Genomic DNA, 56,320 nt, shown 5'->3' with positions numbered 1-56,320 from the left:
GTTCGGCGAGCACTATGTGGGGCTGGCGGCGCAGCTCCACCAGCATGCCGTCGCGCCGTTCCGGCTCCGTTTCGACGATATAGGCCCCGGCCGCCGTCGGGCCATCGACGATCCTCGCGTCCGCGCGGGCAAGGATGGCGCGTAAAGTCCGTTCCGTCGTGTCCGGGCTGAACATGACCAGCATGTTGCCGCCGGTCCGCACGGAGGCCGCGCCAAGCATATGATAGTCCGGCTGAGGGGCCACGGGCCGAAACAGCAGGAGCGCGACAAGAAGCAGCATCGTCTGGGCGCCGGCAAAGGCCGCAAGCCCGACAGGCCAGGGCATTCCGCGCCAGCGCGGCCGGGATATCCTCCTGCGGGATGGGCTGGCCCTGCCTTTGGGCGCGATCCGCGCCTGAAGCTTCTGCCAGCCAAGGTCGGCGTCGACCGGCAATTTTCCGATCGCAGCCTTCAACCGTCTCTCGCGTTCGACCGTCGCCCTGCACTGGCCGCAGCGATCGAGATGCGCCTCGACCTTCGCGATATCGTCGCCATCCAGCTGTCCAGTTGCGTACCAGGGCAGCAGCATCTCCACATCCTGATGCGGATCGTCGCGAAAAGAGAGGATGTCGGCCATGGCTGCTCAGACCCAGTCCGCAAATTCGCCGGCCAGTTCCCGCCGCAAATGGCGTCGGGCATGGAACATCCGCGTTTTGACGGTATCAACCGGGCAGTCCATGATCTGCGCGATCTCCCGATAGCCCAACTCGTGGAAATAGGTGAGATCGACGACGGCGCGCTGCTCGGCGGAAAGCCGGGCGATCGCGTCGAACAGCGCAATCCTGGCCCTGCTGTCGCTCGCATCCTGCTCGGGCGACGCACGGGGGCTGATCCGCGCTGCCTGCATATGGTCCTCGACCGGGTCGTCCTGCTTGCGGATCGCCTTCATTCCCTTGCGATAGGCGATGGTGAAGAGCCAGGTGGACAGCTTGCTTCTTCCCGAAAAGCTGTCGGGATGATCCCAAAGCACCATCAGCGTGTCGTCGAACACTTCCTCGACCAGATGCGGCCGCCGCAGGATATTCATCAGAAACCGGGCGAGCCGCGGCTGATAGGCGCGATAGAGCGCCTCAAAGGCCTTGAGGTCGCGGTGCCGGATGCAGGCGACCAGGCGCAACTCCTCATCGTTGCGCGAATGCGCGCCGCCGACTGGCCCCATGATTGCGGATTCGAAGGTTTCCAAGAACGACTCCTTCGCATTATCCCCTGAGTGTGCGCCTGTCGGCAGAGGGTTCAAAACTTTTTTGACCGTTGCTGAACCGAAGGGGACCGGGGCGGCACTCATCCGTATGAACCATGAAGGAGGCAGCAATGTCTCGATGGAAAACGGTTGCGGCGTTGGCGGTACTCGCCCTTGGCTTGTCGGCAGAAGCGCAGGCGCCGATCGACTGGAACACCGCCCAGCCTTTGACGCTTCGTTTGTCGAGTTTCAAATTCGAACCGTCGGACGTCATCCTCCAGCACGGCGTGCCTTATGACCTGCATTTCGAAAATGCGTCTTCGGGCTCGCATGATTTTGCGGCGAAGGCGTTTTTTGGACAGGCGCGGATCAAGCCGGAGGATCAGGCGAAAATCAGGGACGATCGCATCGAACTGGGCGGCGGGGAGACTGTGCATGTGCATCTGGTCGCGCCGTCGCCGGGCAGCTTCAAGGTGCGGTGCACGCACTTCATGCATAGCGCCTTCGGCATGACCGGCCGGATCGTCGTCCAGTGAAACCGCTTCATGCCCAGCGCTGGATGTATCCGGTCCATTGGCTGGTGTGGATCGATCCGCATCGCCGTGCGCGCAAATTGCTGCAATTTGCGGAGGTGGAGGCGGATGGCGCGCGCGACCTGTTCCGCGCCGCCGAAGTGGTGCAAGACCCGATCCTCCGTCGCCGCTTTTTCGCCCATGCCAGGGACGAGGTGCGGCATGCCAGCCTGTTCCGGACGCGCGGGCTGGCGTTGCGCCGACGGCTCGATCGGCCGGGGCCGGACCATGTGCTGGGCGACGGCCTGCTGCCGGGCGAGCGAGGCTTCGACCGGCTGAATGTCGAGGCCGAGAGCATGAGCGCCTTGCTGGCCTTCATTCACCTGTCGGAGCGGGCGGCGTCGCACAGTTTCGCCGCCTATGGCGCGGTACTGGGCCATGATCCGGAAACGCGCGCCGTCATCCAGCAGATCGCCCGCGATGAGGAGGGACATATGCGCTATTCGCGGGTGGAGCTAAGCCGGGTCGCGCCAGGCCAGGCCAATCGGGCGCTATGGGCGTCGCGCCTGCGCCGGCTCTGGCGAGCCTATGTTCGGACCGCGCTCGTTATGGCCGACATGATAGCGCGTCTCATTCTGACATTGCTCTATTTTCTGCTGCTGCCCCCCTTCGCCCTGCTGGCCAGGCGAGCCGCCCGGAAGGAGCCCCCCGGCTGGCACATCTGCAACGCCTGCCGAAACGATCGGACGGGAGGGCAATATTAATGAAGATCCTTGGCATTTCCTCCTTCTATCATGATGCGGCGGCCGCGCTGCTGATCGATGGCCTGCCCGTCGCAGCCGTCCAGGAAGAGCGGCTGTCGCGGCGGAAGAATGACGCCGGATTTCCGGTGCGGGCGATCGAATGGTGCCTTGGTCAGGCGGCGCTGGAACCTCAGGAGCTGGACGCGGTGATATTCTATGAACGACCCGCGCTGAAATTCGATCGCGTGCTCATGACCCTGTTGCGTGGCTTCCCGCACAGCTGGCGCGCTTTCCCCAAGGCGATGAACAACATGCTGGGCGAGAAATTATGGGTGCGCGGCGTCATCGCCGCTCAGCTGGCGGTGTCGGCACGCCGCGTCCATTTCACCGACCATCATCTTTCGCATGCCGCGGCCGCCTTTCTGACCGCGCCGACAGAAAGCGCCGCGATCCTGACGGCCGATGGTGTCGGGGAATGGGCCACGCTGACGCTGGGTCGGGGCAGGAAGAAGGCAGGTGGAGCAACGACAATCGACCTGATGCGTGAGGTCCGCTTTCCCCATTCGCTGGGTCTCTTCTATTCCGCCTTTACCGCCTATCTCGGCTTCAAGGTCAACGAAGGCGAATATAAGGTCATGGGCCTGGCCGCCTATGGCAAGCCCCGCTGGGCGCGGGAAATGCGCCGCATATTGCAACGGACGGATGATGGCGCCTTCGCCCTGGACCTTGCCTATTTCGACTATCACCGGGCCGTCGATGCCGCCTATTCGAAAGCGTTCATCGATCTTTTCGGCCCACCGCGCGACCATTTCGAACCGATCGATCTTTCGACGGCTCTGGGCCAGCATTATGCCGACATTGCGGCAAGTGCGCAGTTGGTGCTGGAAGAGGTCATCGTCGACATCGCGACATCACTTCACCGCGAAACGGGACTTGCGGATCTTTGCTTCGGCGGCGGCGTCGCGCTGAACGGCGTCGCCAACGCCCGCATCCTTCGCGAAGCCGGGTTCGACCGGCTGTTCGTGCCCTCCGCGCCGGGTGACGCAGGATGCGCCCTTGGCGCAGCGCTTTGGGCTGATCGCATCCTTTTCGACCGGCCGCATCGCGACTGCCCGGATCATCCCTTCTGGGGTCCGGCAGTCGTTTCCGATGACCTTGCCCGTCTTGCCGCCGAAGATGGCTTTCCTTTCGCCCGCCTGAGCGCGGCAGAACGGATCGACCAGGTGGTCGAGGCGATCGCGTCAGGCGAAATCGTCGGGTGGATGGAGGGGGCAACGGAATTCGGGCCGCGCGCCCTTGGCCATCGCAGCATCCTTGCCGATCCGGGCAACGCCGCCATGCGCGCGTGGCTGAACCGGGACATCAAGTTCCGGGAATCCTTCCGCCCCTTCGCCCCGGTAGTGCCTGCCGATCAGGCCGAAACATATTTCGAACTGCCTCCGGGCGGCGCGCGGCTGGGTCGGTTCATGTCCGGCGTCTTCCCCGTTCGACCGCAATGGCGCGGCAAGCTGGCCGCCGTCACCCATGTGGACGGCACCGCGCGCGTGCAGGTTCTGGACCGCGGCATGGCGCCGGGCCTTCATGCCCTGCTCATCGCCTATGGCCAGCGGCGCGGCATGCCGATCCTGCTCAACACGTCATTCAATCTGGCAGGGGATCCGATCGTCACGAGCGTGGCCGAGGGCTATTCGACCTTCCGCCGGGCGGGCATGGACATGCTTGTCGCCGACGACGTCATGGTTCGGCGTCAACGCGCGCGACAGGAACATGTGCTGGAGGAAGTCGCATGATCGGGCGCAAGGGACGTCTGCGGCGTCAGCTCATCATCGTCGGTAGCGCGCCGGGCACGATCGTCGATCTGGTGCGCGGCATGTGGCGGTCGCCGGGAGGGCGGCGCTGGATGATCCCGCTGGTGATCTTCCTCTGCTCGGTGGGCGTCATCCTCACCCTAGCGGCCGGTGTCGAGGCGCTGGCGCCCTTCATCTACTCGATATTCTAGATGGACGGGCCTGCGCTGTCGCTGTTTGCCTGCCCACGCTGCGGTGGACGGCTCGACAGCGAGATGGCCTGCGTCGATTGCGCTGCAATCTATGAGGAGATGGATGGCATTGCCGGCCTGCGATTGCCCGGCGATGACCGGACGGAACGGGTGCGGGGCTTTTACATGGAAGCGCCCTTCCCCGGCTATCCGCCGCGCGATACGATCGACTGGCTGCGTGCCCGCGCCGAACGCAGCCATTTCGCCCGGCAGCTTGACGCAGCCATTCCAACCGACGCCCATATTGTCGAGGTGGGATGCGGCACGGGCCAGATGAGCCTCTATCTCGCCCGGAGCAAGCGGATCGTCATCGCGGCCGATCTCTGCCGGGCGTCGCTCGCATTGGGACGCGCTGCGGCGCAGCGATTGGGGATCGACCAGGTACGCTTCGTCGAAACCGACATATATTGTCCCGGTCTTCGCGCCGGGGCGTTCGACATCGTCTATTGCTCGGGCGTGCTGCATCATACCCCCGATCCCGGCAAGGCCTTTGGCGAGCTTGCCCGGCTCGCGCGGCCCGGCGGCCTGGTGATCGTCGGCCTGTATAATCGCTACGCCCGCCTGCCGCACCGGGCGCGACGTCTGGTCGCGCGGCTGAGCGGATGGCGCTGGTTTCCCCCGGATCGGGTGCTCGCCGATCGCAAGGGGCAAAGGGAACGTCATAGAGCCTGGTTACAGGACCAATATCGGCACCCGGAAGAACATCGGCATACATTGGCGGAGCTACGACGCTGGTTCGCGGCGAACGGCATCGACTATGTTCGCTCGGTGCCGTCCGCTCTGGTGGGGGGCGATGACCAGTATCGCGCGCTGATCGACCCCGAAGAAGGCGGCTGGTGGCTGGAAGACCTGCTCGCCCAATTCGGCTGGATGGCGAGCCTTGGGGGTGAGGGTGGACTATTCATTGCGGTCGGCCGGGCAAGAGAAAGAGCCGCTGACGATGACGAACGCCAGCTTCCATTCTTCACCGCGTTGCGCGCAGAGCCGGGATCGCTAACCGCTCATCCCGTAGCGGTGTCGAACGATTCCCTTCAGACCGGCAAAGTCACTCCCCCACCTCGCTGATCTGGCCGCCGATCCACGTCCGCCGCACGCGCCGTTGGACGTCCAGATGGACGAGATCCGCCCGCAGCCCCGGCACGATCGCGCCCGTTTCCGCCTCCAGCCGCAGGAAGCGCGCCGGATTGCCGCTCGCCATGCGGGACGCCTCGATGATGGAGCAGCCCATCATGTCCATGGCGTTGCGGAAGGCCTGCGCCATGCTGAGCGCCGATCCGGCCAGCGTTCCGTCCGGCCCGCGGCAAGTGCCGTCGACCACATGGATGTCCTGCCCCATCAGGCTGAAGCCCTGTCGCGCGCCGCCCACGGGCGGCATGGCGTCCGTCACCAGCATCGCCCCATCCAGTCCGCGCGCCGCCAGCGCCACGCGCAGCGCGGCGGGATGGACATGCAGCCCATCGACGATCAGCCCGAAATGGCTGTTGCGGTCGAGCAGCGCGGCGGCGACCATGCCCGGTTCCCTGCTCCCCAATTGCGTCATCGCGTTGAACAAATGGGTGAAACCGGCCAGCCCTTCGCCCAGCGCAGCGATGGTCTGCGCATAATCGGCGAGGCTATGTCCCGCCGCGACCAATATGCCCGCACCGGCCAGCGCCCCGATCGTGCCGGCCGGCGCCAGTTCGGGCGCCAGCGTGACGATCCGCCTCCCGGTCGTGGGGCGGGTCAGCCGCTCCAGCACCTGCTGGTCGATGGCGGTGAACTTGGCGGCGTCGTGAATGCCCTTCTTCACCGGGTTGAGGTGCGGCCCCTCGATATGGACACCGAGGACGCCCGGCACCCCCTGCGCCAGCGCCGCCTCGCCCGCCGCGATGGCCGCGTCGACAACATCGGCGTCATCGCTGATTAGCGTCGGCAGCAGCCCCGTCGTCCCGAACCGCCGGTGCGCCGCCGCAATCATGCGGATGCCTTCGACGTCCGGATGGTCGTTCAGCAGCACGTCGCCGCCGCCATTGACCTGCGTATCGACGAAGCCCGGCAGCAGCCAGCCACCGTCCAGATCGACCTCGACGCAGCCGCCCGGCACCGCATCGCGCGCCACGATCCCGCCGATGCGCCCGCCTTCGACCAGCAGCGCGCTATCGGTCACGATCCGATCCGGCAGTACGATGTCTGCCCCGACGAGTGCCTCGATGCTCATAATGTCCGCGTCACCTTGGCCAGATGGGGCGGCTTGTCGGGATTGCGCCCGCGCGCCAGCGACAGCGCGTTGGCCAAGCCATAGAAGCTCTGGATCTGCGCGATGGCACCGATAATCGGATGCACATCGATCTGCCCCGGCAGCGCCAGTGTCGCCGCAGCGACATCGTCGGGATGGCCGGTCGCGATCACCTGCGCGCCGCGTGCCCGGAAATCCTCCAGCCGCTCCCGCAGCCCCGCGCGCGCCTCATCCATCGGCCCCAGCGCCAGCACCGGGTCGCCCTCGCCGATCAGCGTCATCGGCCCATGGGCGACTTCCGCGATGCTGAACGCCTCGGCGTGGAGGTTCGACGTTTCCTTGAATTTCAGCGCCGCCTCTCCCGCGATCGGCAGCGTCAGCCCGCGCCCCAGCACGAGCATATTGCTCGCATCGCGAAGCAGCGGCACCGCATCGGACCAGTCTGCCGCCACCGCCCGGCGCAGCACATCCCCGACCGTCGGCAGCGCCGCCTTCAAGCCCTCGTCTCCGCTCCATTCGGCGATCAGGTGGGTGAGTGCCACCAGCGTGCCGATGAAGCTCTTGGTCGCCGCGACGCTCTTCTCCGGTCCGGCATGGATGGGAATGCAGATATCCGCCATCTCCGCCAGCGGCGACGCCGCGTCATTGACGATCGACACCAGCAGCGCGCCCTGCCGCTGCGCGTCCTCAGCCGCCGCGATCAGGTCCGGGCTGCGCCCCGATTGCGAGATGGCGATCAGCGGCACGCCCTTGAACAGCGGCGACGTCGCCCGGTAGAGCGATCCGATCGACGGCGCATGGCTCAGCGTCGGAATGGCCGCCCGCGTCTCCAGCAATATCTTGGCAAAGGCCGCCGCCTGGTCCGAACTGCCCCGCGCCAATGTCGCGGCAAAGGGCGGCGCCAGCGCCCGCAGCCGCTGCCCCGCTTCGCGCATCACATCGGCATTGCGCGCAATCTGCGTCTCGCACCGGTCCGGCGCTTCGGCCGTCTCGCGCGCCATAAGGGTGTCGACGGGTCCATCTGGATGATCGGTCATGCCGAAACAATACCAAAACACAGGATAAGGGCAATTGGAATTAATTTGGTTGCATCGAACCGTGCGAAGGATAATACCACATGAACGGATTGCAGAATGCGCGCAGCGCGTTCGCTATCCAGGAAGCTGAACCGATCAGGGCCGGGCGTCAACGGCCGATCACGGAGCATATATGAGCACCGAAGCCATCGATCCGCGTTATATCGACATCGACCAATGGCCCACCATCCGCGCGGTCGAGGCGATGCTGGAGGGGCAGATGGCCGCCATCGCCGCGATCGGATCGCAAACCGGCCGCATCGCTCAGGCGGCCGAGGCCGCAGCCGCTCGCCTCGGCACGAACGGGCGACTGGTCTATGTCGGCGCCGGCACCTCCGGGCGCATCGCGGTGCAGGATGGCGTGGAGCTTTACCCCACCTATAACTGGCCGCAGGAACGGCTGCTCTTCCTGATGGCCGGCGGCCTCGCCGCGCTCACCGAAGCGGCCGAAGGCGCGGAGGATGATGCCGATGCCGCCCGCGCCGAAATTACCGCCGCCCAAGTCGGCCCGCAGGATGTGGTGATCGGCGTCGCCGCCAGCGGCCGCACCCCCTATACCGTCGCCGCCATCGCCGCCGCGCGCGAAGCCGGCGCGCTTACCATCGGCATCGCCAATAATGACGGCACCGCCCTGCTCGCCGCCGCCGATCATGGGCTGGTCGCGGCGACCGGCACGGAAATCGTCGCCGGCTCCACCCGGATGAAGGCCGGCACCGCGCAAAAGGCGATGCTCAACATGCTGTCGACCGCGATCATGTTGCGCATGGGCCTCGTCTATCGCGGCCGCATGGTGAACATGCGCATCTCGAACGAAAAGCTGCGCTTGCGCGGACAGGCCATGGTACGCGACATTGCGGGCGTGGACATGGACGACGCCGCGCGCGCGCTGGATGCAGTCGGGCAGGACATCAAGCAGGCAGTGCTGGTCGCCATGGGGGTGCCGACCGACGAAGCGCACCGCCTTCTCGACATCCACGGCCAGAATCTGCCGGCCGCGATGCGCGCCGTGCAACAGGGGGAATAGGGATGATGCGGGACAAACTCACCGCGCGCAGCGAGGACGGCACCCCGCTTTATCTGCAACTGGCGCGCAACCTGCGCGACCATATCGAAAGCGGCGGCATCACGCCGGGCAACGCCCTTCCGTCGGAACGCGACCTCAGCGAAATGGCCGGCATTTCCCGCGTCACCGTGCGCAAGGCGATCGAGCAGTTGATCGAGGAAGGCGTGCTGTTCCGCAAGCAGGGATCGGGCACCTTCGTCGCCCGCCGGATCGAGGCGCCCGCCTCCGTCCTCTCCAGCTTCACCAGCGACGCCCTTTCGCGTGGCGAGGATCCCGGCGTTATCTGGATGATGAAGAATTACGCCCAGCCGACCGAGGAGGAAGCCGTCGCGCTGTCCATCTCCCCCTCCGCCCGCGTCGCGCGGCTTGGGCGGGTGCGCCTGTCGGGCGGGGAGCCGCTGGCGATCGAACATGCGGTGGTGCCGGCCGACTGCCTTCCCGACCTGTCGACCATCGGCGACTCCCTCTATGAGGCGATGGGCCGCAGCGGTTTTCGTCCCACCTCCGGCACGCAGCGAGTCCGCGCCTCTCTCGCGACGCCCACCGAAGCCGGCCTGCTCTGCGTTCGCCAGAATAGCGAAGTGCTGCGGATCGAGCGGCTGACCCGCATCCCCAGCGGCCGCGCGGTGGAATTCACGCGCTCCGTCTATCGCGGCGACCGCTATGACTTCGTGACCGAACTCAAGGAAATCGGCTGATGACCGCCACGATCGCCGCCGATGCTCCCGACCTGAACGAAGCGCCCGCGGCCAAGCGACCGCCGATGCGCACTTTAGGCCTCTATCTGCTGCTCGGCTTCTCCGCCGGCCTGCCCTTCTACATGTTCAATGCGGTGTTGACGCTGCGGCTCGCGCGCCATGGCATCGATATCGTCATCATCGGCTTCTTCGCCTGGATCGCGCTGCTGCCAACCTTCAAGTTCGTCTGGGCGCCGCTGCTGGACCGCTACAGCGTCCCCGGCTTCTCCCGCTTCTGGGGCAGGCGGCGCGGCTGGATCATGCTCTCGCAGCTCGGCATTTTTCTGTCGATGGTCGCCATGGCCTTCACATCCAGCGACCAGAGTCTGCCGCTCACCGCCCTGTTCGCGATCCTGCTCGCTTTCTGGACGACTACGCTGGAGGTCGCGGCCGATGGCTGGCGTATCGAACTGGCGCCCACACAGGCGGAACAGGGACCGATCGTCGCCGCCAACCTCTGGGGCTATCGCAGCGCCATGGTGGCGGCGGGCAGCGGCGCGGTGCTGGTCGCGGCCTGGGCCGACTGGACATGGGCCTATCTCGCCATCGCCATCGCCGCTTTCCTGCCCTTCCCGATCCTCGCCGCCATGCGCCCGGAACAGGACGGCGCGAAGGGCCGCACGAGCGCCCTGCTCAGCGGCACTCTCGTCAGCCTCGTCATCCTCCTCGTCACCGGCGCGGCCACCGCACTGATCGGCTGGGCGCTTCTTTCCGCCGTGCAGGGCGCGGGCTTCTCCGCCCAGACCAATGTAACGCCGATCGTGCTGGCCGTGGCGCTGCTGCCCTTCGTCGCGCTTGCCATCGCCCTGCCCCGCATCCGCCGCCTGCCCGCCGACGCGCCGTCGAAAATGCCGGGCTTCATCGCCCCCTATGTCGAGATTTTCTGGCGCTACGGCTATGCCGTGCTGCCGGTGCTGGCCTTCGTCTCCTTCTACCGCATGGGCGACGTGCTGACGCTGACCCTGTCGCATCCGCTCTGGAATGCGGCCGGCTATAGCCTCGAACAGATCAGCATGGCCGACGGCGTCGTCGCGCTTACCTGCTCCATGGCGGGCGTGGCGCTCGGGGGACTTTGCGCCGCGCGACTTCCGATGACGGTCGCGCTCATCATCGGCGCCTGCGCCTCGGCGATCGGCAACTGGGTGTTCGTCTGGCTCTGGTATGCCGAACCCTCCGCCTTCGTCCTCTATGTCGCCGCCGGTGTAGACCAGTTCGGTCACGGGCTGGAGGGCGCCGTGTTCGTCGTCTACCTCTCCATGCTGGTCAGCCCGCGCTATCCCGGCACCCAATATGCGTTCCTGTCGGGCTTCGCCTTCCTGCTGCCGCGCCTGATCGGCGGCGCGGCGGGCGCGATCCAGAAGCAGATCGGCTATGACGGCTTCTTCATCCTGTCGGGCGCATTGAGCTTCGCCGCCATCTTCTTCCTGCCGATCGTGATGCGCGTTCGGCCTAGAGCGATTTCGAAGCAGGTCGAATGACCTGCTGGCTCGAAAATCGGAAAACAAAGAACAGAACTGCATAGGAATGCGCATGATCGAGCACATCTGCGAAACCGCCTTCGCCCCGGCCGCCGCCGCGGTGGAGAGCGGCCGCATCCCCGGCGCGACCCTTGGCGTGGTGAGCGCCGATGGCCACAGCGCCGTCCGCCTCGCCGGATCGGCCGCGATCCTGCCGGAGCGCGAGGCGCTGACCCGCGACCACTGGTTCGACCTCGCCTCGGTGTCGAAGGTGGTCGCCACCACCACGATGATCCTGCAACTGGCGGAGCAGGGCCGGCTCGACCTCGACCGGCCGCTGACCGACGCCATTCCCGACCTGCGCCAATATGACGTCGCCAACGCGGCCGAACGCAAGCTGACCTTCCGCGATTGCCTCGCCCACCGCACCTTCTTCCCCGCGGTCGAGCCGATCTACACCTATGGCGATGATCCCGCGCGGCTGCGCGCCTTCGTCCTCCAGCGCGAATGGCGCCACGGCCCGCCGGTCTATTCCGACATCAATTTCATCCTGCTCGGCATAGCGATCGAACGGATCACCGGCGCGCCGCTCAGTGACTGGCCGCTGGGCGAGGGCCTGTCCTACGGCCCGCCCCCCGGCCCCGCCGTCGCGACCGAGGCCTGCAGCTGGCGCGGCCGGGTGTTAAAGGGCGAGGTGCACGACGAAAATGCCTTCGCGCTGGGCGGCGCGCCGGGCCATGCCGGGCTGTTCGGCACAGTCGATGGCGTGCTGGGCTTCGCCAAAGCGATGCTCGACGGCTCGACCCTCTCCCCGGCGATGCTGGCGGAAGCCCGGACGGCGCAGCTCGACCACCGCACCTGCGGCTGGGAGCGCGCCTTTGCCGGCTGGTCGGGGGGCGACGCCTGTTCGGCCGAAACGATCGGCCATACCGGCTTCACCGGCACGGGCCTCTGGATCGACTTCGACCGCGGCCTCGCCTGGACCCTCCTCACCAACCGCGTCCACCCCACGCGCCACGCCGACAGCGGAATATTCACGCTACGCCCGGCGGTGGGCGACGCGCTCGTGCAGGCGTGGGATAAGGGGTGAGGGAAGGGGCTGGCGGCTTTCTGAACAGAATTTCAATATTCTGTCGGCAAGCTGTTAACTTGACCATATCGGCGGAGCAGAGGAATTGGAGACGATGACACGACTTGAATTGGTCTCCAGCCAGGACTTCATCGACACGCTCATCCAGTTCAATCCACCGCGGGCCGAAGCTGGCTCGGTCTATACACACCCGATCGATGATGAGGCCTATTCGCCCCGGATATCGGCGTCCCGGCGAATGTCATTGCTGCCGATTGCGCCGGATTTGCCGGATCATCTCTATGCCATGCTGCGATACAGCAAGAAATATCCGCTCGAACCGGTCATAGAACAAGGAGGAAGCGGCTGTTTCCTGATCTCGGATACGATCAAAGGGGTATTGGACGAACTCCAATCTCCGCGGATCGAATATATTCCGGTGACTGCCTATCGCTGCAAACGGGTCGACAGGGATGGCTTTCCGCACGGTTTTGGTGAAGAGATCGACGAGCCCTATTGGTTGATGAACTGCATCAACAATTATGACGTCATCGACAGAGAGCGGACTGTAGGATCGTGGTTTTACCCTGATGAGAGGCAGCTTAGCAGGGACAAGGAAGGCTATTATTTTTCGCCCGATGATCCGCCTCGACTTGTTGGACCCAAGCGGCTGGTTTTGAAGGAGTATCCGCGGGATGCAATGTTTGGGCTAGTTGGGCTGCCCGATGTACGCTTCGTATCAGAGGAGTTCTTTGACCGATTGATGGCCAGCGGCCTCTTTACGCGCGGCACGGGACGCTTTGGCACTTGGGGGCCGTTCCGCCGCTTCTATATGAATGCCTCACAGCGCGGGCTTGGCGGATATGGTTATGGCGGTCGTCCTCTCGACGAAATTGTTCCGTTCCGTCTGAACGGACGAACCTTGTACTGGGGCGATTTTACTCATGATCCGCTGAGCTTTGGTCCGCCGCACGGCGAATAATGGGGGAAATGATGACTGAACACACGCCCCTCGCCCCTGCGTCATGCCGGGCCTGACCCGACATCCCGCTCTGCTTCTAGCCACGGCCCGCAAGACCCTTTCAATGTAGGATTTTCTCTGGTCTATCCTCCGGGATGGAAGACCTCACCGCACGCCCCTCGCTTCTTTCCTCGCCCGCTCCCGCTTGTCGCACCGAAGGCGCGTTGGTGTCACGTAGCAGTCACGCTCCTGTCGCTTCGCGGGCGCATTACTGGCGCAATTGGCCGAAAAGGGCCGACGACACTGTGAACTTCGGTGCAAGCGGATCGGCTCCGCAGTTTATCGTCTCCTCGATCGCACCAGCCTCATTGCCGCAAGTTATGGCTGGCCGCATTTCCACCTCTGGCCCACCGGTCTGCTTGCGGTCTATGCTCCGGTCCATGCGGCTCATCCTCCCCCTGTTCGCCCTCGTCCTGCCCCTGACCCATGTCACCGCCCAGAATGCCGAGCCACCGCTGCTCGCTTCGGTCGAGCATCAACTGGCGCAAGGCCCGGCGGGCACCCGCTACGGCCTGCTCCTCGCGACGCTGGAGGGCGACCCGATCATCGCCATCGCGCCCGACCAGCGCTTCATCCCGGCGTCCAATACCAAGATGTTCACCACCGCCACCGCCTATGCCGATCTGCCCGCGCTCGATCGCACGGCACAGGGTACCGGCGTGCGCCTCGATCAGGGCGATGTGATCCTTGAAGGACGCGACGACGCCCGGCTTTCCAGCGCGGACGATTGCGCGACCGACTGCCTTCAGACGCTCGCCGATGCGATCGCCGCCAGGACCCGCCATGTCCGCAACATCGTGGGCGATGACAGCTGGTTCCCCGACGAGCGCTGGGGACCAGGGATGAGCTGGAACAATATCCAGTCGCGCTACGGCACCGGCATTTCCGCGCTGACGCTGGACGATAATGAGATGAGTGCGACGGTCACGCCCGGCGCGATCGGCACGCGTCCAGCGATCAGGGCGTCGACCTATTATGCGATCGACAACCGCGTCACGACCGTCCCCGGCAAAAGCGAGGCGATCGTCGCCGACCGCGCGCCCTATGGCCGCGTCATCCGCCTGACCGGCACGATCGGGACGGAAGCGCAGCCCGCCACGCTCCATTTCAGCATCGACGACCCGGCCCATTATGCCGCCTGGCGGCTGCACGACCTGCTCGTCGCGCGGGATGTGAAAGTTACTGGCGCGGTCATGACCCGCCACCGCCCGCTTGCTCCCGCCGACGATCCGGCCATCCGCAAGGGCGCACCCGCCGCCCAGCCGCCTGCGTCCGACTTGCTGGCCCAACTCCCCGCCCTGCCGCTGGCCGACGACATGCGCATCATCAACAAGCAGAGCCAGAACCTCCACGCCGACCTGATGCTGCGCCGCGTGTCGCGCGCGTCGGGCAGCGGCTCGATCGCTGACGGACAGGCCGCCCTGCACCGGCTGATGGCGCAGGTGGGCCTGCCCGAAAGCAGCTACAGCTTCGCCGACGGATCGGGCATGTCCTCCTACAACCGCGTCACGCCGCGCGCCGCCGTCACCCTGCTCACATGGATCGCGCGCCAGCCCTGGGGCATGGCGTGGCGCGAAACGCTCCCGATCGCCGGACAGGATGGCACGCTGCGCAACCGGTTCAAGGGCACGCTGCTGGAGGGAAAGCTCTTCGCCAAGACCGGCTCGCTCAACGCCTCCCGCGCCTTGTCGGGCTATCTGGTGACGAAAAGCGGCCGGACCTTGGTCTTCTCCGCCCTCGCCAACGACATGCCTGACGGCACTGATGCGCAGGCCAGCGCCACGGTCGACCGCACGCTGGTCGCGATCGCCGAGGCGCTGTAACAACCTCCGTTCGTGTCGAGCGCAGTCGAGACACGGTGAGCGCGACCGCTTCTCGACTGCGCTCGAAGCGAACGGATATTTTTTAGCCCGGCACGATCTCCATCCGCCCGGCCGCATGCCGTTCCACCGCCTCACGGCTGAACCAGAGCGGTTGCATCTGCCCCGCCAGCCAGCGCGGATAGAAGTCGCGATAGGCCGGCGAGCGCGGGTCCGCCGACTGGCCGGGCAGCAGCAGGAAACGACTATTGTCCCACGCCCCCACATCCGCGACCAGCAGATAGCTCGCCCCATGCGACACCTGATAGCCCCGCTTCGCATTGAAGCCCCGCGCCATCGGCGTGAAACCATCGCCGCCGGATCGCCCGCCCTCGATCTTCGGGAACGCCGCCGCGATCCCCGGCAGCGAGGACAAAGGATGCGCGATCTCGACCCGGTGCAGGTCGCCCCAGCGCCATTGGGCCGGATCGGGACCACCCAGTTCCACCGCCTTCTTCCACCCCGCCACCAGCGACCGCTCGATCAGCGCATCGCGCGCCAGATCGGGCACCGGTCCCAGCCGCTTGTCGGGCGCGGCCAGGATGCGCAGCATTTCGAACAGGTTGACCGACGGAATGAACTCGCGCGCCGCGGCGGGCACGACCAGATCACGGAAGCCCTTCTGCAATTCCGGCATCACCATCTCGTAGAGCAATGCCGCGCCGCTATCCGCCTCCAGCCCACAATCCCAGCGTTTCAGCAGCGCGGCGGCCGGCGCCGCTTCGGGTAGCAGTTTCTCCGGGATCAGCTTCACCAGCCCCCGCGCCGGCAGCGACTGGACATCATGCTGAAGCGCGATGCTGTCCTCGATCCGATGCTTCGGCTGGCTGCGCAGCACTTCGGAAATGCGGTCATAGCGGAAGGGATCGCTCCAGTCGAAGCTGATGACTTTCTTTCCATGGGGATAATCGGCCGGGATATTCAATTGGTTGGCCGACGCGAACCAGCCTTCCTTCGGGTTATGGACGGACGGCATGTCCTCGACCGGCAGGATGCCCGTCCAGTCGAAATCGCCGTCGCCCGGCGCGGGGAACAAGCCGTCATGCCGGGGCCGCTTCGGCGTGAAGCCGATCGTCTGCCAGCCGGTATTCCCGTCCACATCGGCATAATGGAAATTGGTCGGCGACACATGGATTTTGAACGCCTGCCGCAGCGATACCCAGTCCTTGGCCAGATTGATCGCGATGATCGCAAAGCGCATGTTCGCGCCGGGCAACATGCTGACCGTGGCGAAGGCGCTGGCCCGCTGCTTCGCCGCATCCTGTGCAACGATCGGCCGCCCCTGCGCATAGCGCAAGGTCACGCGCTGCGCCGGGCCATCCTTGACCGCGATCTCGTCCTCGAACGTCTCGAACCGCTTCCACTGGCCCTTGTGCCAGTAACGTTCCGGATCATCCTTGTCGGTGCGCAGGATGAACAGGTCGGTCTGGTCGATATGGAAATTGGTCCGGCCGAAGGCAAAGCGGTCGGTATGCCCCTGCATGATCCCCGGCAGGCCAGGCGCTCCCGCGCCGATCACGTCCAGCCCCGGCGCAGTCAGGTGGATCATGTGGCGCGGACTATTGCCGCCGATCCCCAGATGCGGGTCGTTCGCCAGAATCGGCCGCCCGGTCGCGCTGCGCGAGGCCGCGATCGTCCAGGCATTGCTGCCCTGCGCGAAGCGATCGGCGCGGCGCTCCGCCCGATCCAGCGCCGCCTCCTGAATCGCGTCGAAGGGCACCGGCCGCGCCGACGGATCCAATATGCCAAGGTCGGCATCGCTCACCGCCGCGCAGTCCAGCCCCTCCGGCACCGTGAAGGACCAGGCCGGACGCAGCGGCGCCATCAGCTGGTCCACTTCCAGCAGCCCACGCGCCTGCATCTGCGCCCGGCGCACCTCGTCATCCGCATCACCCATGCCGATGCCCCGGTTGCGCACCAGATCGCGCACGTCCCAGCGCAGCGGCTTCAGGTTCAATATCCCATATTCCAGCGGCATCTGCCCCGGGTCGGCCTCCAGTTCGGCGATCCGCGCATTGACGCCAGCGACATAGCCCTTCGCGCACTCGAGCACGCCCGGCGGCAACGCCGCCAGCTCCGCCTCGATATTCCCGCGATAGAGGAACAGTCGCGCCGCCTTGTCCGCCGCAACGAAGCGCGGGCCGAAAGCTTCGGCCATGCGCCCCATGTCCCGGCGATACTCCATGTCGATCTGGAACAGCCGGTCGCGCGCCACCAGATATCCCTGCCCGAAATAGGCGTCGTGCAGCGACTTGGCCCGCACATGCGGCACGCCCAGTTCGTCCTCGACGATCTCGATCGACGCCTTCGCCCCCTTCGCGCGGATCCGCGACGTCCTGCCACCCTTTACCAGCGACTTAGCCAACAGATCGCCCGGCAGGGCCAGCGCGGCCACGGTGGCCAGAAGGAACGCACGACGCTGGATCAACACAGCCTCCTTGACTATAGAATTGAAATACGACGACTATCGCAGGATCATGGGCACGCCATATAGTAAGCCGATCGCAGCCCATAACTGCAAGCTATCTGTCACGGCCACGACCGGCGCATTTCGGCCCGCCATTCCTTAGGGCTATACCTTTATACGATCAAAGTAATACCAAATCTATTGACCAGCCGTGACCACCCTGTAACCTCCCCGTCATGGAACCGACTTTCCAGCCGGTCAGGTGGAAGGTCGGGATCGTTGTGACGGCGGGGAACGGGAAGGGCATCGTGCCTGCCCTGCGGTCATGTGGTGAAGGGAAGGGTCGGGCCAGATCGGCGCTCTAACGCCGCGCACGCGATAACGCGCGCAGCCCCATCCTCTGACAAAGGGGGTTTTGTATATGCGTGATTTCAGGCGAATTCGTCGGTCGTTCGGCCGCCAACACGGCCTTGGTCTGGCGATGACCGCTCTGGCTCTGGTCCATGGCGCTCCCGCCTTGGCGCAGGACGCAGTCGCGCCCCAGCAGAGCGCAGAAGCGGCCCCCGTCGACCAGATCGTCGTCACCGGCACCCGGATCGTGCGCAACGGCTTCCAGTCGCCCACCCCCCTCACTGTCATGACGCAGGAGGATATCCAGAACCAGTCGCCGACCAACAATATCGCCGACTTCGTCAATCAGATCCCGGCACTGGCGGGCAGCACTCGCCCCTCCAACTCGCGCCTCGCGATCAGTTCGGGTCTGGCGGGCATCAACACGATGAACCTGCGCAACCTGGGCGAAGTGCGTACGCTGGTGCTGCTCGACGGCCGCCGTTCGGTCGGATCGACCATCACCGGACTGGTCGACATCAACACCTTCCCCCAGTCGCTGGTGAAGAGCGTCGAGATCGTGACCGGCGGCGCATCGGCCGCCTATGGCTCGGACGCTGTCGCGGGCGTCGTCAACTATGTCCTCGACAAGAAGTTCGAAGGGTTCAAGATCGACGCCGACACCGGCATCACCGACAAGGGTGACGGCTTCAACTACAGCTTCTCGGGCGCGATCGGCAAAAGCTTCGCCGGCGGGCGCGGCCATATCCTGGTCGCAGGCGAATATGCCCATCGCGACGGCATTTTCCAGGTCGATCGCGACTGGAACCAGCTGGGCTATCGCACCCTCATCAACCCCAACTACACCGCCACCAACGGCCGTCCGCAAAATCTGGTCGTGCGCGGCGCGGGTACCTGGAACGCGACACCGGGCAGCATCATCCGTTCGCAGACAGGCGGCGCGACCACGCTGCGCGGCACCTATTTCGATCAGGGCGGCGTCGCCAGACAATATCAGTTCGGCTCGCTCACCGACTCGTCGCAGACCGTCGGCGGCGACTGGCAGATCAACGACACGTCGCGCCGCATCGGCCTCGACGCCACCGACGACCGTCGCGGCGTGTTCGGTCGCCTGAGCTATGAACTGGCGGACTGGCTCCAAGTCTATGGCGAGGCGTCCTACAACTGGAACAAGACCCTGTTCAACGCGGGGCCGCAGGCGGCAACCTTCACCCTCACCGGCGACAATGCCTATCTGCGGCAGGCGCTCGGCAATGCGGCGCTGGTCGGTGTGACCAACGTGACACTCGGCACCTCGGCGGCAGACCTGCCCTATCGCAAGAATAACAGCACCCGCGAAACCCAGCGCTACACGATCGGCGCGGGCGGCGAATTCCAAATGTTCGGCAACAAGGCAGTGTGGGACGCCTATGCCCAATATGGCCAGACCGACACGCACGAACTGCTGCGCGACATCATGAACACGTCGCGCATGGCGCTGGCCACCGATGCCGTGTTCGCGCCGGCGGGCAATGCGCTGGGCGTCGCGGCGGGCACGATCGTCTGCCGCTCGACCCTGACCAATCCGACCAACGGCTGTATACCGCTCAATCGCCTCGGTGTCGGCGTCGCCAATCCGGCAGCGGTCGACTGGGTCATGGGCGATCCCTATCGCGACCAGAAGTTCAAGCAGACGGTCGCCGGCGTCAACCTGTCCATGACCCCCTTCGCCACCTGGGCGGGCGATGTCAGCGTCGCGGTCGGCGGCGAATATCGCAAGGAAGAAGTATCGGGCTTCGTCCCCACCGAATTTCAGAGCGGCTGGTCGGTCGGCAATTTCCGTCCCACCTTCGGCAGCTACAATGTCAAGGAAGCCTATCTCGAAACCGTCATTCCGCTGGGTCTGGGCGCGGAATTCAACGGTGCGGCGCGCGTAACCGACTATTCTACGTCGGGCACCGTCGAAACCTGGAAGGCGGGCCTCACCTGGCAGCCGATCGAGGATATCCGACTGCGCGGCACCCGCTCGCGCGACATTCGCGCACCCAACCTCAACGAACTGTTCCAGTCGGGCACGTCGCGCACCAACACCTTCAGCACCGCATCGGCCTACGGCCAGTTTGCGGGCAGAACCTTCCGCGAACTCACCACCGGCAATCTGGCGCTGAAGCCTGAAAAGGCGGACACGCTGACGCTCGGCGCGGTACTCCAGCCGCGCTTCCTGCCGGGCTTTTCCTTCTCGGTCGACTGGTTCCGCACCAAGGTGAAGGATGCGATCGCGCAATTCTTCGCCGACGACATCGCCCAGCGCTGCACCGAAGGGCTGCAATCCTTCTGCGACGCAATCGTCGCCGACCCGCTCGGCGATCGCGACTATTTCGTTTCGGCCAGCCCCTTCAACTTCGCCAAGGTCAAGGTGCGGGGCATCGACTATGAAGCCAGCTATCGCGTGCCCCTCGACCGGATCTTCAACAGCAGTTCCAGCAGCCTGACGCTGCGCGGCACCGCGACCAACTATCTGGAAAATCTGGTCGACAATGGCGTTTCCGCGCCGATCGACTCGGTCGGCCAGAATAGCGGCCAGACAAGCGGCACGCCCGACTGGATCTTCCGTCTGTCGGCTACCTTCGACACGCCCAATTACTCGATTTCGGCGGTCGGTCGCGGCGTCAGCTCGGGCACCTACAACAACACCTACATCGTCTGCACGACGAACTGCCCGGCCAGCACGGCCGCCAATCCGACGATCGACAGCAACCATATCGACGGCGCCTTCTACACCGACCTCAACTTCACCGCGAAGATCAAGGTCGGCGGGTCCGACGGCCAGCTCTTCTTCAACATCACCAACCTGTTCGACAAGGATCCGATCCTGTTGCCCGAAACGGGCCTGTCGGCCAACTCGACCTTCAGCGACCTGCTCGGCCGCGCCTTCCGCGTCGGCGTGCGCTTCAAGACCAACTAGGGCATCGTGCGCAAAAGTGGGAACCGGTTTTGCGCTTGAAACGATGCGACAACAAAAACTTAGAGCGCGCGATCTGCGTCGGATTTAACGCAGCGCGCTCTAAGGTTCGCACAATACAGGAAAAGGGTGGAGAAGCGCGCTGCTTCTCCACCCTTTTCCTTTGCCGGACCGATGCGCCCTACTGGTTGGTCAGTTGCTGCACCATGGCATGGACCACCGACAGCTGAGGCCCGCCCTTGGTCTGGAAATTGAGGCCGCTATAGCCCCACCAGTCCCAGCACCCCTGCGGGTTATAGGGGATCATGCTCTTGTCGACCTGTGGATAGAGGATGATGATCCCGTTGCTGTCCGCCCATTCATTATAGCCCAGCCTGCCATAGACCGCGTCGCCCACCGTGTCGGCGCTTTGCAGGCAGCCATGGAAGACGACATGCAGCGCGCATTTGGCGCTCGCCTGCTGGCAACTCGCGGGTACATAGACATAGCCTTTCGACGCCATGCCGGTCAGTGCGCCGGCATATTGCGACTGGTCGAACGCCACCGGCGTGGACGACAGGCTGGTCGCCTTGGGTTTCAGCGGGCCATAGATCTGCGTCAGGATCGCCGCCGGCTGGTCATAGGGCGCCCCGTCGACCGCGCATTCATTGACGAACGGAGTCACCGTCACGTCACAGCCACTGCCGAAATCGTCGGAGATGAAGGCATGGCCCGCTGCCGTCGAATTAACATAGCGCAGGTTCGCCGCCGGCACCTGCGCCGCCTCGTAGAAGTCGCGCACTGCGTCCATCACCGATTGCTTGACGGTCTGGTCCTTGGTCCCGCTGAACAGATAGATTTTCTGCCCGGCGATATGGCTCACCGGATCGACCTGCCCCAGCGAAGCGAAGCCGACCGCGGCATTATAGGAGGCCTGCGCGCTCTGCATGCAGGTATAGATGCCACCGATCTATTCGCTCTCTACACAATCCCCTGAAATCGAATGACTTTTACTCTGACGCCCAAAAATCATTCAACAAACCGTCAACATTTGCGTCATGACGCATCTTGCATCCTGCGGAGACCGAAGTAAAATCCTCCCAAGGATCAAGGAAAAGCGCATGATCCGGAGACCATGCCCACCGCTGGCAAGCAAGCTGGCGACCGCCCGCAATTCGATCTTTGCCTCGGCTCCGAATTCTTCGGCGGCGGATGATGTCGCAACCAGGGTAATAAACATCTTCTCAGATCAATCTACTGACCTACCATAATCAATATTATTATTTGTACATATCTAATAATTTCGACATTATTAACAACAACATTCTGGAACGTCTTGGGACCACTTGAGGCATTATTACTCCAATGACAATTTTATCGTAAAAAAATGTTGATATTTATCTTGAAATTACGTCGCGTTTGGTGCTATCGCAACCAATGAAGATAACGCTTCTCCATGCGGTTTGGCTATGCCTTTCCTGCATTGGCATTCTCACGGCTGAAACACGGGTTCTATTCCCGTAGGGGTCACCAATAAAATCAATGGCTTAGCTTGCATTGACGAGCACTTAGAGCATCGAGCTTGAAATAGGAATCTGGGGATTCCCAAAGGTTGGGGAATGTGATTCACCGTTGTTGGAGGTGGATCATGGGGAAATCCTATTCGTCTGATCTTCGGGGTCGGATCGTCAATCACATTGCTTCTGGGCAATCACGTCGCTCTGCTTCTCGCCATTTTGGGGTGAGCGCGAGTTGCGCTGTGAAGCTGGCGCAGCGCGTAGCTGCGACGGGATCGGCGGAACCTGCGCGGCAAGGCCGCCCGCCTGGAGACGGCAAACTTGCGCCCCATATGGCGACACTGGCGAAATGGGTCGATGCCGAGCCGGACATCACCATGCCCGAACTATCGGCCCGGCTTGCGATGGCGACAGGCGTTCGGGCGCATCCCGCCTCGCTGTCGCGGGCACTGCTGAAAGCGGGCTACAGCTTTAAAAAAACGCTGCTGGCATCGGAATGCGGACGCGATGATATTGCCCAGGCGCGTCGGGCGTGGCGTGTTTATCGGCAATCCAGCCTTCGAAAACAGCCGCACCGCCTGGTCTTTATCGATGAGACGGCAACCACCACGAAGATGACGCGACTGCGCGGAAGGGTCCGACGCGATCAGCGCCTCAAGGCCCGCGCTCCCTTCGGCCATTGGAAAACCCAGACCTTCATCGCTGCCCTGCGTTGTGATGGCCTGACCGCACCATGGGGCATCGACTGCCCCATGAACCGCACGGCCTTCGAGACCTATGTCGAAACCCAGCTCGCCCCCACTCTCAATCCGGGCGACGTCGTGATCCTCGACAATCTCTCCAGCCACAAAAGCGAAAAAGCCAAGGCCATCCTCAAGGCGCGGGGCGCATGGTTCCTCTTTACCCCGCCCTACAGCCCCGATCTCAACCCGATCGAAATGGCCTTTTCCAAACTCAAGGCGCATCTCAGACGCACCGGCGCCAGAACCATCGATGCCCTCTGGCAGGCAATCGGCAACATCTGCGACATCTACACGCCAGACGAATGCTGGAACTTCCTCAAGGCAACCGGATATGCGTCCGATTAAAGGCTCGATGCTCTAGATTTCAATGCAAGATCAGGACTGATTATAAATTCTGCGCCTTCAGGCGGGCTCTCCGAGGACGACCATTTTTGTCGCTCATACACCGATACTCGATTCCTGGTAGCAAGCGGCATTACAAACATGTGCTGATCATTGTGCGCGCGATCAATCCTCCTTCTGCCAGTCCATCGCTTTGAACATCACATCGAACAGGCGGGTATTGGCAGAAAAACCATGAACCTGATCGGCGCCTGGCCCCGCAGCGGCAGCGATCACTTCCTCGCCGGTATGATTGTCCTCGACGCCAATGATCGGATTACTGGCGACCGTCGTGCCCGGCTTGGCGGCGGCAGCCGCATATTGCTGCGCCATCGGCGCATTGCGCTTGCCGCTGCTCATGCGCAGGCCGAAACTATGGTCAGCGGTGAACAGGATCAGCGTGTCCTTGCCCGCGATCGCGCTGATACGACGGATCATGTCGTCCATCTCGATCACATGCTTCAGGCCATTTTCCGGCTTGTCGGTATGCATGTCCCATTCGACCATCAGGAAATAGCCCTTGGGATTGCGGGCAAGCTGGCCGATCGTCGCCTCGACCGCCGGGATCGGCGCATAATCGGCATCGCGCAGCACCGCGGCCCGGCCGGCTTCCTTCACCAGCGCCGGATCATCGCCAAAGCGGTAGCCGGCCTTGGCAAAGGCCTGTTGCGGCGACGTGCCATCCTTGGCGAAGGATGCAATCGCATCGGCCTGCCCCTTGCCTATCAATATATCGACGCCATTGCCGAAGCGAGGGCTAAGCATCTGGCGGAAAATCTGGTCCTTGTCCTTGCGCGTGGCGACATGGGCGAAGCAGGCGGCCGGGGTCGCGTCCCAGATCGGCATATTGGTGACGACGCCGGTGGAAAGGCCGCGCTGCTCGGCATATTCGAGGAAGCTCTTGACCGGGGTGATCGTGCCATCGGCCTCCGGCAACGCAGATATCATGCCGCTCTTGGTTTTGTGCCCGGTCATGATCGCCGTCATGCCTGCCGCCGAATCCGTCACCCAATTGTCGAGCGCCGACGTGTCGGACAGGCCGATATGCGGCATCGACTGGATGAACAGCGATTGCGGCCGGTCATGCGCCATGATGCCCGCGGCATTGAGCGTCGGCACGCCGCCGGCATCGCCGAGGAACAGGATGATGTTTCGCGCCCGCTGCGGTTCAGCAGGGGCCTGGGTGTACCCCGGAACGGCGGCGAGCATCGCGCCCGCCGCCATCATGATCCTGATCGATCGAAATATCATCGCCGTCCTTCCGTTCAGAAACGGGCCCGCACGCCGGCCATCAGCGTGGTGCCATAATCGGTGTAGCCCGCGAAGCGATCGTCGCGGACATATTGCCACTGGACTCCGCCGGCCACGTTGATGCCCTGTACCACGAATGTGACATTGGGCGTGAACTTGTAGGAAATGTCGAAATCGAGGCTGCCGAAGGCCGCGTCATTATTGGCGGCCAGGCCCGCGCCGCCAACGTCGCGCAGCACCTTGCCACGCCAGCTATAGCTGGCCCGCGCGCCGACCGGCCCCTTTTCGTAGAAAGCGGTCAGGTTGAAACTGTCGCCGGCAACATCGGTCAGGTCGTCGCGGAAAGTAGCGCGGTCGGATAGGGCATAGGTGCCCTTGCTCTTGGTGTGAGTGTAATTGGCCTGGAAACCCAGGCCATCGAACGGCGCCGGCAGCATCCTGAACAGCTGCTGATAGGCGATCTCGATCCCCGCGACATAGGCATTGCCGCCATTTTGCGGCGCGGTCAGGCGATAGATCTGGCCGTCCAGATCGAAATTGCGGGTCTGCTGGAAGACGAAGCTGGTGATGTCCTTGTAGAAGGCGCCGCCAATCAGCGCACTACCCGGCGCGAAATACCATTCGACGGTGCCATCATATTGCCAGGCCTCGAACGGCCGCAACTCCGGATTGCCGCCCACCGCCGTCAGCACGGTCGGGTTGGAGTTGATCGTCAGGCGCGGCGCCAGATCGGCGAGCGACGGGCGGGTGATGACCTTCGAGGCGGCAAGGTGCATCTGCAGGTTCGATGTGAATTCGGCAACCAGGTTCAGCGACGGCAGGACATTGCCATAGTTACGCTCGAAGCTGACGGGCAGCGCTGCCGAGCCATTGTCGGCATAGCCCGACGATATCTGGCGGGTATGGGCATAACGCAATCCCGCATCGCCCCGGATCGTGACGCCTCCCAGCGGAAAGCTGAACTCCGCCATGCCATAGCCACCCATGATCCGTTCATCGATCGCGTAGCTGTTGCGGCGATCGCCGCGCGTCAGATCGGCGTCGAGCAATGCTTCCTTGCCGGTTGCCGCATCCCAGAAGCGATCGGCATTGGGCATGACCCAACTCGTCGGCAGATTTCCGCCCGCGCCGCTGAGGAAATCGTCGACGGGGAAGGCGTCGAAATAGCTGTCGTCGAACCGCCGGCCCGAGATACCATTCGTGAAGTTGATATCGCGGCGATTATAGGTGCGGTCACGCTTTTCATATTTTGCGCCGAACCGCAGCGCACGCAGCGCGCCGTCCAGTTCACGTGTCACGTCGAAGTTCGCGGCGCGCTGGCGATCGAGCGAGTCATTGACGCGATATTCGATCCGGCGGCCGGGCAGCGCGGTCGATTCCGTTAGATCGGCTGTCAGGAAATTGAGGTCGGGCAGCCGTTCGCCGACCTTGCCATAGTCGAAGGCGACCTGACCAACTCCGCCGAGCAGGCGGGTACGATAGATGGGCGTGGGCGTATTGGAATAGGCGCGGCCCAGGCTCACGTCTGCGGTCATCGTCCAGCCATTGGCCGACCATCTGGCGTTCGCCCCGATCAACCAATTCTCATATTGGAGGCGCGACGTCTCGCGGCCGATCTGGGTCGATGTGATGACGGTCGCGGCGGTCAGCACGCCATTCTGGATTACGGCCGTTCCCGGCACGATCGCGCCCGGCGTCGTCGCGGAAAAATCGGTCGAATAGGTCAATTCGTCATAGTCGATGTTGAGCCGGCTCCAGAGGCCGTCGACATTCAGCTCGAACCGATCGTCGGGTTTCCACTGAATCGCGCCATTGAGGCCGATGCGATTGCGATTTTCCCGCTCCAGTGTCGGGCGCGTGCTGGTCGGCACCAAGATGGTGTCGCTGTCCAGCGTGCCGTCGCCATCGGCGTCGATCCGCCCATCGGCCCAGCCGACGCCGGTGATGCGGTCCTGGCGCGTGGTGCGCTCGTCATAGACCGCCGCGATCAGCGCGCCGAACGTGCCTTCGTCATTGACCCAGCTGGCCATGCCCGACAGTCGCGGATCGACAGTATCGGCCAGGCGCGGCGAACTGGCGGTGACGGACAACGCCAGCACCGGCTTCTTGAGGTCGATCGGGCGGAAGGTCTGGAGATTGACGATGCCGCCGATGCCGCCCTCGGCCAGGTCCGCGCGCAAGCTCTTGATGATTTCCACCGCCGACATGAGTTCGGACGGCAGCGTGTCGAACCGGAACTGGCGACCGCTCTGGCCACTGTCGCGAACATTCTCGTTCACTGCGGCCGACCGGCCATTCAGCGTAACGACCTGGAAATTGGCGCCCAGACCGCGGATGCGGACGAACACGCCCTCACCCCGATCGCGGACGATCGACACGCCCGGCACGCGCTGCAGCGCTTCGGCAATGTTCTGGGCGGGGAATTTGCCGATATCCTCGGCCTTGACCACGTCAACGACATTGGTCGCCTTGCGCTTTTCGGCGAGCGCGCCGGACAGGCTGGCGGCATAGCCGGTGACGATGATGTCGGTCGCAACCTCGCCGCCGCCGGTAGCGACCGTTTCCTGCGGCTGGGCCGGCGCCGCCACGATCAGAAGCGCGCCATTAGCCTGACGCCGCACCGCCAGCGGCTTGCCCTGGATCAGCCGCTCGACCGCTGACATCGCGTCCATCCGGCCGCTCAGCGACGGGCCGCTCATGCCTGCCACCAGTTGAGGCGCGAACAAAATGTCGGTGCCGGTCTGGCGGGCCAGTGCCTCCAGTGCGGGCGCGAGCGGCTGCGCGGCGATCTGGACGGATGCCTGGCGCTGCTGCGCCTTGGCCGGAACGGCACAGAAGGCGGCGAGAGCGGCGCCCAGCACCAGAGAACGGCGCAAATTGCGCGAAGCAGAAACGGTCACGATCATCCCCCGTGGACAGCGGCAGAAGGCGCCGCGCCTCCCCGACGCGCCAGGCGGATTTTACCCCACCCCGGCCCCAAAGATTTTTTTCAACCGCCCAGCAGCACCCGGTCGCCAACCTGTCGAACCGGCACGGACAGCAGTTGCGACAGCGCCTGCCCCAGCGCGACATTGTCACCCACCCGGTACATGCCGCTCACCCGCAGGGCGGCAGTATCGGGATCGGCGATCACCAGCCGGGTCAGGCTGTAGCGATTGGCCTCCGCCGCCACCGTATCCAGCCGATCGTCATGAAAGGCCGCCCGGCCGCTCAGCCAGGCCTGGGTTGTTTCGACATCCGGTCGATCGACCTGCACGACATCGGCGGCATCGGTGCGGATCCGCTGCCCGGCGGACAGGCTGCGCTGCCCGCCACCGATCGCCACCTCGGCCTGCCCGACCAGCGCAGTCATCGCCAGCTTGTCATCGGTATCGCGCCGCACGTCGAACCGGCCGCTGCCGGCCACGAAACTGCCCCGGCCGGCATCGATTGCAAAGGGCGCGGTCGCCGGCTTGACGGTCAGCGCCACGCGCCCACGCTCCAGCCACAGGCGTCGCCGGCTGGCGCTCGCCAGCACCCGCACATCGGTATCGGCGTCGAGAAAGAGCGACGATCCTTCCGCCAGAGTCAGCTGGCGCTGCTCGCCAATGCCCGTTTGATAGCGAGTGCCTGCATAGGCGGTCTGCATAATGGCCATACCGCCGCCGCCCACAACCAGCGTACCAGTGCAAGCTGCCAGCATCCGCCGTCGTGACAGGCTGCGCGCTGGCGCCAGCCGTACCGCCGCATCGGTTCCGGGCACCAGCGCCCAGATATCGGTCACGCGCTCGAAATCGGCCGCATGCGCGGTATCGGCGGCGAGCCAGGCGCGAAAGGCCTGCTCGTCATCTGCCGTCCGTCCGTCCGCGTTGAGTCTTGCAATCCACTCGGCCGCGGTCCGGGGTATGGGGCGCTCACCGGACATGTCGGGGCTCACCAATCCTTCGTCCATTCGCCAAGGAAGGTCATCGCCTTGGCCATATGCTTCTCGACCGCGCTCTGGCTTATTTCAAGCCGCTCGGCAATCTCGCGATATTTGAGATTGTCGATCCGCTGCAGCAGGAACACCTCGCGCGTCCGCGGCGGCAGTCGATCGATCCCTTCCGACACGCGCCGGAGCCGCGCCTGCGCCATCAGCGCCTCATCCTGCAAAGGCGCGCCGTCGCGCAGCAGCGCGAGCGCATCCTCACCGGTCGCCGGACCGCGCACCTTTTCCCGGCGATAGCTGTCGCGCGCGCGGTTGACCGCCGCCCGGACCAGAAAGGCTTCCTCATTGTCAGGCTGTTGGGGACGGGCTGCCATGCGAACATAGGCATCGTGTAACAGATCCTCGCTGTCGCAACGCCGGGTCATCCGCTCGACCTGCGCCAACAGGCCGGCCCAACCAGCCCACAGTCGCCGCGAAAGTATATACGCCTGTTCTTGAGGATAATCGCCCATAGGCAGGAGCATCTATTTTCATCAATGGTCAGTTTAATGACCGGATCATTGCGATTAGATGACCGTGAATTTGATCGCTGCCGCTCAGGCAAAGCCAGTGCTTTCGTACCAGTTCGTCATCGTCTGCCGGGCCTCATCGCTCAGCCGCACGAAAATCCGTCTTCCATCACGCGCATCTGCCGTGCGTATGATGATGCCCGCATCTGTCAGGCTTGCCAGATAGCGAAGTGCAGTCGTGGGCGGCGCGCCCGATGCCATGCAGGCGCTGGAGATGGAAATCTGCTTGTGATCGGCAGCTGATATGTAGAGGTCGATCATGATGTCCCATGCCGGATCGACAAACAGGTCTCCTCCAAAGAAATTCGCGCGCCGATTTCGCGCTTTCTGGAGCCTACGGAAGAAATCGACCGAACCGTTCATGGTCGGTGCGGCAGGAGCTGCAGAACTGTTTCTGGCTGAGGTGGCAGACGTGTCGGCGGCAACCCCGATCCAGTCCGGACCGGTGTTCTGCGCGAGTGGCGGAAGGTTGTCGCTGATCCATTTTTCGAACTGCGCGGTCAGGTTCTTTACCTGAGCCCGACGCGTGAGGGATGTCTGCGTTACATCATGTCGCGGATTCCAGTTTTCCACGTCGCATTCCTTCAACGGTCATGGCGCGATCATACCGGCGATCAAGAAATATGCCGGTCACGATCACGGCAAGTGTCGGGATGGCCCATATGGTCGAGGCCAGGATGTGAAAGTTCAGCTTGAAGGCTGGCGATAGCAGAATAGCGATCTGCGCACCCACGGAATTGACCTGGAAAGCAGCGATGATGATGGGCCAGCGTCGCCGGCTGGACAGTGCCAGCCCGATCTTCATCGCCAGAGAAACCAGATCCACGCCCAGACTTGCGGCCATCGTGAATTCAGGGTCGTCCGACGCATGTTGCAGAACAAAGGAAACAGCGAAGAGAAACCCGATGATGGCGACAATGGCTCTCCCCTCGCGACCGCCATGAGACAGTGCGTAAATGGCGGTTATCAACAGCGCGATGGAGTAGCTGAGGGCGATCATTCCAGTGGTGAGAAGCGATATTCCGCTCCCGCGTCAAGCCGGTCAGGCCACAACTTTGAGTTGAACCGGGACCGAAGACGTGGCCGGTTCGCTATCGATCGTGTAGGGACAGCCTTCCCAGGCGACGGTCGTGCGCTTGCGAATCGCGTGCGCCCGGCGATGAACCTTCAGAAACTGCTGACGTGACAGGAGCATCGTCCCGAGGCAGCTGGTCAGGTCATTGAAGAGAGACTGGCTGACATTGGGCTCGAGACCGATTTCACCGGCGGTCTCGACCATATCCCCCGCCAGCCGCAGCGTATGCGCCATGGCGGCATCGATATGCGTATAGGTGCCAAATACGCTTTCGGTCAGGGTCAGGAAGCGATCGCGATCGAGCGGCAAAATCGTTTCTTCTGATTCGGGCATAAGAAATCTCCTTCGTGCAGGCACGGTGGCATGCAGGTTCTCGGGTTGCTGGCGATGTGAGGGGAGGGTCAGGTGGCCTTGTAATTCAGCCACGCCGAGACAGTGATGATGCAGGCGAGGACGCCGGTCGTCGCCAGAGCGGTCCAGAGGATGGACCTGATTGTTTCAGCCTTGTTCAGGTCATGTGGCGGCCCTCCTATATGGTGCAGGAACCATGTCCACACCGCGATCCAGAGCCCTGTCAGGCTGCCTCTCACGCCCCTTTGCGCATCAGGCTTCGCCACCCGCTCCGGCATCGGTGGCGATACGTCCAAAGTGGCGGATTTTGGCGGTTCAGCAAGTGGTTCCGGTTGCAGGTGCAATTGCTGCACCACAGGTTCTTCCATGGCAGCCAGGAGACGCGCGGCTTCCCTGCGGTTGAGCGCGCCAAGCTTCTGCACCGCGGCCTGGACATAATTGTCGATGACGCCAGGGGTCGTCGCGAGCCGGAGAGCGATTTCCTTGGACGTGAGGCCTTGATGGACGAAGCGGAGGCAGCGCTTTTGTTGCTCGGTCAATTCTGCCAGGCGCTGCGGCATTCGATAGGCTCCCTCCAATTACGAGGGAGTTTTCCTATTTTCCTGCGCTCAATGCAATAACATGGTTAAAGCGGCAGAAGTGCTAAAGCCGCCTCCCTGCCCACACGACGCGACCGACGATGTGAACCAGATCCGGGTTTAGATCGCTCCAGTCGGGATAAAGCGGATTGTCGCTGAGCACAGAAAATCTGCCGCGCCAAGGGCCAAGGGCAACGCGCTTGACCATCAGTGATCCGTCCAGTCGCAACACGTAAATGCCATCGCGAAGCCTGCCTGAGCCATCGGCATGATCGACCATGATGTCGTCGCCGTGGTTGAGCGTCGGCATCATCGATTCGCCATCCACCCTTATGATGGTCGCGGTCCTGGCATCGATGCCCAGCTGGCGAAGCCATCGGACGTCGAATGCGACGCGATCGGCAAAATGTTGAAGATCGTCCAATGTTCCATAACCCGCCGACGCGCCCAGAGACAGCCGCGCTACCAGGGCCGTTGCGACCTCCCTGTCGGGCACAGGATCATGCGACAATATTCCCTCGCGGCCACCCAGCATCTCTTCTGAAACGCCAAAATAACGGGCGAGGATACGGCGGTCCTCCTCAGCCAGCCTGCGCGGCGTGCCGCGCTTGATGAATTGCTGCACATAGGCCGCATTGCGGCCCAGAAGTCCGGAAATCCCCGCATAGGTATCACCGCGTTCAGCGATCAGTCGATCCAGCATAATCGCGACGTCTGTAGCCATAGTCTACCGTCACAAGATTGACGCGTTCGGTCAAGTTGCGCTTTTCGATCAGGGATATGCCAAAGGCTGGGCAGCTACCCAACAGCCGCATCGATCTGCGCAATGGAGGTAAGCCCTGTCCCGGCGCTGCAATCTACTGGATCGGGCCTGCCCGCAGGATATCATCCATGTAAACCGCAATCGCTTTCCAGACAGCGACACCCATCCCGTCGCCCTCGGCTGCAAGCTCGCCGATACGTTCAGCCACATGCACAGGCGCGTGGTGGCCATGTCGCCTGATGAGCATGATGGCGGCTCCGAGCACTATCTGATCTTCCGTCATCGTCATGCCAGACTGATGATCTCGACATCCAGCATATCGAACTCCGATCGGCAACCTTCCACGCGGACAAGGTTGCCAAGAAGGTGGCGGTACCGGCCAGACAGGTCCAGCCGCCACTCTCCTCCATCAGCCATACGCAGGATCGGGCTTGCGCCGCGCATGAGAAGCACACCGGTCAGATCATGGCGTGTCCCCCTGGGCATATTATTTCTGCTTTCCAGATCGCTCGACCGTCGGATGGGAACCAAACACCCAATTGAGATAGGCCGCGATCCGCACCCCGCCACGCTTCAGGCGATCGTCCAGTTCACTGCGATGCTGATAGGCATAATCCCACGAGATACCGGGATCGGACGGATAAACGGTTTTGCGCAAGGCGATGCTCTCGCCGACCCAGATTGCCGGGCGTTGATCGCTCCAGGCGATGATCTGGGCCGGCAGGATCGATCGCGAGAGCCACCCAGCATATTCGGAATAGGACAGGGCGCGCTGCTCGATCATGGCCGAGTCCCACACCGAGTGAAGATTTGTAGACCGTCCGAACCACGTGACCCTGAAGTCGTTGCCACCCCGGTCTGTGCCCCCGCCAGCGTGAAGAGGTTGGTGCAGATCTCCGATGATGTGGACGATGAACCGCAACGCCAGACTTTTGTCCTCAAGTGGCGCCTTCGGGTCGCGTAGGGTTGCGGTGAAATTCGACAACGCTGTCATCGCGTCGCCGCCGTCCGGCGCATCGGACGTTGACGATCATGCCCTGTCCATTTATATCCGTCCAATCAGATATAAATGGACAGGGCCAATGGGTCGCAAGAAGAGTATCGATCAAAACCGCATCCTCAATGCAGCTGAGGCTGTCGTCGCCCGAGTTGGCGCGACACGCCTGACCTTGGAAGGCGTCGCTCAGGAAGCCGGGATCAGCAAGGGCAGCGTGGTCTATGACTACGGTACCAAACAGGCCCTGATCGAGGCCATGGTCCAACGCGCGGTCATCCGCGACAATGCGTTCAACGAGGCGGCCGCAGAACCCTTCGCAGCAAGCGACAATGCGACGCTGAAGGGCCGGATATCTGCAGCGAGCCAACCATTTCCCGATGCGTTTCGCGCGGTGGCGCTGAATATCTGCGCAGCGCTCGCGCAGGACCATTCGCTACGCTCCGCTATCCAGAAGAACCAGACCGCCGTGATCGACCGCATTCGGGAGGAGGCCGGCACGGCGAGAGGCCCGATGCTGGCCTATCTTGCGCTCGAAGGCCTCAAACTGCTCGAAACCCTCGATTATCATCAATGGTCCGACAGTGAGCGTGCAGCACTTCTCGATGATATCCGCCAGCTCGCGTCCGGCTCTCCGGGGTGATCGCCCCGCATCCATGCCCCTAATGTAAAAGGCAGAAAATCCATGAACGAAAACAAGACCGTCGGAGGCGATAGCGCCTCCGGCCCCGAACTGCTGTCGCCGCTCTTTCTTACCGGAGGGAGTGGTTATGTTGGGCGTAGCCTGATCCGGCATTTCGTCGCAAAGGGCGTCGAGGTTGTTGCCCTCGTTCGTTCGCAGGCGTCCGCGGAGGTGGTCCGCGCCTTGGGTGCAAGGCCGATCATAGGCCCGCTGTCGGAGGCGATCGCCGCCGAAGCGATGAAAGGATGCCGGTCGCTGATCCATGCGGCGGCCCATACCAGCCATGGACCTGAGACAACCAAACATATGGCAGTCAATGTCGAGGGAACGCGCGCGACATTTGCCGCTGCCCGGCAGGCGGGGGTCCAGCGGGCCGTGCATATCAGCACGGAATCGGTGCTTCTCGACGGACGTCCGCTCATCAACGTGGATGAAAGCCGGGCGATGCCCTCACGTTTTCCCGGCGCTTATTCGCGTACCAAGGCCGAGGCAGAGCGGATCGTGCGCGCGCAGAGCGGTAACGGGTTCGAAGCCGTGATTGTGCGGCCGCGCTTTATCTGGGGCCGCGACGATACGACCGCCTTGCCGATCCTGACGCAAGCCGCGCGGTCTGGACAGATGGCGTGGATCAACGGAGGCGAGTATCTTACCTCGGCCACCCATGTTGCCAACGTCTGTCACGGCATCGAACTGGCGTTGCTGAAGGGCCGAGCCGGCGAGGCCTATTTCATTACAGATGGTGAGCCGTCGACGTTCCGCGGCTTCGTATCCCGATTGTTGGAAACGCAGGACATCGCTCCGCCTGAAAAGGCGGTGCCTTCCTGGCTCGTTGGCGCCGTCGCACGTGCCGGCGAGTTGGCCGCACGCCTTTCGGGAGGTCGCGTGAAACCACCGGTCACCCGGCAGGATCTCGCGACGATGGCCGTGGAAGTCACGCTTAACATCAGCAAGGCTAGACGTGATCTTGGATATGCCCCGGTCATCTCGGTCGAAGAAGGCATGGCGGAACTCAAGCGGCTCGCCGCCTCCAGCAGAGATCAGCAGAAATAGGCGTTAGGCCGGGGAGCAGCGCTGGGCTGGCCTGTCTCCACCCAATCCAGCTTGCCCTTGAGGAAGGCCAGTGCGGCATCGAGTTCGCGCTGGCGCTCTTCCAGCCGGGCGATCTGCTTGCGCAAAACCTCGCCGGTGCGCTCCGGCGAGCCGGCACCCCGGTGATATTCCTCGGCCAGCGCGCCGATCTCTGCGAGCGAATATCCCAGCGACTGCTGCAGCCGGATCATCTGCGCCGCCGTCACATCGTCCGCGCCGAACACCTGATAGGGATTGGCGCCGCCCTTGCGCGCACTGCGCTCGGGCTTCAGCAGGCCCTTGGCAATATAGAACCGCACCGTATCGACCGAGAGTCCGACCTCTCTGGCGAATTGCGAAATCAGCATGAAAACATCTTGACCATGGACCATAGTCCACACTTACAGGACTTGCCTGTCAATATCCGGAGTTGTTCAATGACTGGCATAAATCCCCTCCCGCAGATCGCACTCGGCAATGGCGGCCCCACCATTGGCAGCCAGGGGCTGGGCTGCATGGGCATGAGCGAATTCTACGGCGACACCGATGAAATTGAATCCCGCGCCACACTGGAACTGGCGCTGCAACTGGGCGTCACCATGTTCGATACGGCGGATGTCTATGGCATGGGTGAAAACGAACGCTTCCTTGCGCCGTTCATACAGGCGCACCGTGACCAGACCGTGATCGCGACCAAGTTCGGCTATGCTCGGACACCGGAAACTCCGGATGACTGGAGCCTCGACAACCGGCCCGGATTCATCCGCCGTGCGGCCGAGAACTCGCTTCAGCGTCTCGGGATCGAGGCGATCGATCTCTATTATATGCATCGCCGCAGTGCTGACGTACCGCTCGCGGAATCGATCGGGGCAATGGCGGACCTTGTCGCGGAGGGCAAAGTACGGGCCTTGGGTCTTTCCGCGGTCAGCGCGGAAGAACTGCGCGAGGCGCACGCCGTGCATCCCATTGCCGCGCTTCAGTCGGAATGGTCGATCTTCACGCGTGATATCGAGGCCGAGATCGTGCCTGTGGCTGTTGACCTGGGTGTTACGCTCGTGCCTTATTCGCCGCTCGGGCGCGGGATGCTGACGGGCCTGGCCTTTGCTGAAAGCCTCAGCGCAGGAGATGCACGGTCCTACTTCCCGCGCTTCTCTGCCGAGAACCGGGCGGCGAACCTGCGCCTCGTGGCGAAGATCGAGGAGATCGCCGCAGGGCAAGGCATTACATCAGCGCAAGTCGCGATCGCCTGGCTCTATGCCAAAGCCCGTGAACTGAGTGTGGCCGTCTCGCCGATACCCGGCACGCGGAGCCGGAGGCGCTTGCAGGAAAATGTGGCGGCCGTGTCCCTTACGCTCGATCAGGCAGCGATGGCGGAACTGGAGCCATTAGCCCGCGAAGTTATAGGAATTGCCATCTGATCCAATTTATCGCCAAGCGTCCGATCTGGGCGCTTGGCCGCCGACGGTGTCCGACCCATTCTTGCCGTTCAGCGGGCTAAAATCGTTCTCCAGCAGCGGACCGTCGGCTCAGACCTTACCGGCAAATGTTTCAGCATCGAAACCTGCCTGTCGCTCCCGATAACAGAATCAGGGAGCGGCACCTCAGAAATGCTATACCTCGCAACGCCACGGAGCCGGCGACAGCCTATCTCTCAGTGACTGTAGAAAGGCATTCGTCCGGCCACTTCGCCCTTGCCGAGCGTGAAGTAGAGCCACAACGTCAGCGGCAGGAAGCGACCAATGTGGCAAGACTTCCTTCAGTCGCCCAGCGGCAAGGTCTAGGGCCACATCCCATTCGCTTCGCACAATCACGCCGAGCCCGGTCAGCGCCCAATCGCGAATGATCTCACCGTCATTGCTCGATAGGCTTGGATTGATCCGAACCGTCACCTTGCCATGTCTGGCATGGCTGAAGCGCCACAGCGTGACATCCTCATTATTCTCACGGAGCGCGAGGCAACGTTGCGCGGCAAGATCCATCGGATTTTCGATCGGACCGGCGCTCGCCAGATAGGCTGGAGCCGCGCAGAGAATGCGCCTGTTGGGCGCCAGCGTCGTGACCAGCCGGTCGCTCTCCGGCAGAGTTCCGATATGGACGATGATGTCCCAGCTTTCCAACATCTGCCGGATCGGGCTGTCGGACAGTTCCAGAGTCGCCGAAGCTGCGGGATGATCAACCGCGAATTGCTGCACGATAGGCGCGACATGGCGCCGGCCAAAACCATAGGGCGCGGCCACGCGCAAATGGCCGCGTACCTGGCTGGTCCGACTGGCCAATCGCTCGGACAGGTCGTCGATCGCCCCGATGATCGTGGCCCCTTCCGAGGCGACCAGTTCGCCTTCATCTGTAAGGCTCAGGCCACGCGAGGTACGCTCGACGAGCTTGACGCCGACTTTTGCCTCCAGCGCGTGCAGGCGCTGGGTGACGGCGGGAGGCGTCACATTCAGCCTGCGCGCGGCCTCTGCCAGTGAAGGGGAGCTTGCGATCATATGGAAGAAGATCAGATCGTCGGTCGAGATCATTAGGTTATGCCTTAATTCAACATAAAGATCAGATTAATTGCAGCATTCACGATTTGGCATATCCTGGGCATCGGAACAACGGGCAATCTTGGCGGAGACGCTGTTCGCCTGACGCTGAAAGGTTCGATAATGACCGTACCGCATTGCGATCAGATCTATATCGACGGCTGCTGGCAGGCATCGGCAGGATGCTTGCCCTCCATCACCGTGATCAACCCGGTGACCGAGGAGGTCATCGGATCCGTGGTGGCCGGGAGCGCGACTGATGTCCGCAGAGCGGTTGCGGCGGCTCGCCAAGCTTTCGCTTCCTTCTCGCTGACATCGCCCGCTGACCGCGGCGCCCTGTTGCAGAGCATCCTTAAGCTGATGGAGGAGCGGTTCGAGGAACTTGCGCAGGCGATCTCCCTCGAAATGGGCAGTGCCATCGCCTTTTCGCGTGCATCACAGGTGCCGTTCGGCATCGCGCATGTCCGCGCCGCGATCGAGGTGTTGAGCGATTATGCCTTCATCCGCCAGCAGGGAACGACGGCCATCGCAAAGGAGGCGATTGGCGTCTGCGGCCTCATAACCCCGTGGAACTGGCCGCTGTACCAAATCACGGCCAAGGTCGCGCCGGCTATCGCGGCGGGCTGTACCATCGTACTCAAACCCAGCGAGTTTTCGCCGTTCAGCGCCCATCTGTTCGCGCAAATCATGCATGATGCAGGAACGCCACCGGGCGTCTTCAACATGTTGAGCGGCACCGGCGCGGAGGTTGGCGCGGCCATCGCAGCACATCCCGATATCGACATGATCTCCATCACCGGATCCACCCGGGCGGGTGTGCTGGTCGCCCAAGCGGCCGCGCCCACCGTGAAAAGGGTAACGCAGGAGCTGGGTGGCAAATCACCCAATATCCTGCTGGACGATGCCGATTTCGCGCAGGTCGTGCCGCTCGGGGTAGCGGCGGCGTTTCGCAACGTTGGTCAATCGTGCAGCGCGCCGACGCGGATGCTCGTACCCTCCGGGCGACTGGCGGAAGTCGAAACGCTGGCCATTGCCGCTGCGGCATCGATGACGGTGGGCGATCCGCTGTTGGAAGACACGGTTCTCGGCCCGCTAGCCAACCGCAGCCAGTTCGACAAGGTGCAGGCCATGATCGGCGCCGGCATCATGGAAGGCGCTAAACTGCTGTGCGGTGGGCCGGGTCGACCCGAAGGCGTATCGCGCGGCTATTTCGCCAGACCGACGATCTTCTCCGAAGTCCGGCCGGATATCCGGATCGCGCAGGAGGAAATCTTCGGGCCGGTGTTGTGCCTGATCCCTTATCAGGATGAAGACGACGCCATCCGCATCGCCAACGACACCGTCTATGGACTGGGTTCCCATGTCCAGTCAGGCGATCTTGACCGCGCGCGCCGCGTCGCCGCCCGGATCAGGGCTGGACAGGTGCATATCAACCATCCCGCCTGGGACGGCTTTGCCGCGTTCGGCGGTTACAAGCAGTCCGGCAATGGCCGCGAATATGGCATCTTCGGTCTGGAAGAATATCTCGAAACCAAGGCGATATTGGGCTATTTCCCGGCATGAGCGATCCGCTTTTCAGCCGTCGCGACCTGCTTGGGTCAGGCGTGGCGATGAGCGCGAGCGGCATTATGCTGCCAGGCGCCGCCGCCAGTGCCGGTCGGCCACGCAAAGGCGGGCGCATTCGCGTCGCCAGTACGTCTACCTCGACGGCGGATACGCTCGATCCCGCAAAGGGCGCGCTCAACACCGATTATGTCCGGCACTTCATGCTGTACAGCGGCCTCACGGAACTGGATCGGGCGCTCAATCCCCGGCCGGCCCTGGCCGAAACCATGGTCAGCCGGGACCAGATGCTGTGGCATGTGCGGCTGCGCAAAGGCGTCACCTTTCACAATGGGAAAAGTCTGACATCGGCAGATGTGGTCTTTTCCCTGCTCCGCCATAAAGATCCGAGGGTCGGCTCGAAAATGGCGGACATCGCCCGCCAGTTTGCACAGATCAAGGCGACCGGACCGCTGGAGCTACAGATCAGGCTGGTCGGTCCCAATGCCGATCTGCCCGCGATCCTTGCCCAATCTCATTTCCTGATCGTCGCGGAGGGGCAAAGGGATTTCCGTGCGGCAAACGGGACCGGCCCATTCGCACTGGCGCAATTCCGCCCCGGTATCCGCACACTGGTCCGGCGCAACCCCAATTTCTGGAAGCCCGGCAAACCCTATCTGGACGAGATCGAACTGATCGGCATCCCAGACGAGGTCAGCCGGGTCAACGCGCTGCTGTCGGGCGACGTACACCTCATCAACGCGGTCAATCCCCGATCGACCCGTCGCATCCTCGCATCGCCCGCCCACGGCATCATCGAAACCAAATCCGGCCTCTATACCAATCTCATCATCCGGCAGGACCGGCTGCCGACATCCAACCCGCATTTCAACGCGGCGATCAAATATCTGCTCGACCGGCCGCTGATCAACCGGGCGCTGTTCCGCAACTATGCGACCATCGCCAATGATCATCCCATTCCGCCTTCCCATCCCTATTTCCGCACCGACTTGCCCCAGACCAAACTCGATCTGGATCGCGCGAAATGGCACCTGCAAAGGTCGGGCATCGCCGGTATGCGCCTGCCACTCTATGCCTCCCCGGCGGCCGAAGGGTCGGTCGACATGGCATCGGTCCTTCAGGAATATGGCTCGCGCGTGGGCCTCAACCTCGCCGTCAACCGCGTGCCGGCGGACGGTTACTGGTCGACGCACTGGATGAAGCATCCGCTCGGCTTCGGGAACAGCAATCCCCGCCCCACCGCCGACATGATCTTCAGCCTGTTTTACAAGTCGGACGCGACCTGGAATGAATCGGGCTGGCAGAATCCCCGGTTCGACCGTCTGCTGCTGGAAGCGCGGGGAGAGTCGGATCAGGCGAAGCGCAAACAGCTTTACGGGGAGATGCAGGGTCTTGTGCGCCAATATTGCGGCAGCGCCATCCCAGTCTTCATCAGCCTGCTCGACGGCCATGATCGCCGGTTAAAGGGTCTCTATCCCGTGCCTCTGGGCGGTTTCATGGGATATACTTTTGCCGAACATGTCTGGTGGGACGGATAAAGCATTAAGCCTGACCTTATCCAGACATGCAGGAACCGTTAATTGCATGATCGCTCAGCGTCATGCAGCATCGCCTTCAAGATCAGCAAGGACAGCCACCGTGAGTGTAGCAGAGACATTGGAAGCCATAGACATCCCGGACGCCGCCAAGCGACTTGGCGATCTGGAAACGCCATGCCTTGTCCTGGACGCCGACCGCATGGAACGCAATATCGCCCGGCTGCGGGAGCGGCTCGCGCCTTTGAACGTAACCCTACGGCCGCACCTCAAGACGGCGAAATCGGTGGAGATCGCGCAGCGCGTCATGGCAAGCCCCCAGGGGCCGGCCACGGTATCGACGCTCAAGGAGGCGGAATTTTTTGCGGCCGCTGGCGTGCGCGACATCATCTATGCCGTCGGCATCGCACCGTGGAAGCTGGCCAAGGTCATTGCGCTGCGCAGGCAGGGGGTCGATCTGGCCGTCGTGCTCGATACCGTCGAGCAGGCTCAGGCGGTCGCGGCAGCCTCGCGGGAAGCGGGCGACCCCATTCCCGCGCTGATCGAGATCGATTGCGACGGCCATCGCGCCGGTGTCCTGCCGGGGGATGAGGATCGTCTTGTCGCGATCGGCAAGGCGCTGGTCGAGGGCGCCCAACTGCGCGGCGTGCTGACCCACGCGGGGGGTAGCTATGCCGCGCGCGGCGAAGAGGAACTGCGCCGCCGCGCCGAAGAGGAGCGCTCCAGCGTCGTGGAAGCAGCCACGATCCTGCGCAACGCAGGCTTGCCCTGTCCGGCGGTCAGCGTTGGCTCCACGCCGACCGCGCATCATGCCGTCGATCTGACAGGCGTGACGGAAGTGCGCGCGGGCGTATTCGTCTTTTTCGATCTGGTCATGGCCGGGGTCGGCATCTGCAAGATCGAGGATATAGCGCTTTCCGTCCTGGCGACCGTGATCGGCCATCAGCGGGAAAAGGGGTGGATATTGGTCGACGCAGGCTGGATGGCAATGTCGCAGGATCGCGGCACCGCAAAGCAGGCGGTCAATCAGGGCTATGGCATCGTTTGCGACAGCAGCGGGCAGCCCTATGACGATCTGATCCTGGCCGACGCCAATCAGGAGCATGGCATCATCATGGTGCGGCCCGGAACGGACGCTTCGCTTCCCGAACTCAAGATCGGCGACCGGGTCCGCATCCTTCCCAACCATGCCTGCGCCACCGGGGCGCAGCACCGCAGTTATCATGTCGTCCACAGCGCTTCGGACATTGTCCATGGCGAGTGGCAGCGCTTTGGAGGATGGTGATGAACGACAGGCCACAACCGATCTTGACCGAAGCCGCACCGGCGCCGGCGGGCCATTATTCCCAGGCCATGCGTTCGGGTGACGATCTCTATATTTCGGGTCAGTTGCCCATCCGCGCCGACAAGGCTCCGCTGCCCGACATGGGCTTTGAGACGCAGGCACGGCAGGCACTCGCCAACATGCTGGCGATCCTGGAGGCGGCGGGCGGCCAGCCGGACGATGTGTGCCGGGTCACCGCTTACATCGTCGGCGTGGAGAATTGGCCGGAGCTCAACCGTATCTACAGCGAGATGCTCGGCGATGCCCGGCCCGCCCGCACCGTCGTTCCGGTTCCTCAGCTGCATTACGGCTTTCTGGTCGAGGTGGACGCGATCGCCCGCATTCCTGCCTAGACCTTCCCCCTCATCAACCGGAGGCGCCCATGGCCACCCTCGCTTACCCGTCCGCTTCGACCGCGCGCAGTCCCGTCGCCAGCGGATCACGGCTGCAAAGCATCGACGCCCTGCGCGGGCTGGTCATGGTCATCATGTTGCTCGACCATGTGCGGGAAACCTGGTTCCTCTACATGCCCGTGGGCGACCCGGTGGATGCGCGGACGATCATGCCTGCGCTGTTCTTCACCCGAATCACCAGTACGCTTTGTGCGCCGATCTTCGTCGCTCTTACCGGCCTGTCGGCCTATCTCTATGGCCAGCGCCACAGTCCGGCCGAAACCAGCGGTTTCCTACTTAGCCGCGGCGCTTTTCTTGTGCTGCTGGAGCTGACGCTGGTGAATTTTTCCTGGCGTGCCGAGCTGGTTCCGCAGTTTGTCTTTTTGCAGGTGATATGGGCCATCGGCCTCTGCATGATCATATTGGCGGCGCTCATTCATCTGCCCGCGCGCGTCATCCTGCTACTGGGGATTGCGTTAGTCGCGGGACACAATCTGCTCGATGGCATCGTCTTTCTGCCCGACCATCCACTATTCGAGCCCTGGGCCATCATCCACGAACGCTCTCAGATTGAACTGGCAGGCACGGTCATCAAGTTCAACTATCCCGTCCTACCCTGGATCGGCGTGATCTGCCTGGGATGGTCGGCCGGCGGCTGGTTTTCGAAACTGACCACCGGGGAACGCCGTCGCATTTTATTGGCCACCGGCACGGGAATGATCGTCGGCTTCCTGATCCTGCGCGCACTCAACATCTATGGTGACGCGCCCTGGTTCGTCGTTCCCGGCGAGCCGGTCCGCACAGTCATGAGCTTCCTTGCGCTCACCAAATATCCCCCGTCGTTGTTGTTCCTCCTGCCAACGCTGGGCATCGGCCTCATCCTGCTTGCCGCTTTTGAGCGGGCGAATGACAGCCGGCTGACGCACTGGCTGTCCGTCATGGGCGGCGCGCCGATGTTCTTCTACCTCTTCCACCTTTACCTGCTGCGTGTTCTTTACCTGACTGCGCGGGCTATCTGGGGCACTAATCATGGCGATATTTTCGGCGTGGACTCGCTCTGCTGGGTTTGGGTCTGGTATCTGGGCCTGATCGTGCCGCTCTATTTCCCGACGCGCTGGTTCTCGAACCTCAAGAAACGGCGCAAGGACATCTGGTGGCTCAAATATCTGTAATGCGCCGATAACGGCCCGCCCCGACCATCGATAGAGGTTCCTCCAAATGTATCCAGTCGTTCGTCCTGTCGCGAGCAACGAGAGCCTGCCCGATGCCGTGGACGTCGTCATCATCGGCGGCGGCATCGTCGGGGCCGCATCGGCCTATTATCTCGCGAAACGGGGCCTGTCCGTCGCTCTGCTCGAAAAGGGCCATATCGCCTGTGAGCAGTCCAGCCGCACATGGGGCTGGTGCCGCCTGCAGAACCGCGACCCACGCGAGATGCCCCTGTCGCTTCTCTCTATGTCGCTGTGGGACAGTCTGGCCGGTGAAATCGGACAGGATCTGGGGTTTCGCCGCACCGGCCTTGTCTACACAACCCACGATGCCGCGATGCTCGCGGGTTGGGAAGCCTGGCGCCCGACAGCCCGCGAGTTCAGCGTCGAAACCCATATGCTGAGCGCCGCGCAGGCCGCCGCGCGCATCCCGGAAACCCGCCGCAAATGGGTTGGAGGCCTGCATTCCGTCGCGGATGGCAAGGCCGAACCGGCCCTAGCTGCGCCGATCCTCGCCGAAGGTGCCCGAGCGTTGGGCGCAACCCTTCACCAGAATTGCGCGGTACGTAGCCTCGACATTACCAATGGGAGGGTCACAGGCGTCCACAGTGAAAAGGGGTTCATCAGGGCCGACGCAGTCCTTTGCGCGGCGGGCGCCTGGGCTTCCGGTTTTCTGCGCCGGCATGGGGTTACATTCCCGCAGGCGAGTGTGCGCCAGACCGCCATCCGCACCAAGCCGACGGTGAATGTCGGCGAAGTTCTCTATTGCCCCGATCTGGCGATGACCCGCCGTCTCGATGGAAGCTATACCTTGGCAATCAGCGGGCGCGCCGCTTTGGAACTGACTCCCCAGGGCATTGCCTTTGCGCACGCATTCATGCCGCAATTCATCCAGCGGCTGAAGGCCGTAAGGATGCAGATCGGCCGCTCCTTCATCAAAGGCCCGGAATCGCTGGCCGCCCTTTTCGGCAGCGACCGCATTTTCGAGCGCAACCGCATTCTTGATCCCGCCCCTAGCCATCGGTTGGTCGATGCGATCATGGACAATGTGCGCGGCACCTTCCCGCAGTTGGAGGGGCTGGAGATCGACCATGCCTGGGGTGCTTATGTCGATTGCACACCCGATGCCGTACCGGTCATCTCCGCCACCGGCACAGTGGACGGCCTATATCTGGCGGCGGGCTGCTCGGGCCATGGATTTGGGCTGGGGCCTGGCATCGGTTATCTGGCAGCACAATTGGTCGCTCAGGACAGGCCGGCGGTGGATCCGTCCCACTTCCGGCTAAGCCGGCTGCTTGATGGCTCAAAGATAAAGGTGGGATCGCTCTAACCTTCGCGCAGGAAATGACTGCTCCGATGGGAAAGCTCGGTTCCAAACTCATGAACAGCGTCCAACAGTTGCTGCACGGGTCGCGCTTGTTATTGATCTCGGCAGGGCGCATATGATGGTCATTGGCGGTCCGAGTTAAGACTGTCAGCTCGCAAATTGGCAGCGCTGGCTTCCGCTTGTGAAAGCGACACTTTAGTCGCGGACCAGCGCCAGGAAAAGTCAGACCATGACGGCCAAAGACGTGAAATTCGCGCACGAAGCCCGTGCAGGCATTGCGCGCGGCGTCGACATCCTTGCCAATGCCGTGCGCGTGACGCTCGGCCCAAAGGGGCGCAACGTCCTTATCGATAGGAGCTTCGGGGCGCCCCGGATCACGAAGGACGGCGTCACTGTCGCCAAGGAGATGGAATTCAAGGACAAGTTTGAGAATATGGGCGCGCAGATGATCCGCGCCGTCGCGTCCAGAGCGCATGAACATGCCGGAGACGGCACCACCACGGCGACCGTCCTCGCCCAGGCGATCGTGCGAGAGGGGATGAAGTCGGTATCGGCCGGCATCGATCCGATGGACCTGAAACGCGGCATCGACTTGGCGGTCGCCGCCGTCGTGGCCGAACTCAAGGCCCGGTCCAAGCCGGTGTCGAACAATCAGGAAATCGCCCAGGTAGGTATTGTTTCAGCCAATGGTGATGCGGTCGTCGGCAACCGGATAGCCGAGGCGATGGAGAAGGTCGGCAAGGACGGCGTGATCACCATCGAAGAAGGGGCGAGCGTCGAGTTCGAGCTGGATGTGGTCGAGGGCATGCAGTTCGATCGCGGCTATCTGTCGCCCTACTTCATCACCAACAGCGAGAAGATGGCAGTCGAACTAGAAGACCCTGTCATCCTGATCCACGAAAAGAAGATGGGCAATGTGCAGGCGATGCTCCCCCTTCTGGAGGCGGTGGCGAAATCGGGCCGTTCCCTGCTCATCATCGCGGAGGATGTCGAGGGGGATGCGCTGTCGACGCTGGTCGTCAACAAACTGCGCGGCGGGCTCAAGGTCGCTGCCGTAAAGGCGCCGGGCTTTGGCGATCGCCGAAATGCGATGATGGAGGACATCGCCATCCTGACGGCGAGCGAGGTGGTGACCCAGGATCTGGGCATCAGGCTGGAGGATGTGACGCTGGACCGGCTGGGCATGGCCAAGCGCGTGACGATCTCCAGGGATGATACGACGATCGTCGACGGCGCGGGCAGCGCGGAGGCGATCAAGGCGCGGGTCGCGGCGATTCAGGCGCAGATCGAAACCAGCAGCAGCGACTACGACTGCGAAAAGCTCCAGGAGCGCCTCGCCAAATTGTCCGGTGGCGTTGCCGTCATCAAGGTCGGCGGGTCATCCGAGCTGGAGGTCAAGGAACGCAAGGATCGGGTGGAGGATGCACTGCACGCGACCCGCGCGGCTGTGGAGGAGGGCATAGTGCCCGGCGGCGGCACCGCCCTGCTCTATGCCGGTAAGGCGCTCGATGGCCTTGATCCGGTCAATGACGACCAGCGGCGCGGCATCGACATCATCCGCCGGGCGCTTCAGGCGCCGGTCCGCCAGATCGCGGAAAATGCCGGGCATGACGGCGGCGTGGTCGCCGGTCGATTGCTGGACGGGAAGGACGAGAATCTGGGCTTCAACGCGCAGAGCGAGCAATATGAGAATCTCTTTCAGTCCGGTGTCATCGATCCCACCAAGGTCGTCCGCACCGCCTTGCAGGACGCGGCCTCCATCGCCGGGCTGCTGATCACCACCGAAGCGGCGGTGGCCGAAAGGTCAGCTGATAGCGACGGTCCCCGGGGCCTGCTTTCCGGGTGGGGGGATTAAGCGACTTCGAATCGGCGGCATTTCATCCTAAGATTGCGGTGCGGTCGAATAGATGCGCGTCACCCGGACATTTCATGGTACAATCCTTCATCACCCCGATCATGCCGCAGGCATGTTGTGACAGAGAGACGATCGTGCTCCCGCCTGCAAACGGGAGATAACGCAAATGTTCGATGATCGGACACGCACCCACCCTGCCAATGCGATGCCGTCATGACCATGCGCACCACACGAAAATACATGACGTTTTGCGCGCCTTTCCAACTGCCGGGTTTCGAAGCGCTTTTGCCCGCCGGCTCCTATGTAGTGGAAACGGATGAAGAAGCGATCGAAGGCCATGTCCATACGGCCTTTCGACGGGCAGCGACGACCCTGCGTGTCCGAACGGGCGCCACAATCGAACATCATCAGATCGATCCCAAGGATCTGGAGGCGACATTGCGCCGGGATAGAGATGCCGCGCGAGCCGGGGCGGTTCCAACTGGCCCGGCGACGGAGCAGATCCGTCCGGCTGATGACCCTCTGCCCAGGGACTGGCGCTGTGTTCCGCTGTGGGTCCGAAATACGCCCTCCAATGGCAGGCGGTAGATCAGTCATGTTCAACAGTTCAGCAATGTGCAGACAGCAGGCGGCGCATCATCGGCAGGTTGCCGCCGCCGCCTCGCTTGAGAAGATGCGGACGATTGCGCTGGCCGCCGCCAAGGCCTGGGACGCGCAGGCAAGGGAGGCTGAAGCCCGCGAAGCGAGGAAACCGGACATGCTGAGCACGGAAGATGCGGCGATTGCTCTGGAATTTCGACGGGAGGACGAGGAAGAAGCGCGGATGCGCGCCATCCACACATGGCGCAAGTCCGCTTTCGACCCTCTGCAACAGCCGTGATGGGATGCGTGTGCGACCGTTCAGATTGAGCAATTCGGTGCCTGATTAATAGGTCAGCATAGTCAGCCTGGCTGGATAGGAGACCTGGCGAGAGCGGCGGCAGGCGACCGGACGTTTCCCCGGTCTGGCGACCCCGACACCTTACGCGGTCATCTTAAGCGGATGCATGCGGAACCAGACATGTTCGAGGCGTTGGAGGATGCAGAAGCGCTTTGGTTCGGTTTGGGAGGACATTGATTTTAGCCGCCCGCGACAACAGCCTGCCCCGGCTGACACGGATCGCACCAGTTTCCTGTCGTTCATGATGCAATCGCAACCCGAAGTTATTACTTAAAGGAGTACCCAGATGGCGAAAAGTCAGAAAAAATCGAACCGCGAAGTTCGTAAGCCCAAGGCTGAAAAGCCCAAGAAACACAATGCGTCCAACCCTTCGCAAAAGGCCAGCGGGTTGCAGATTGTGACGTTGAAAAGCTGACAAACCTTTCTGGCAGATCGGACGCGCTAGGCATTGTGGCGGCTAGTTCGCATGATCAACAATGGTTTTCGGGGATAAGACGGCGGGCCGCTGTTTGCTGCCGTCATATCTGAACTACTCTGCGCCACTTCAATGAAGATCGACCCATTCCTGCCGCTCAACGAATGATTTTCTATATCCAGATTCAGATGGTCCGCTTTTCGTCACACCGAAACGCTTCGATGCAAAGAATCCCCCGGAGATAGCGCTGAATGTTCGTCTCGAAGCAGGACGCCGAAGAACCGATGCGCCACGTTGGCGACCGCGAAACAGGTGTAGCGGAAGATGGTCTAAATTCGATCAGCTAGATTTTCAGCCCAAACTGTTAAGCCAACTTCTGGGGCGAGGCGTTGAGATAGCCGTCTTTCATTCCAGCGTGCAAGGAGCGCTATGTTTCCCTGGAGCCATAAGTCGCAGCAGCAACTCGAAGAGGAATTGCAGGCGCATATTGTAGCTCCAGCTTTTCCTTGTGTCGGGGCGAAAGCGGCTCTCGCAAAAGGCAATCTGACGGTTTTCGCCTGCGATCGCATCGACAGCGCCTGGGATGATCTGCGCATCCATGACAGCCTTCTCGGCTTTACGAAGGACTATCATGAGCATCCTGGACTTTTCGCAGCTTCGCGGCGGTGTTCGTGGGACCGGATGACCTTTCCGAAGAAGCGTTCGAAAGAGCCCTTTGGGACCGCGTCCAATCCCTGAGGGCATTCATAGCCTGCCAACCGGCGAGATCAGCTATGTGGTGGTAGCGAGCGGCGGCATTGCAGGCGCCCGCGAGGAACTGCGAGCCGTCCCGCACGAAGAGGTAAGGTTCACCTGCGAGCGATTGTCGCTGACAATCAGCGCCGCGGCTTTCGGCGCGCTGACGCCGCTTGCAGACGGTGACTGGCCGGCCGAAGTCAGGTCGTGAGCAGGTCCCGGACGCGCACCATCAGCGCTTCCTGGGTCTAGGGTTTGCGCACAAATTGTCCAGTGTCGGGCATCTCCTTTTCTGCCACGAATGAGCATATCTTGGTTCCATTTTTTTGGAGATGTCGACCCAGGTCGTTTCGCCAGCCTTGAGAGCCAAAGCGACGGATCACCGAAATGCGACAGCGCAGTTAATCAGCTCTTCCGACCATTATCGGCCACTCGTCGTCCAAATTTCATTGTCCAAGAGCGGACCGACCGGTTCTCAGTTCTTTATGCCTAAATCTGATCAATAACATACTGGCAACTTCGCGACGAGCGACGTGAAACCCCATCACATCATAGCTGTCGCTGCACGCTCAGCTTGATTTTCGAGCGCAAACTTGTAAAAGGCGACTCATAAAATAGCGAGATAAACTCGCCAGGCATACGGATGCGTCCAGCATTGCGGGGCCGTAGAATAGGAAGGATCCTAATGTCTGCGGTTTATCAATTATCATCTTGTATCGAATGGCAGTTTGCGGAAGCTGGCGAGTTTGACGCGCGGTTGCGCGCGGCCAAATCCGCCGGATTTGCGCTCGCCGAATTCCATCTGTGGCGGGACAAACCGATCGATTCGATGGCCAAGGCTTTGGCCGAAACGGGGATGCGGCTGACCAGTCTTTGCGTCGATCCGCGTCGCTCGATCGTCGATCCGGCGGAGCGCGAAGAGATGGTCACAGCCATTCGCGAAACCATCGCCGCGACAGCCAGTCTGGGCAAACCCAATCTGATCGTCGCCTCTGGTTTTCGAGTCGAGGGGATGAGCGAGGAAGAGCATTTCGCCAATGCAGTCGCCGCCCTGCGCGCGGCCGCCGATGCGGCGGAGGCGGCGGGCGTAATGCTGCTGCTAGAACCGCTCAATACAAAGCTGTTTGCAACCATGTATCTGGTCAGCACCAAGCTTGGCCTCGATCTAGTTGAGGCGGTGAACAGCCCCAACCTGCGTTTGCTGTACGACGTATGGCACAGCGCCGTCATGGGCGAAGACATGGCGCAGGTCCTGGCGGGGCGCATTCACTTAGTGGCGCATGTGCAGGTAGCTGACATGCCCGATCGCAACGAGCCGGGCACCGGTAGTCTCGACTGGAGCCAGGTGACGCGCACGCTGCGTGATCTTGGCTACTCCGGTGCCATCGGTCTGGAATATTTCCCGACTTTGCCGATGGACCAGTCGCTAAAGCTGTCCCAGCAGTCGCTAGCCGACTGAGCAGGGCTCAGCCCCAAGGTCCAATCGCGTCGGATGACGGCGAATTCAAAAGAAAACGGAATCAAACGATGAATAGCGATCGAATTGCGATCAGCCTCGACTTGATCAATCGTCATTACCAAGAGCCAAACCGTAACAGGTACGAGAGCAAATATTTCTGGGAAGAGCTCTACCCCTTGATCAGCGCTAGCGGCTTTCGCGCAATCGAAATTCCCTATGAGCCAGTCTGGCAGTTCGGCGGGCGCAGCGGCGTTCCGATGAACCGCTATTGTGTGAACACAAAATATGAGAGCGCCGCTAATTATCGGGCGGCGTTGGCCAAAAATGGCATCGACCGGGTGACAGGTGTGACCTTCGAGCCGAATCTGTTCATGCGGAACGCAAACCTCGATTTCTACTTCGGTGCGTCGGGGCACTTCGCCGGCGAGGCGCTGGCCCATGCGGTAGACTTGGGCGCCGATTATTTCGCCATCAGTCCATCCCCCTATTATGGGCGCGTCGCGCATCATCATCCCGACCTTGAAGCGAAGATTGCGACCTTTGCTGAACGGGAAACGGAATTGCTGCGCGGCCTTGCGGAAAAGGCGGAGAAGATAGGCGTTACCCTGGTGCTGCGTAACGAGTATTGGAGCCTGTTCCGGGGCGAACGGATCCTTGCGTTGCTGGATGCACTGCCAGAGAGCGTGAAGTTGGACATCGATACCGCCAGCCTGAGTATCGCCGGTGTCCAACCATCTGAATTCATCGCCGCGCATCTGGACCGGATCGGCTGCGTGCACCTGACCGATACCAGCTTCGTAGACGAGTATGAAAACTGGAAGAGCCCAAATCCGGAGTTTCCGGAGCACCGCGCGACGCAGGTATTCTGCGATCCGGGGACAGGTGCGGTCGATCTGCATCAGATCGTCTCCCTGCTAGATCAGCTGGGTTACGATGGGCCGGTCATTTGCAGCGCTCGCCAGACGCGTGATCCTTTTCGCGCGCTTCTGCGGACTCGCGCGCTTCTCAACCAACTTCAGAATTAAGCCGGACGGAGTCCCCACAATGCCCAACATCCGTTACGCAAACATGTGCCATTGGAAGTCTATCCCATATCGTAAGATCGAAAACTTCCGCGAATTCTATTATGAGGACAAGACCAACACGGCCTATTATTCTGACTGGGACAATATGCTGAAATACCAGTCGGCACTGGGGTTCGAAGGGATCGAGATCGCACCTTGGGATCTGGCCGATATCCTGCCGCTATTCGGGTCGCCTGAAAATTTCTCGGCGTTCGCCAAGGATCGTGGCGTTGAAGTGATAGGCATGTTCCATGGGGCGCATGCTTCTCATGCAGCCGACCATTTTGACGAGGCCGTGCGTTCGGGTCGCGAGGCCGTGGACACGATAGTCAAATTCGGCGGCACCTATATGAATACTTGCCCCACGCAAAATTATTACGGAACAGGCCCGCTCAGTCGGGAAGAGGTGCAGCAGTGCGCCAAGGTCATGAATGAAATTGGTCGATATGCCACCGACCATGGGGTCAAGATCGGCCTGCACAACGAGTTTTTCTGTGCAATCAATCTGCCCAATCATCGCGAACTGATCGAGTCGACGGATCCGAAGCTCGTGCATTATTGCATCGATGCGGCCCAGGTCGCGATCATGGGCGAGGATCTGCTGACCTTCTACGACGACTATCATGATCGGATCAGCACCTTCCATCTGAAGGATACCGCATCAGCGCGTCAGCCTGACAGCGTGCGCTATGCGCAGGACCCCGAAATCACCGATGATGGCGCGCGTTGGTTTTGGGAACCGGGGCTGGGCGAGCTTGACCTCAAGGGGCTTTACAGGCTGCTCAAGGAACACCAGTTCAAGGGCTGGATGTCGATTGAATATGATGGCTCGCCCGATCTTCTCGCCTCGATGGCGCTGACCCGATACCATCTCGATAACGAACTGAGGCCCATTTACGACTGAGATTGAAAAGTCCGCAAGATCACGATCATCCCTCCATTTCAGCCGGGTTCGAATGCTGTGCAGGGATGATCGGGGCTTGTAGCGACCCTTCCCGGTCGTTCAGACGGCGATTTTGGCTCCCCGGGAGCGGACTGGCAGCTTTGCCATCGTCCGAATAGGAAGTTTGGCCGTAAGGAGAACGACATGTTCCGGTCAGTCGGTGACGGAAAGCGGCTATCTGAGGAAATACTCCACGGGCACGACCAGTTCGAGCGTATCACCGGACTTGTCTTGGGGCGGCTTTGGAAGCGGAGAGGCCCGCTTAGGTAGTAATACCGCTTCGCGATCGAGTTCAGACACCCCGCATGAGCGTTCGAGACGCGAGGACAGCACCTTGCCCTCGCGGTCCATGATGAAGCGGATAAAAGGCACGCCCTGTTGGCGTCGCACCACCGCCAATCGCGGATAACGCCGATGCTTGTTGAGCGCAGCCAGTACCCGACTTTCCCACGTGTCGGGTGCATTGCTGGATACCTGCGACGCGGAAGGCGCAGGTGCGGTTTTTGGCGCAGCGGTTTCCGGTTCTACAGGACGGGGGTCGGCGGAACTGGGGACTGCGATGGGGATCGGCGTCGATACTGGCGAAATCGCAATCTTGCTCGGCTCGATCCGTTGCACTCGTGGCGGCTCGCGCTGCTCCTTCTTCTGTTCGGTCGGCGTGGGCGCTTCCTTTTCTCGAGGCTCAATTTCCGGAGGGGAAGCTGGAGCGCTCAGGGACAGGACAGTCAGCGCCGCTTGCTGCGCAGGCTTCGCATATTGAGTGGAAAGCGCGACGAAAAACACAACGGCACATATGGCATATAGCGCGCATGTGCCGCCAACGCCGATCAAATGGCTGCTGCCGCTGGATCGATAGCGACCGTGCAGGCCGGAATTGTCCATATCACTGTTCACCTTGCCGCCCCGCGTATCCGCTCGGCCATCGAAGCGGTCAGGTGAAAAGCCTTGCTCCAAATTGCCAGACAGGGCGGCCAAGCCAAAAGGGCGGCCAGTGATATCGCGGCTGCCGATAATATGCCTATCCAGGCGACAATTCCGACCGAAAGCGCGAACAGAATCCAACAGGGCCAGATGGCAATTCCGAGCAGGCCATAACCGCAGATGCGCAGTCCGGTGGCGCGTCGCGCCCCAAGCGGCTTCAAATGGAGATCTCGCCGATGACGCGCCATCGATAGGGCAAATGCCGTAAAACCAGCATGAGCCAGAAGGAATGCGAGCAGTATCATAAGCTATTTCACAACCTGCATTCGCGCCGGTCGAAGCTCTGACTGCGACAATGTCTTCTTCGCCCGGATTATACGGATCACCCCGATTGCCGCCAGGCCGAACGCGATCGCAACCAACTCAACGCCGGCATTCCGCCAATCTCCCCGGCGAATCTGCGCAATGACATGGTCGCCAGTCGTAACAGCATTCAGGACGGGCAGTAAAAGGCAAAGCAAGGACATGCCAGCCAGTTGCTCTAGCCATGCCTTGCGACGAGGACGGGCGGCAGCATGGGCCAGGCCAAGGATCCAGAGCATGAAGAATGCTCGCACTTCCATATCCGTTCGCCCGGCAACATCTGCCTCAATGAGACGATTAGCCCAAAGATAGCCAATACAGGCGATCGCCAGACCGGTGATGGCTGTAATATTCAGTATCTCGATAAGGCGATAGACGCGCTGCGTGGCACCGCCAAACTCACCCAATGCCCTCTGGCGGCGCTTGACCTCGAACAAGATCGCACCACTCCCAATCATGACCGTGCCGGTAAGGCCTGCCACGAAATAAAGCCATTTGATGATGATGCCGCCAAAGGTCGCCTCATGCAAAGCACTCAGCACTTCCTGCGTCAGCTGAGCCACGCCGCCGCGCGGCTTTTCTGGCAGGCGCACATCCAGCGTCGCGCCGCTGACGGCATCGAAATGGATCAGGCCGCGACCGGGCGCCAGTTGCTTCAAGGCCGACGGTTCGGGGCCATAAACGAAGGCCGATGCCATGCTGTCGCCGGGATGTTCGACATGGATAAGGCTGATCTCCTGCTTGAGGCGGGCTTCCCCGACCGGCAGTAAACGATCGAGTGGCATGACCGGCGCCGCAATGCCACTTTCCTCACGATGGGCCGGCTTTTGCAGTAGGTCGGCGCTATATGCGTCCTTACTCGGATAATTGGCCAGGATCGCAGCGGGCATGTAAAGCGAATAGACCAGTGTCAGGCCGGTGTAGGCGATCATCACCTGAAAGGGAAGTGTCAGAACGCCAGCGACATTATGGGCGTCGAGCCAGGAGCGTTGCCCTTTACTCGGCCGGAACGTGAAGAAGTCTTTGAAGATCCGCTTGTGGATGATGATCCCGCTGACCAGTGCCGTGAGCATCGCCATAGCGAGGAAACCGACGATCCAACTGCCTACGACGCCAGAATGAAATTCGTGGTGAAAGGTGATGAAATGATAGCCACCTTCGGTCTGCCGGTCAGCACCCGGCGGAATGCGCGCTCCATTGACGGGATCGAGCCTGAGCCCTTCGCGACGACCATTGTCCAGCCAGTAAAGGCGGACGTCGGGATCATCCTCATTTGGTAGGCCGATCGTCCAATAATGGGCGCCGCGCGCGACCTTCGCCAACTCGTTCTGGGCAAAGGCAACCGCTCGGCCGCTACTATAGTCGCCGTCATGGCCGATCATTCGTTCGGTCCGCTCGGGCTTCATCCATTGGGTGATCGGTCCCTCGAACAGGCAGATCGTACCGGTCAGAAAGATTGCGAAGAGCGCCCAGCAGGCCATCAGGCCGCCCCATGTGTGGAGCCATGCCATAGACTGTCGCAGTGAGCGAGGACGGTCGAGCATCTGGTTTTTCATGCGCCAGCCTCGGACAAGGCCAGCCCGCTCCCGGCAAGTGCGAGGGTCATTACCGAAAGGATCATCAACCAGCGCCAAAGGCTGCTGAAGGCGAACGACAGGATGGTGATCGCCAGGAAGGCGGCGAAGCTGGTCAAGGTCGCCATCAGCACGGCCTGTGGTCGCGGCAGCGGAAGAACCGCCGCCACGAACACCGCCCAGGCGCAAGCGAAGAAATAACCGCCCAGCAGAGCGGTCATGAGCCGGCCAGCTTTGCCGATCGCCTCATGACGCAGCCCGGCCATCAGAAATTATAACGCAAGGTAGCGAGGAAATTCCGCGGGTCCCCGCGATAATAGCCATAGAAGGTCTGGTCGATCGAGCTGAGATAGTCCTTGTTGAACAGGTTGTTGACATTGACCGACAAGGACAGATCATCCGTGAAGGCGTAGCGTCCCATCAGATTGACGAGCGCATAGCTGCCCTGGCGCGCCGTAACCTGTGCCGATCACGTCTGCCCTTCGCTTGATCTCCTTGTTGACCCTTTCCAGTGGATTTGTGGAGGCGATCTGCGCCCAATGATCCTTGGGGAAGGCCATGTAGGCGAGCACGTCCTCGCGTGATGCGTCCATCATGTCGGCCAGCTTTGGAAACTTCTCGCGCAGGGCATCGGTAACCTGGTCCCACTGCTGTTGCGCCGCCTCGGCCGTCTCCTGCGCGAAGATGGTCTTGATCATGGCAATGACAGCGGGTCGTTGTTTCGGCGCCGCATGGGCGAACGCATTGCGCATCCAGTGCACCCGGCAGCGCTGCTGGGTCGCGGAAAATACCTTGCTGGCGGCAGCGCGCAGCCCTTTGTGATCGTCGGCGATGACCAACTTCACACCGCGCAAGCCTCGGTCAGCCAGAGAGCGCAGGAAGGCTTTCCAGAAAGGTTCGGCTTCCGACGGGCCGGTGGCCACGCCCAGAACCTCGCGTCGGCCATCGGTGTTGACGCCCACCGCGATTATCGCCGCCGTCGAGACAATCCGTCCGCCCTCGCGCACTTTGAGGTAGGTGGCGTCGATCCATAGATAGGGCCACTCGCCTTCAATCGGTCGCGTGAGGAAAGCGTTCACCCGCTCGTCGATCTCGGCAACCAAACGGCTGACCTGGCTCTTTGAAACACCGCTGGCGCCCATCGCCTTGACCAGATCGTCGACCGAACGGGTCGAAACGCCGTGGACGTAGGCTTCCTGGATCACTGCCGCCAAGGCCTTCTCGGCGGTGCGGCGTGGCTCCAGGAAGCTCGGGAAGTAACTGCCTTTGCGCAGCTTCGGGATCGCCAGATCATCCGGCCAGCTCGCGTATCCCAACCCCGCTCGCGGTAGCCGTTGCGGTGGTTCAGCCGCTCCGGGCTGCGTGATCCGCAAGGCACGCCCGTCTTCGCCTCGATCTCGAGATCCATCATACGCTCTGCGGCGAAAGCCAGCATCTCACGCACCAAATCGCTATCAGCCCCTTGCTCAATCAGCTCGACAAGGGCCATTCTGTCCTCGGTCATCGTCTTCTTCTCCAGGTTCGAGTTCGCATCCGAACCCTACCAGAAGATCGACGGTGGCCACCCTCTCAGGGAAACCTTCCTACACCACCCCGCGGGACACGACC

The 56,320-nt window shown here is 62.3% G+C and carries 57 protein-coding genes and 2 pseudogenes (1 of these 59 cut by a window edge); 31 read left to right on the top strand and 28 right to left on the bottom strand.

Annotation, left to right across the window (positions count from 1 at the left end):
- Both DM806_RS01480 and DM806_RS01475 read right to left on the bottom strand, forming a co-directional pair.
- Positions 1-616, bottom strand: partial view of an anti-sigma factor family protein gene (locus DM806_RS01480; protein ID WP_179041499.1) — the 5' portion only. Its footprint begins 26 nt before the window's first position; only the first 616 of its 642 coding nucleotides appear in the window; its start codon is at positions 614-616; the stop codon falls past the left edge of the window.
- A gap of 6 nt (positions 617-622) precedes the next feature.
- Complete coding sequence (locus DM806_RS01475; RefSeq protein WP_256869035.1) at positions 623-1,222, bottom strand: RNA polymerase sigma factor; 600 nt, start codon at positions 1,220-1,222, stop codon at positions 623-625.
- Between the two features lie 128 nt (positions 1,223-1,350).
- Between DM806_RS01475 and DM806_RS01470 the strand changes: the two genes are divergently transcribed.
- The 5 genes from DM806_RS01470 to DM806_RS01450 are packed head-to-tail and all read left to right on the top strand — an operon-like array spanning position 1,351 to position 5,577.
- Positions 1,351-1,755: a plastocyanin/azurin family copper-binding protein gene (locus DM806_RS01470; RefSeq protein ID WP_179041498.1), complete on the top strand. Its 405-nt coding sequence runs from the start codon at positions 1,351-1,353 to the stop codon at positions 1,753-1,755.
- Complete coding sequence (locus tag DM806_RS01465; protein ID WP_218647280.1) at positions 1,752-2,495, top strand: ferritin-like domain-containing protein; 744 nt, start codon at positions 1,752-1,754, stop codon at positions 2,493-2,495. Before DM806_RS01470 ends, DM806_RS01465 begins: the two co-directional genes overlap by 4 nt.
- Positions 2,495-4,264, top strand: a complete 1,770-nt coding sequence (locus tag DM806_RS01460) for a carbamoyltransferase family protein (protein ID WP_179041497.1) — start codon at positions 2,495-2,497, stop codon at positions 4,262-4,264. Before DM806_RS01465 ends, DM806_RS01460 begins: the two co-directional genes overlap by 1 nt.
- Positions 4,261-4,473 carry a DUF5989 family protein gene (locus DM806_RS01455; RefSeq protein WP_179041496.1) on the top strand — a complete coding sequence of 71 codons (213 nt, stop codon included), beginning with the start codon at positions 4,261-4,263 and terminating at the stop codon, positions 4,471-4,473. The genes DM806_RS01460 and DM806_RS01455 overlap by 4 nt, the downstream gene beginning before the upstream one ends.
- Positions 4,474-5,577 carry a class I SAM-dependent methyltransferase gene (locus tag DM806_RS01450; RefSeq protein WP_179041495.1) on the top strand — a complete coding sequence of 368 codons (1,104 nt, stop codon included), beginning with the start codon at positions 4,474-4,476 and terminating at the stop codon, positions 5,575-5,577. It begins immediately after the preceding gene.
- Here the strand turns inward: DM806_RS01450 and nagA are convergent.
- Together nagA and DM806_RS01440 are read right to left on the bottom strand one after the other, a co-directional pair.
- Positions 5,558-6,709 (bottom strand): N-acetylglucosamine-6-phosphate deacetylase, encoded by a 1,152-nt coding sequence (gene nagA, locus DM806_RS01445; protein ID WP_179041494.1) that lies wholly within the window; start codon positions 6,707-6,709, stop codon positions 5,558-5,560. The genes DM806_RS01450 and nagA overlap by 20 nt on opposite strands.
- A complete protein-coding gene (locus DM806_RS01440; RefSeq protein WP_256869034.1) occupies positions 6,706-7,764 on the bottom strand; it encodes an SIS domain-containing protein in 1,059 nt (352 codons plus the stop codon). The genes nagA and DM806_RS01440 overlap by 4 nt, the downstream gene beginning before the upstream one ends.
- A gap of 172 nt (positions 7,765-7,936) precedes the next feature.
- On the opposite strand from DM806_RS01440, the gene DM806_RS01435 reads away from it, so the two are divergent.
- The 5 genes from DM806_RS01435 to DM806_RS01415 all read left to right on the top strand — a co-directional run bounded on the left by DM806_RS01435 (position 7,937) and on the right by DM806_RS01415 (position 13,111).
- Entirely contained in the window at positions 7,937-8,827 is an 891-nt protein-coding gene (locus tag DM806_RS01435; protein WP_179041493.1) for an N-acetylmuramic acid 6-phosphate etherase, read from the top strand.
- Between the two features lie 5 nt (positions 8,828-8,832).
- Positions 8,833-9,564, top strand: a complete 732-nt coding sequence (locus tag DM806_RS01430; RefSeq protein WP_179041492.1) for a GntR family transcriptional regulator — start codon at positions 8,833-8,835, stop codon at positions 9,562-9,564.
- The gene (locus DM806_RS01425; RefSeq protein ID WP_179041491.1) at positions 9,564-11,081 is read left to right on the top strand and encodes a permease; all 1,518 of its coding nucleotides are present in this window, start codon (positions 9,564-9,566) and stop codon (positions 11,079-11,081) included. Before DM806_RS01430 ends, DM806_RS01425 begins: the two co-directional genes overlap by 1 nt.
- Before the next feature lie 46 nt (positions 11,082-11,127).
- Positions 11,128-12,150 (top strand): serine hydrolase domain-containing protein, encoded by a 1,023-nt coding sequence (locus DM806_RS01420; RefSeq protein ID WP_372859161.1) that lies wholly within the window; start codon positions 11,128-11,130, stop codon positions 12,148-12,150.
- Positions 12,151-12,244: 94 nt separating this feature from the next.
- The gene (locus tag DM806_RS01415) at positions 12,245-13,111 is read left to right on the top strand and encodes a hypothetical protein (protein WP_179041489.1); all 867 of its coding nucleotides are present in this window, start codon (positions 12,245-12,247) and stop codon (positions 13,109-13,111) included.
- A 247-nt stretch (positions 13,112-13,358) separates the two neighbouring features.
- Here DM806_RS01415 and DM806_RS01410 read toward each other — a convergent pair whose 3' ends face one another.
- Positions 13,359-13,532, bottom strand: coding sequence for a hypothetical protein (locus DM806_RS01410; protein WP_179041452.1), 174 nt, complete (start codon positions 13,530-13,532; stop codon positions 13,359-13,361).
- On the opposite strand from DM806_RS01410, the gene dacB reads away from it, so the two are divergent.
- Positions 13,531-14,973: a D-alanyl-D-alanine carboxypeptidase/D-alanyl-D-alanine endopeptidase gene (gene dacB, locus DM806_RS01405; protein ID WP_256869033.1), complete on the top strand. Its 1,443-nt coding sequence runs from the start codon at positions 13,531-13,533 to the stop codon at positions 14,971-14,973. The genes DM806_RS01410 and dacB overlap by 2 nt on opposite strands.
- Positions 14,974-15,055: 82 nt before the next feature.
- Here the strand turns inward: dacB and DM806_RS01400 are convergent, their stop codons facing one another.
- A complete protein-coding gene (locus DM806_RS01400) occupies positions 15,056-17,437 on the bottom strand; it encodes a penicillin acylase family protein (RefSeq protein ID WP_179041487.1) in 2,382 nt (793 codons plus the stop codon).
- Positions 17,438-17,837: 400 nt separating this feature from the next.
- Between DM806_RS01400 and DM806_RS01395 the strand changes: the two genes are divergently transcribed.
- On the top strand, positions 17,838-20,711 hold the full coding sequence (locus DM806_RS01395; RefSeq protein ID WP_218647279.1) for a TonB-dependent receptor plug domain-containing protein: 2,874 nt from the start codon (positions 17,838-17,840) through the stop codon (positions 20,709-20,711).
- Positions 20,712-20,889: 178 nt separating this feature from the next.
- On the opposite strand, the gene DM806_RS01390 is transcribed toward DM806_RS01395, so the two are convergent.
- Together DM806_RS01390 and DM806_RS01385 are read right to left on the bottom strand one after the other, a co-directional pair.
- Positions 20,890-21,636, bottom strand: coding sequence for an extracellular catalytic domain type 2 short-chain-length polyhydroxyalkanoate depolymerase (locus DM806_RS01390; protein ID WP_179041486.1), 747 nt, complete (start codon positions 21,634-21,636; stop codon positions 20,890-20,892).
- 84 nt (positions 21,637-21,720) lie between these two features.
- Positions 21,721-21,927: a hypothetical protein gene (locus tag DM806_RS01385; protein ID WP_179041485.1), complete on the bottom strand. Its 207-nt coding sequence runs from the start codon at positions 21,925-21,927 to the stop codon at positions 21,721-21,723.
- 408 nt (positions 21,928-22,335) lie between these two features.
- Between DM806_RS01385 and DM806_RS01380 the strand changes: the two genes are divergently transcribed.
- The gene (locus tag DM806_RS01380) at positions 22,336-23,292 is read left to right on the top strand and encodes an IS630 family transposase (protein ID WP_179041548.1); all 957 of its coding nucleotides are present in this window, start codon (positions 22,336-22,338) and stop codon (positions 23,290-23,292) included.
- Positions 23,293-23,454: 162 nt separating this feature from the next.
- Here the strand turns inward: DM806_RS01380 and DM806_RS01375 are convergent, their stop codons facing one another.
- The 12 genes and pseudogenes from DM806_RS01375 to DM806_RS01320 form a co-directional block, all read right to left on the bottom strand.
- On the bottom strand, positions 23,455-24,579 hold the full coding sequence (locus tag DM806_RS01375) for an alkaline phosphatase (protein ID WP_179041484.1): 1,125 nt from the start codon (positions 24,577-24,579) through the stop codon (positions 23,455-23,457).
- A gap of 14 nt (positions 24,580-24,593) precedes the next feature.
- A complete protein-coding gene (locus tag DM806_RS01370; RefSeq protein WP_179041483.1) occupies positions 24,594-27,485 on the bottom strand; it encodes a TonB-dependent receptor in 2,892 nt (963 codons plus the stop codon).
- An 83-nt stretch (positions 27,486-27,568) separates the two neighbouring features.
- Positions 27,569-28,483, bottom strand: coding sequence for a FecR family protein (locus DM806_RS01365; RefSeq protein ID WP_179041482.1), 915 nt, complete (start codon positions 28,481-28,483; stop codon positions 27,569-27,571).
- A gap of 8 nt (positions 28,484-28,491) precedes the next feature.
- Entirely contained in the window at positions 28,492-29,010 is a 519-nt protein-coding gene (locus DM806_RS01360) for an RNA polymerase sigma factor (protein ID WP_256869032.1), read from the bottom strand.
- A 72-nt stretch (positions 29,011-29,082) separates the two neighbouring features.
- Complete coding sequence (locus DM806_RS01355) at positions 29,083-29,628, bottom strand: hypothetical protein (protein WP_179041481.1); 546 nt, start codon at positions 29,626-29,628, stop codon at positions 29,083-29,085.
- Positions 29,603-30,055, bottom strand: coding sequence for a hypothetical protein (locus DM806_RS01350; protein ID WP_179041480.1), 453 nt, complete (start codon positions 30,053-30,055; stop codon positions 29,603-29,605). The genes DM806_RS01355 and DM806_RS01350 overlap by 26 nt, the downstream gene beginning before the upstream one ends.
- Before the next feature lie 42 nt (positions 30,056-30,097).
- A complete protein-coding gene (locus DM806_RS01345; protein WP_179041479.1) occupies positions 30,098-30,463 on the bottom strand; it encodes a hypothetical protein in 366 nt (121 codons plus the stop codon).
- Between the two features lie 68 nt (positions 30,464-30,531).
- On the bottom strand, positions 30,532-31,041 hold the full coding sequence (locus DM806_RS01340) for a helix-turn-helix domain-containing protein (protein ID WP_179041478.1): 510 nt from the start codon (positions 31,039-31,041) through the stop codon (positions 30,532-30,534).
- 82 nt (positions 31,042-31,123) lie between these two features.
- On the bottom strand, positions 31,124-31,783 hold the full coding sequence (locus DM806_RS01335) for a S24 family peptidase (protein ID WP_179041477.1): 660 nt from the start codon (positions 31,781-31,783) through the stop codon (positions 31,124-31,126).
- Positions 31,784-31,916: 133 nt separating this feature from the next.
- Entirely contained in the window at positions 31,917-32,111 is a 195-nt protein-coding gene (locus tag DM806_RS01330) for a DUF6961 family protein (RefSeq protein ID WP_306294730.1), read from the bottom strand.
- Entirely contained in the window at positions 32,108-32,308 is a 201-nt protein-coding gene (locus DM806_RS01325) for a DUF5818 domain-containing protein (protein WP_179041476.1), read from the bottom strand. The genes DM806_RS01330 and DM806_RS01325 overlap by 4 nt, the downstream gene beginning before the upstream one ends.
- 1 nt (position 32,309) lies before the next feature.
- Positions 32,310-32,849, bottom strand: a pseudogene (locus tag DM806_RS01320) (S1/P1 nuclease); the annotation flags it as partial.
- A gap of 55 nt (positions 32,850-32,904) precedes the next feature.
- Here DM806_RS01320 and DM806_RS01315 point away from each other — a divergent pair.
- Together DM806_RS01315 and DM806_RS01310 are read left to right on the top strand one after the other, a co-directional pair.
- On the top strand, positions 32,905-33,459 hold the full coding sequence (locus DM806_RS01315; protein WP_179041474.1) for a TetR/AcrR family transcriptional regulator: 555 nt from the start codon (positions 32,905-32,907) through the stop codon (positions 33,457-33,459).
- 42 nt (positions 33,460-33,501) lie between these two features.
- Positions 33,502-34,548 (top strand): NAD-dependent epimerase/dehydratase family protein, encoded by a 1,047-nt coding sequence (locus tag DM806_RS01310; protein WP_179041473.1) that lies wholly within the window; start codon positions 33,502-33,504, stop codon positions 34,546-34,548.
- Here DM806_RS01310 and DM806_RS01305 read toward each other — a convergent pair.
- Entirely contained in the window at positions 34,536-34,934 is a 399-nt protein-coding gene (locus DM806_RS01305; protein WP_179041472.1) for a MerR family transcriptional regulator, read from the bottom strand. The two genes, DM806_RS01310 and DM806_RS01305, sit on opposite strands and share 13 nt — an antisense overlap.
- A 69-nt stretch (positions 34,935-35,003) precedes the next feature.
- Between DM806_RS01305 and DM806_RS01300 the strand changes: the two genes are divergently transcribed.
- Complete coding sequence (locus tag DM806_RS01300; RefSeq protein ID WP_179041471.1) at positions 35,004-35,984, top strand: aldo/keto reductase; 981 nt, start codon at positions 35,004-35,006, stop codon at positions 35,982-35,984.
- A gap of 192 nt (positions 35,985-36,176) precedes the next feature.
- On the opposite strand, the gene DM806_RS01295 is transcribed toward DM806_RS01300, so the two are convergent.
- A complete protein-coding gene (locus tag DM806_RS01295) occupies positions 36,177-37,088 on the bottom strand; it encodes a LysR family transcriptional regulator (RefSeq protein WP_179041470.1) in 912 nt (303 codons plus the stop codon).
- Positions 37,089-37,217: 129 nt separating this feature from the next.
- Here DM806_RS01295 and DM806_RS01290 point away from each other — a divergent pair, with 129 nt between their 5' ends.
- The 15 genes from DM806_RS01290 (at position 37,218) to DM806_RS01225 (ending at position 51,815) form a co-directional block, all read left to right on the top strand.
- Positions 37,218-38,657, top strand: a complete 1,440-nt coding sequence (locus DM806_RS01290) for an aldehyde dehydrogenase family protein (RefSeq protein ID WP_179041469.1) — start codon at positions 37,218-37,220, stop codon at positions 38,655-38,657.
- Positions 38,654-40,195, top strand: coding sequence for an ABC transporter substrate-binding protein (locus DM806_RS01285; RefSeq protein WP_179041468.1), 1,542 nt, complete (start codon positions 38,654-38,656; stop codon positions 40,193-40,195). The genes DM806_RS01290 and DM806_RS01285 overlap by 4 nt, the downstream gene beginning before the upstream one ends.
- 199 nt (positions 40,196-40,394) lie before the next feature.
- Positions 40,395-41,477 (top strand): alanine racemase, encoded by a 1,083-nt coding sequence (locus DM806_RS01280; RefSeq protein ID WP_218647288.1) that lies wholly within the window; start codon positions 40,395-40,397, stop codon positions 41,475-41,477.
- The gene (locus DM806_RS01275) at positions 41,477-41,869 is read left to right on the top strand and encodes a RidA family protein (protein WP_179041466.1); all 393 of its coding nucleotides are present in this window, start codon (positions 41,477-41,479) and stop codon (positions 41,867-41,869) included. The genes DM806_RS01280 and DM806_RS01275 overlap by 1 nt, the downstream gene beginning before the upstream one ends.
- Positions 41,870-41,898: 29 nt before the next feature.
- On the top strand, positions 41,899-43,080 hold the full coding sequence (locus DM806_RS01270; RefSeq protein WP_179041465.1) for a DUF1624 domain-containing protein: 1,182 nt from the start codon (positions 41,899-41,901) through the stop codon (positions 43,078-43,080).
- Positions 43,081-43,126: 46 nt separating this feature from the next.
- Positions 43,127-44,446 carry an NAD(P)/FAD-dependent oxidoreductase gene (locus tag DM806_RS01265; protein ID WP_179041464.1) on the top strand — a complete coding sequence of 440 codons (1,320 nt, stop codon included), beginning with the start codon at positions 43,127-43,129 and terminating at the stop codon, positions 44,444-44,446.
- A 226-nt stretch (positions 44,447-44,672) separates the two neighbouring features.
- The gene (groL, locus tag DM806_RS01260) at positions 44,673-46,298 is read left to right on the top strand and encodes a chaperonin GroEL (RefSeq protein ID WP_179041463.1); all 1,626 of its coding nucleotides are present in this window, start codon (positions 44,673-44,675) and stop codon (positions 46,296-46,298) included.
- A 213-nt stretch (positions 46,299-46,511) separates the two neighbouring features.
- A complete protein-coding gene (locus DM806_RS01255) occupies positions 46,512-46,886 on the top strand; it encodes a hypothetical protein (RefSeq protein ID WP_179041462.1) in 375 nt (124 codons plus the stop codon).
- Positions 46,887-46,893: 7 nt separating this feature from the next.
- On the top strand, positions 46,894-47,178 hold the full coding sequence (locus DM806_RS01250) for a hypothetical protein (protein WP_179041461.1): 285 nt from the start codon (positions 46,894-46,896) through the stop codon (positions 47,176-47,178).
- A 346-nt stretch (positions 47,179-47,524) separates the two neighbouring features.
- Positions 47,525-47,653, top strand: coding sequence for a hypothetical protein (locus tag DM806_RS27075; RefSeq protein ID WP_256869031.1), 129 nt, complete (start codon positions 47,525-47,527; stop codon positions 47,651-47,653).
- Between the two features lie 429 nt (positions 47,654-48,082).
- A complete protein-coding gene (locus tag DM806_RS01245) occupies positions 48,083-48,391 on the top strand; it encodes a YqcI/YcgG family protein (protein ID WP_256869030.1) in 309 nt (102 codons plus the stop codon).
- A 37-nt stretch (positions 48,392-48,428) separates the two neighbouring features.
- A complete protein-coding gene (locus DM806_RS01240; RefSeq protein ID WP_179041460.1) occupies positions 48,429-48,599 on the top strand; it encodes a hypothetical protein in 171 nt (56 codons plus the stop codon).
- Positions 48,600-49,073: 474 nt separating this feature from the next.
- A complete protein-coding gene (locus tag DM806_RS01235; protein WP_179041459.1) occupies positions 49,074-49,847 on the top strand; it encodes a TIM barrel protein in 774 nt (257 codons plus the stop codon).
- 68 nt (positions 49,848-49,915) lie between these two features.
- Complete coding sequence (locus DM806_RS01230) at positions 49,916-50,872, top strand: sugar phosphate isomerase/epimerase family protein (protein ID WP_179041458.1); 957 nt, start codon at positions 49,916-49,918, stop codon at positions 50,870-50,872.
- Entirely contained in the window at positions 50,814-51,815 is a 1,002-nt protein-coding gene (locus tag DM806_RS01225) for a sugar phosphate isomerase/epimerase family protein (protein WP_372859155.1), read from the top strand. Before DM806_RS01230 ends, DM806_RS01225 begins: the two co-directional genes overlap by 59 nt.
- Positions 51,816-52,028: 213 nt before the next feature.
- On the opposite strand, the gene DM806_RS01220 is transcribed toward DM806_RS01225, so the two are convergent.
- From DM806_RS01220 to DM806_RS01195, 6 genes and pseudogenes are all read right to left on the bottom strand, one after another.
- The gene (locus tag DM806_RS01220; protein ID WP_256869029.1) at positions 52,029-52,829 is read right to left on the bottom strand and encodes an energy transducer TonB family protein; all 801 of its coding nucleotides are present in this window, start codon (positions 52,827-52,829) and stop codon (positions 52,029-52,031) included.
- Positions 52,745-53,023 (bottom strand): DUF3325 family protein, encoded by a 279-nt coding sequence (locus tag DM806_RS27730; RefSeq protein ID WP_372859172.1) that lies wholly within the window; start codon positions 53,021-53,023, stop codon positions 52,745-52,747. Before DM806_RS27730 ends, DM806_RS01220 begins: the two co-directional genes overlap by 85 nt.
- Before the next feature lie 60 nt (positions 53,024-53,083).
- Positions 53,084-54,649: a PepSY-associated TM helix domain-containing protein gene (locus DM806_RS01210; RefSeq protein ID WP_256869038.1), complete on the bottom strand. Its 1,566-nt coding sequence runs from the start codon at positions 54,647-54,649 to the stop codon at positions 53,084-53,086.
- Positions 54,650-54,690: 41 nt separating this feature from the next.
- On the bottom strand, positions 54,691-54,978 hold the full coding sequence (locus DM806_RS01205) for a hypothetical protein (RefSeq protein WP_179041454.1): 288 nt from the start codon (positions 54,976-54,978) through the stop codon (positions 54,691-54,693).
- Positions 54,978-55,133, bottom strand: coding sequence for a TonB-dependent receptor (locus tag DM806_RS01200; protein WP_179041453.1), 156 nt, complete (start codon positions 55,131-55,133; stop codon positions 54,978-54,980). The genes DM806_RS01205 and DM806_RS01200 overlap by 1 nt, the downstream gene beginning before the upstream one ends.
- A 43-nt stretch (positions 55,134-55,176) precedes the next feature.
- Positions 55,177-56,216 (bottom strand): annotated as a pseudogene (locus DM806_RS01195) (IS256 family transposase); the annotation flags it as partial.
- Between the last annotated feature and the right edge of the window lie 104 nt (positions 56,217-56,320).

The sequence above is a fragment of the Sphingobium lactosutens genome (genome assembly GCF_013393185.1).
In the GTDB taxonomy this organism is placed as follows: Bacteria; Pseudomonadota; Alphaproteobacteria; order Sphingomonadales; family Sphingomonadaceae; genus Sphingobium; species Sphingobium lactosutens_A.
This window is presented reverse-complemented; position numbering and strand designations above follow the sequence as displayed.

Excerpts from the sequence above, each read along its gene's own strand:
- DM806_RS01470 (WP_179041498.1), top strand. The coding sequence starts at position 1,351 with ATGTCTCGATGGAAAACGGTTGCGGCGTTGGCGGTACTCGCCCTTGGC.
- DM806_RS01460 (WP_179041497.1), top strand. The coding sequence starts at position 2,495 with ATGAAGATCCTTGGCATTTCCTCCTTCTATCATGATGCGGCGGCCGCG.
- DM806_RS01455 (WP_179041496.1), top strand. The coding sequence starts at position 4,261 with ATGATCGGGCGCAAGGGACGTCTGCGGCGTCAGCTCATCATCGTCGGT.
- DM806_RS01450 (WP_179041495.1), top strand. The coding sequence starts at position 4,474 with ATGGACGGGCCTGCGCTGTCGCTGTTTGCCTGCCCACGCTGCGGTGGA.
- nagA (WP_179041494.1), bottom strand. The coding sequence starts at position 6,709 with ATGAGCATCGAGGCACTCGTCGGGGCAGACATCGTACTGCCGGATCGG.
- DM806_RS01440 (WP_256869034.1), bottom strand. The coding sequence starts at position 7,764 with ATGACCGATCATCCAGATGGACCCGTCGACACCCTTATGGCGCGCGAG.
- DM806_RS01435 (WP_179041493.1), top strand. The coding sequence starts at position 7,937 with ATGAGCACCGAAGCCATCGATCCGCGTTATATCGACATCGACCAATGG.
- DM806_RS01430 (WP_179041492.1), top strand. The coding sequence starts at position 8,833 with ATGCGGGACAAACTCACCGCGCGCAGCGAGGACGGCACCCCGCTTTAT.
- DM806_RS01425 (WP_179041491.1), top strand. The coding sequence starts at position 9,564 with ATGACCGCCACGATCGCCGCCGATGCTCCCGACCTGAACGAAGCGCCC.
- DM806_RS01420 (WP_372859161.1), top strand. The coding sequence starts at position 11,128 with ATGCGCATGATCGAGCACATCTGCGAAACCGCCTTCGCCCCGGCCGCC.
- DM806_RS01415 (WP_179041489.1), top strand. The coding sequence starts at position 12,245 with ATGACACGACTTGAATTGGTCTCCAGCCAGGACTTCATCGACACGCTC.
- dacB (WP_256869033.1), top strand. The coding sequence starts at position 13,531 with ATGCGGCTCATCCTCCCCCTGTTCGCCCTCGTCCTGCCCCTGACCCAT.
- DM806_RS01410 (WP_179041452.1), bottom strand. The coding sequence starts at position 13,532 with ATGGACCGGAGCATAGACCGCAAGCAGACCGGTGGGCCAGAGGTGGAA.
- DM806_RS01395 (WP_218647279.1), top strand. The coding sequence starts at position 17,838 with ATGCGTGATTTCAGGCGAATTCGTCGGTCGTTCGGCCGCCAACACGGC.
- DM806_RS01390 (WP_179041486.1), bottom strand. The coding sequence starts at position 21,636 with ATGCAGAGCGCGCAGGCCTCCTATAATGCCGCGGTCGGCTTCGCTTCG.
- DM806_RS01385 (WP_179041485.1), bottom strand. The coding sequence starts at position 21,927 with ATGTTTATTACCCTGGTTGCGACATCATCCGCCGCCGAAGAATTCGGA.
- DM806_RS01380 (WP_179041548.1), top strand. The coding sequence starts at position 22,336 with ATGGGGAAATCCTATTCGTCTGATCTTCGGGGTCGGATCGTCAATCAC.
- DM806_RS01375 (WP_179041484.1), bottom strand. The coding sequence starts at position 24,579 with ATGATATTTCGATCGATCAGGATCATGATGGCGGCGGGCGCGATGCTC.
- DM806_RS01370 (WP_179041483.1), bottom strand. The coding sequence starts at position 27,485 with ATGATCGTGACCGTTTCTGCTTCGCGCAATTTGCGCCGTTCTCTGGTG.
- DM806_RS01365 (WP_179041482.1), bottom strand. The coding sequence starts at position 28,483 with ATGTCCGGTGAGCGCCCCATACCCCGGACCGCGGCCGAGTGGATTGCA.
- DM806_RS01360 (WP_256869032.1), bottom strand. The coding sequence starts at position 29,010 with ATGCTCCTGCCTATGGGCGATTATCCTCAAGAACAGGCGTATATACTT.
- DM806_RS01350 (WP_179041480.1), bottom strand. The coding sequence starts at position 30,055 with ATGATCGCCCTCAGCTACTCCATCGCGCTGTTGATAACCGCCATTTAC.
- DM806_RS01345 (WP_179041479.1), bottom strand. The coding sequence starts at position 30,463 with ATGCCCGAATCAGAAGAAACGATTTTGCCGCTCGATCGCGATCGCTTC.
- DM806_RS01340 (WP_179041478.1), bottom strand. The coding sequence starts at position 31,041 with ATGCCGCAGCGCCTGGCAGAATTGACCGAGCAACAAAAGCGCTGCCTC.
- DM806_RS01335 (WP_179041477.1), bottom strand. The coding sequence starts at position 31,783 with ATGGCTACAGACGTCGCGATTATGCTGGATCGACTGATCGCTGAACGC.
- DM806_RS01330 (WP_306294730.1), bottom strand. The coding sequence starts at position 32,111 with ATGACGATGACGGAAGATCAGATAGTGCTCGGAGCCGCCATCATGCTC.
- DM806_RS01325 (WP_179041476.1), bottom strand. The coding sequence starts at position 32,308 with ATGCCCAGGGGGACACGCCATGATCTGACCGGTGTGCTTCTCATGCGC.
- DM806_RS01315 (WP_179041474.1), top strand. The coding sequence starts at position 32,905 with ATGGGTCGCAAGAAGAGTATCGATCAAAACCGCATCCTCAATGCAGCT.
- DM806_RS01310 (WP_179041473.1), top strand. The coding sequence starts at position 33,502 with ATGAACGAAAACAAGACCGTCGGAGGCGATAGCGCCTCCGGCCCCGAA.
- DM806_RS01305 (WP_179041472.1), bottom strand. The coding sequence starts at position 34,934 with ATGCTGATTTCGCAATTCGCCAGAGAGGTCGGACTCTCGGTCGATACG.
- DM806_RS01300 (WP_179041471.1), top strand. The coding sequence starts at position 35,004 with ATGACTGGCATAAATCCCCTCCCGCAGATCGCACTCGGCAATGGCGGC.
- DM806_RS01295 (WP_179041470.1), bottom strand. The coding sequence starts at position 37,088 with ATGATCTCGACCGACGATCTGATCTTCTTCCATATGATCGCAAGCTCC.
- DM806_RS01290 (WP_179041469.1), top strand. The coding sequence starts at position 37,218 with ATGACCGTACCGCATTGCGATCAGATCTATATCGACGGCTGCTGGCAG.
- DM806_RS01285 (WP_179041468.1), top strand. The coding sequence starts at position 38,654 with ATGAGCGATCCGCTTTTCAGCCGTCGCGACCTGCTTGGGTCAGGCGTG.
- DM806_RS01280 (WP_218647288.1), top strand. The coding sequence starts at position 40,395 with ATGGAACGCAATATCGCCCGGCTGCGGGAGCGGCTCGCGCCTTTGAAC.
- DM806_RS01275 (WP_179041466.1), top strand. The coding sequence starts at position 41,477 with ATGAACGACAGGCCACAACCGATCTTGACCGAAGCCGCACCGGCGCCG.
- DM806_RS01270 (WP_179041465.1), top strand. The coding sequence starts at position 41,899 with ATGGCCACCCTCGCTTACCCGTCCGCTTCGACCGCGCGCAGTCCCGTC.
- DM806_RS01265 (WP_179041464.1), top strand. The coding sequence starts at position 43,127 with ATGTATCCAGTCGTTCGTCCTGTCGCGAGCAACGAGAGCCTGCCCGAT.
- groL (WP_179041463.1), top strand. The coding sequence starts at position 44,673 with ATGACGGCCAAAGACGTGAAATTCGCGCACGAAGCCCGTGCAGGCATT.
- DM806_RS01255 (WP_179041462.1), top strand. The coding sequence starts at position 46,512 with ATGACCATGCGCACCACACGAAAATACATGACGTTTTGCGCGCCTTTC.
- DM806_RS01250 (WP_179041461.1), top strand. The coding sequence starts at position 46,894 with ATGTTCAACAGTTCAGCAATGTGCAGACAGCAGGCGGCGCATCATCGG.
- DM806_RS27075 (WP_256869031.1), top strand. The coding sequence starts at position 47,525 with ATGGCGAAAAGTCAGAAAAAATCGAACCGCGAAGTTCGTAAGCCCAAG.
- DM806_RS01245 (WP_256869030.1), top strand. The coding sequence starts at position 48,083 with ATGTTTCCCTGGAGCCATAAGTCGCAGCAGCAACTCGAAGAGGAATTG.
- DM806_RS01235 (WP_179041459.1), top strand. The coding sequence starts at position 49,074 with ATGTCTGCGGTTTATCAATTATCATCTTGTATCGAATGGCAGTTTGCG.
- DM806_RS01230 (WP_179041458.1), top strand. The coding sequence starts at position 49,916 with ATGAATAGCGATCGAATTGCGATCAGCCTCGACTTGATCAATCGTCAT.
- DM806_RS27730 (WP_372859172.1), bottom strand. The coding sequence starts at position 53,023 with ATGGCGCGTCATCGGCGAGATCTCCATTTGAAGCCGCTTGGGGCGCGA.
- DM806_RS01210 (WP_256869038.1), bottom strand. The coding sequence starts at position 54,649 with ATGGCATGGCTCCACACATGGGGCGGCCTGATGGCCTGCTGGGCGCTC.
- DM806_RS01205 (WP_179041454.1), bottom strand. The coding sequence starts at position 54,978 with ATGGCCGGGCTGCGTCATGAGGCGATCGGCAAAGCTGGCCGGCTCATG.
- DM806_RS01200 (WP_179041453.1), bottom strand. The coding sequence starts at position 55,133 with ATGGGACGCTACGCCTTCACGGATGATCTGTCCTTGTCGGTCAATGTC.